This window comes from Pseudomonas sp. R151218B TE3479, assembly GCF_053629195.1.
The window spans coordinates 3,891,358-3,949,028 of record NZ_JBRJHV010000001.1 but is presented as its reverse complement, the minus strand read 5'-3'; the positions used below and the strand labels follow the sequence as shown (position 1 = coordinate 3,949,028).

The 57,671-nt window shown below is 63.5% G+C and carries 11 protein-coding genes and 5 pseudogenes (2 of these 16 only partly in view); 4 read left to right on the top strand and 12 right to left on the bottom strand.

From position 1 onward, the window contains the following. From AB7M32_RS17160 to AB7M32_RS17120, 9 genes and pseudogenes are all read right to left on the bottom strand, one after another. Nucleotides 1–3,852, bottom strand: partial view of an amino acid adenylation domain-containing protein gene (locus tag AB7M32_RS17160; protein WP_454250675.1) — the beginning only. 9,324 nt of this gene lie to the left of the window's left edge; only the first 3,852 of its 13,176 coding nucleotides appear in the window; its start codon is at nt 3,850–3,852; the stop codon falls past the left edge of the window. Beyond that, entirely contained in the window at nt 3,849–19,019 is a 15,171-nt protein-coding gene (locus tag AB7M32_RS17155) for an amino acid adenylation domain-containing protein (RefSeq protein ID WP_454250674.1), read from the bottom strand. Before AB7M32_RS17155 ends, AB7M32_RS17160 begins: the two co-directional genes overlap by 4 nt. Continuing rightward, a pseudogene (locus AB7M32_RS17150) lies at nt 18,949–20,178 on the bottom strand (condensation domain-containing protein); the annotation flags it as partial. The gene AB7M32_RS17155 and the pseudogene AB7M32_RS17150, both read right to left, overlap by 71 nt. 186 nt (nt 20,179–20,364) lie before the next feature. Next, nucleotides 20,365–23,403 (bottom strand): annotated as a pseudogene (locus AB7M32_RS17145) (amino acid adenylation domain-containing protein); the annotation flags it as partial. A gap of 186 nt (nt 23,404–23,589) precedes the next feature. Next, nucleotides 23,590–26,289: pseudogene (locus AB7M32_RS17140) on the bottom strand (non-ribosomal peptide synthetase); the annotation flags it as partial. Continuing rightward, a pseudogene (locus tag AB7M32_RS17135) lies at nt 26,186–31,560 on the bottom strand (amino acid adenylation domain-containing protein); the annotation flags it as partial. The pseudogenes AB7M32_RS17140 and AB7M32_RS17135, both read right to left, overlap by 104 nt. A 27-nt stretch (nt 31,561–31,587) precedes the next feature. Then, nucleotides 31,588–32,808, bottom strand: a pseudogene (locus AB7M32_RS17130) (condensation domain-containing protein); the annotation flags it as partial. 462 nt (nt 32,809–33,270) lie between these two features. Beyond that, nucleotides 33,271–34,971 carry a cyclic peptide export ABC transporter gene (locus AB7M32_RS17125; protein WP_454250673.1) on the bottom strand — a complete coding sequence of 567 codons (1,701 nt, stop codon included), beginning with the start codon at nt 34,969–34,971 and terminating at the stop codon, nt 33,271–33,273. Between the two features lie 34 nt (nt 34,972–35,005). Beyond that, nucleotides 35,006–36,067 (bottom strand): TauD/TfdA family dioxygenase, encoded by a 1,062-nt coding sequence (locus AB7M32_RS17120; RefSeq protein WP_454250672.1) that lies wholly within the window; start codon nt 36,065–36,067, stop codon nt 35,006–35,008. Between the two features lie 337 nt (nt 36,068–36,404). Between AB7M32_RS17120 and syrB1 the strand changes: the two genes are divergently transcribed. From syrB1 to AB7M32_RS17105, 3 genes are read left to right on the top strand one after another with little or no spacing between them, the layout of a single operon-like run. Continuing rightward, entirely contained in the window at nt 36,405–38,252 is a 1,848-nt protein-coding gene (gene syrB1 / locus AB7M32_RS17115) for a syringomycin E biosynthesis L-threonine--[L-threonyl-carrier protein] ligase SyrB1 (protein WP_454250671.1), read from the top strand. A gap of 17 nt (nt 38,253–38,269) precedes the next feature. Next, the gene (syrB2, locus tag AB7M32_RS17110) at nt 38,270–39,205 is read left to right on the top strand and encodes a syringomycin E biosynthesis L-threonyl-[L-threonyl-carrier protein] 4-chlorinase SyrB2 (RefSeq protein ID WP_060742633.1); all 936 of its coding nucleotides are present in this window, start codon (nt 38,270–38,272) and stop codon (nt 39,203–39,205) included. Between the two features lie 60 nt (nt 39,206–39,265). Continuing rightward, nucleotides 39,266–40,477, top strand: a complete 1,212-nt coding sequence (locus tag AB7M32_RS17105) for an alpha/beta fold hydrolase (protein ID WP_454250670.1) — start codon at nt 39,266–39,268, stop codon at nt 40,475–40,477. A gap of 716 nt (nt 40,478–41,193) precedes the next feature. On the opposite strand, the gene AB7M32_RS17100 is transcribed toward AB7M32_RS17105, so the two are convergent. The 3 genes from AB7M32_RS17100 to AB7M32_RS17090 form a co-directional block, all read right to left on the bottom strand. Continuing rightward, the gene (locus AB7M32_RS17100; protein ID WP_060742635.1) at nt 41,194–41,805 is read right to left on the bottom strand and encodes an aspartyl/asparaginyl beta-hydroxylase domain-containing protein; all 612 of its coding nucleotides are present in this window, start codon (nt 41,803–41,805) and stop codon (nt 41,194–41,196) included. 155 nt (nt 41,806–41,960) lie between these two features. Beyond that, nucleotides 41,961–43,331: an MFS transporter gene (locus AB7M32_RS17095; protein WP_454250669.1), complete on the bottom strand. Its 1,371-nt coding sequence runs from the start codon at nt 43,329–43,331 to the stop codon at nt 41,961–41,963. Beyond that, on the bottom strand, nt 43,328–44,332 hold the full coding sequence (locus tag AB7M32_RS17090; RefSeq protein WP_072412266.1) for a cupin-like domain-containing protein: 1,005 nt from the start codon (nt 44,330–44,332) through the stop codon (nt 43,328–43,330). The genes AB7M32_RS17095 and AB7M32_RS17090 overlap by 4 nt, the downstream gene beginning before the upstream one ends. A gap of 361 nt (nt 44,333–44,693) precedes the next feature. Here AB7M32_RS17090 and AB7M32_RS17085 point away from each other — a divergent pair, with 361 nt between their 5' ends. Next, on the top strand, nt 44,694–57,671 hold the 5' portion of the coding sequence (locus AB7M32_RS17085; protein WP_454250668.1) for an amino acid adenylation domain-containing protein. Its footprint extends 3,138 nt past the window's final position; 12,978 of the gene's 16,116 nt are visible here — the first part of the coding sequence; its start codon is at nt 44,694–44,696; the stop codon falls past the right edge of the window.

Genomic DNA, 57,671 nt, shown 5'->3' with positions numbered 1-57,671 from the left:
CAGTTGGGTCACGGCATCGACGTCGGACGCGTCTAGCGGCAGTTGCTCCACGCTCAACAGCGCCTTGCGCCAGACCACCTGTATCGGCTGCTCCAACCCCTCCCACATGATCGAGGTACGCAGGATGTCGTGCCGGTCGATGACACCTTGCAACGCCTGGGCGAAGGCCTCGAGGCGAGCCTCGTCCTGGAAGGCGAACAGTGCCTGCAACACGTAGGGATCGCCCGGCAGCGCCGAGACATGGTGATAGAGAATACCTTCCTGCAACGGGGCCAGCGGGTAGATGTCCTGCACATTGGGCACACCACCCGGCACCGCGGCGACGATCCGGTCGATCGCCTCCTGGGTCAATGTCGCCAGCGGCAGCATCGACGGGGTGATCCGTTCACAATCGGGGGTGATGCCGTTGGCCGGCACCTCGACCTCATTGCCGCCCCCCACCGCCGCGGCCAGTGCCGCTAGGGTCGGCTGGCCGAACAGCACGCGGACATCGGCACTCAAGCCAACCTGGCGCATCTGCTCGATCAGATTGACAGCGAGCAAGGAATGGCCGCCCAGTTCGAAGAAGTGATCGTGGCGCCCCACCTGCTCGACGTTAAGGATTTGCTGCCAGAGGCGAGCCAGGGTGATTTCGGTGTCGCCCAGCGGGGCTTCGTAGCCCCGGGTAACGATTGACGCCTGGTCCGGCACCGGCAGGGCCTTGCGGTCGACCTTGCCGTTGGGGGTCAACGGCAAGGCATCGAGCCGCACGTAGGCGGCCGGCACCATATAGTCCGGCAAGCGGCTTTGCAGGTGCGCGCGCAGGGCTTCGATGTCCGCGCTGTCATCCGTTGAATGCAAGGTGAAATAAGCCACCAGGCGTTTTTCGCCGGGAACGTCTTCACGCACCAGCACCGTCGCCTCTTTCACCGCAGCGTGTTGCCCCAGGCGGGCTTCGATCTCCCCTGGTTCGATGCGAAAGCCGCGGATCTTCACCTGGCCGTCGTTGCGGCCCAGGTACTCGATATTGCCGTCCTCCCGGAAGCGTCCGAGGTCACCGGTGCGGTACATCAGGGCCTGGGCGTTCTGGCTGAACGGGTCGAGAAGGAATTTCTCGGCGGTCAGGTCCGGCCGGTTCAAATAGCCTTTGGCGACTCCCAGACCACCGATGTACAGCTCGCCGGCCACGCCTTGGGGCACGGGTCGCTGCTGCGCATCGAGGATGTAGACCCGGGTGTTGCCCAAGGGACGGCCAATCGGGACGCTGCCGTCGCCAATGGCCTGGATTTCATAGGTGGTCGAGAACGTCGTCGCTTCCGTCGGGCCGTAGCCGTTGAGCAGATGGGCCGGCGCGCCCTCCTTCAGGACGCGGACGATCACCGCCGGGTCCAGCACATCGCCCCCGACAATCAAGTAGCGCAACTGGGCGAACACGTCCATCAAGCGGTCGGCATATTGGTGAAACAGCCCCGCCGTCATCCACAACACATTCACCGCTTGCTCGAGCAACAGCCTGTGCAAGCGTTCCTGGGACAACAACACGTTCTGGTCGACCACAACGACGCAACCACCGTTGAGCAACGGCGCCCAGACTTCCAGCGTGCTGGCGTCGAAGGCCGGATTGGAGGCGAAGGCCACCCGGTCCTGCGGGTTGAAGTCGGCATAACCGTTATTGATCACCAACCGGCTGATGGCCCGATGTGGCACCAGCACGCCCTTGGGCGTCCCCGTGGAACCTGAGGTGTACATGATGTAGGCCGGCGCTTCGCTCGATGCGGGTTGCTGGCCGTAACGGGCCGCCGGTTCGGGAAGGTCGATACTGTCCAGGTCCACCCGACGCACGCCCGCCGCCAAGGCTTCGCGGCTGTGGGTCAAGGCCAGTACGGCGTGACTGTCCTCGATCATGAACTGCTGGCGCTCGGCGGGCGCGTTGATGTCCAGCGGCACGTACACCGCCGCACACTTGAGGACGGCCAACTGGCTGACCAATAGATCGAGCGAGCGCGGCAGCAGGATCGCCACGGTTTGACCCGCTTGCAGGCCAAGATCGAGCAGATGCCCGGCCAGACGCCCGGCTTTGCTGTCCAGTTCGCGGTAAGTCAGGACTTGCTCACCCTGCACCGCTGCCGGCATGTCCGGACGCGTCTCGGCCTGGGCCTCGAACAAGGCATGAATCGGTTGTTCCCGCGGATAATCGCGGTCGGTGTCGTTGAACGACAGCAGCACCCGTTCACGCTCCGATTCTGGCAGGAACCACAGGCTGTTGAGCATCGCTCCGGGCGTAGATTCCAAGGCGCTGACCAGGTTTTCAACGGCAACCTGCATGTAATCGCCGATGCGTTGCGCACCGATCAGCGCAGTGGCCTGCACCGACAAGGCGAAGTCATCGGAGAAATCGTCCACCGAGAGGATCAGCGGGTAGTTGGTGCGTTCTTCCGCGCCCAGGGCCTCCATCCCGTCCCAGGCCAGGCTGACTTCAGCCGCGGGGGTATGCTCCGCGCTGGTGCTGTGACGGTAGTTCAGCAGCGCGCTGAACAGCGGCGCCGGCGCAGCCACGCCGCTGCAACGTTGCGCCAGGGCCAGGGAGGCGTATTCGTGACTGAGCAGGCTGCTCAACCCGGCATGGGTGCTTTTCACCCCATCGCGCACGCTCTGTGCACCTACACCCACGCGCAACGGCAAGGTATTGATAAACATGCCCAGGGCCCGGGTCATGCTTTCGCCAGCCTGCATGCGACCGAGCATCACCGTGCCGAACACCACGTCCTCACGGCCCGATACACCGCCGAGCACCTGCGCCCAGGCCAGGTGAAAAATGCTCGCCGCACTCACGCCAAGCTGACGTGCCTGCGTGCGCAGGCGGCGACTGAGGTCTGGGGCCAGTGCCAGATGGCTTTCTTCGATGGCACTGCCGTCGCCCAGCACATCCTGCTGGCCAAAGGGTAAGGTCGGCTCCTCGACATCGCCCAGCATCTCCCGGAAGAACGTCTCGTCAGCCTGGCGCTGGCCAGTCTGTCGGGTCCGAACGACATAGTCGCGGTAAGGAGCGGCCGGCTGCAATTGCCCGGCCTGCCCCATCAGGTAGGCTTGCATTTCACTCTGCACGACCGCCAGGGCAGCGTGGTCGAGGGCCATGTGATGGAACAGCAGCATGGCGGCCCAGCGCTGGTTGGCTGGGTCCTCGGCGACCACCAGCAGCAACAGCGGCGCCTGGCTGACGTCCAGGCGATAGTGTCGAGGATCGAATCGCGCCTGCAATTGCGCCATGACGTCACCTTCGGCGAGGTCGGCACTGATGTCCTTGACGCCCAGCCGGGCCTCGCGCCAGACCACCTGCACCGCTTCTTGCAACCCCTCGCGGACGATAGCAGTGCGCAGGATATCGTGGCGGTCGATCACGCTTTGCAAGGCGTCGACAAAATCCGTCAGGCGCTCCTGCCGGGAGATGCTGAAGTGCGCTTGCAATAAATAGGGATCGCCCTGGGTGGCGGTCAGGTGGTGATAAAGAATCCCCTCCTGCAACGGCGCCAGCGGGTAGATGTCCTGCACATTGGCCGCACCGCCCGGTACGGTGGCCACGATACGGTCGATGGCCGACTGGTCAAGCGTCACCAATGGCAGCATTTGCGGCGTGATATGCCTGCAGCCGAGCGCGATGGCATTGGCTGGGATGTCGATTTCGCCAGCCTTGCGGTCATCGTATTCCCCGGCCTGGATCAACGCGATCAGCGCGGCTTTGTGCTCGCGCAGCAAGGCCAGCACCGCCGGCTCGCTCAGGGACTGTTTGCGGCCCCGCACCACGAGCTGATCGCCCTTGACTGAAAGCTGTACGTCTTTTTCTTTTAGTGTCGCCAACAGTTCGATCACACTCACAGGACAATCTCCATTTTTTCTGTCGTTGCCGCGTATTCCGAGAGCGTGGGCTGCTCGAACAACGTCCGCACATCCGCTTCCAGACCCTCTTGGCGCATCCGCTCCATCAGGCTGACGGCAAGCAAGGAATGCCCACCCAGTTCAAAGAAGTGATCGTGACGGCCAACGCGCTCTACGTTGAGCACTTCAGCCCACAACTGGGCCAGTGTGATTTCGGTTTCGCCGATGGGAGCTTCGTAACCCCGGGTGATGAAAGCCTCCAGGTCCGGTGCCGGCAGCACCTTGCGGTTGAGCTTGCCGTTGGGTGTCAGCGGCATGGCGTCGAGGCGTACATAGGCCACCGGCACCATGAAGGCCGGTAGTTGGGCCAGCAGCCAGGTACGCAGCGCGTCGATGTCCGCCGCTTCGTCCGGCGCGTATTGGGTGAAATAGGCCACCAGGCGTTTTTCCCCCGGTACGTCCTCACGGACCAGCACCGCGGCCTCCTTCACCCCTTCATGCTGGGCGAGCTTGGCTTCGATCTCGCCCAGTTCGATACGGAACCCACGAATCTTCACCTGATCGTCATTGCGCCCCAGATACTCCAAGGTGCCGTCAGGCAACCAGCGACCGAGGTCGCCGGTCTTGTACAGGCGTGCGTCGGTCTTGCCGTAGAACGGGTCGGCGATGAAGCGTTCGGCGCTGAGTTGCGGCAGGTTGAGGTAACCGCGGGCCACACCGAGACCACCGATATGGATCTCACCGGGCACGCCCACCGGCAGCAGTTGCCCGTGGGTGTCCAGCACATGCAGTTGCAGGTTGCGGATCGGCCGGCCAATGGGGATCGACTGGTGCCGGTAGGTCTCAAGGTCGCTGTCGGCGGTGTACCAGGCGACCACGTCGCTGCACTCGGTCGGCCCGTAGCTGTTGATCACCGTCGGCCGTGGCTGGGCGAGTTTTTCCAGCATGGCGACCTGGATCGGCTCGCCCCCCAGGACCACCCGTTTCAGGCAGGCCAGGGCTTGCCCGTGGTCGGCGTCCACCAGTGCGTGGAAAGCGCTGGGCGACATATTGAGGTGGGTAATCCCGGCCTCGGCGACCTGGGCGACGATGGCGCCGGGGTTGAAGGGTTCGGCGGCCAGGTGCAGCGAGGCCCCGACCATCAGCGGTGCGAGGATGTTCTTCTGGGTCAGGTCGAAGTTGTAGGAGGACGCCAGCAGCACTGCGTCGCCGGCGTGGAAAGCCAGGTCCTCGAGGTACCAGTCCAGCAGGTTGCGCAGGCCGCGATGTTCGACCATCACGCCTTTGGGCAAGCCAGTGGAGCCAGAGGTGTAGATCACGTAGGCCAGGTGGGCCGGCGTCAGGCCGGTGACCTGCGGGGTGTGATCCGGCTCGTCTTGCCACGGGCCGGCGTCCAGGTCGATCAATGGCACCTGAACCTGCGACAAGAGCCCTTGGGTCGCTGCCTGGGCCAGCACCGCAGCCGGCTCGCTGTCGGCCAGCATGTAGGCAATTCGTTCGGCGGGATAAGCCGGATCCAACGGCACATAACCACCGCCCGCCTTGAGAATCGCCAGCAACCCGATCACCATCTCGGCGCTGCGCTGGACACAGATCGCCACGCGCGAATCCGGTTGCACGCCCTGCTTGCGCAGGTAATGCGCCAACTGGTTGGCTCGCGCGTCCAACTGGCGATAGCTCAACGCGTGCTCGCCATGCAGGACGGCCACGTTGTCTGGCGTGCGTTGGACCTGGGCTTCGAACAGCCCGAGAACAGTCTGCTCCTGCGGATCATCGGCACCACCGGTATTGAACTCGGCCAGCAGTTTCAGGCGCTCGCTCGGCGGCAGGATCGACAGCTGGTGCAACGGCGCCTCTGGCGTCTGCTCAAGCATCTGGATCAAACCTTCCAGCGCCTGCCGTACATACCCGCACAGCCGCTGTGCACCGATGCGCGCCGGGGTCATGATGGTGAAGCTGAACGCCTCGCCCTGGTCATCCACCGATAACGTCAGCGGGTAGTTGGTCCGCTCCTCGCCACTGAGCACCCGGATACCGTCCCAGGCCGACAGCGCTTCGGCGGAAGCCGCCGCACCGGTATGGCGATAGTTGAGCAAGGCACTGAACAATGGCGTCGGCGCCTCCACGCCGCTGCAACGTTGCGCCAGCACCAGCGAGGCGTGCTCATGGCCGAGCAAGGCGGTCAGGCGCGCATGGGTCGCCTTCACACCGGCACGGACACCGGTCTGCCCCAGGTTCACCCGCAACGGCAGCGTATTGATGAACATCCCCAGTGCCCGGTCAGCCCCCTCGCCGCCCTGCATCCGGCCCACCAACACGGTGCCGAACACCACGTCGTCGCGCCCCGATACCGTGCCCAGTACCTGGGCCCAGACCAGGTGATACAGGCTCGCCGCGCTCACTCCGAGCTGACGTGCCTGGACCCGCAGCCGACGACTGAGGTCGGCCTCGACCTCCTGGCGAACCTCTTCGATGCCGCTGCCGTCGCCTTGCACATCCTGCAAATCGAACGGCAACGTCGGCTCGTCGACATCTGCGAGCATGTCGCGGAAGAACCGTTCATGGGCATCGCGACTCACGCCCAACCGAGCCTGGGCCACGTAGTTGCGGTACGGCACCGATACCGGCAAGCGTTGTGCCTGGCCGAGCATGTGCGCCTCGATCTCCGCCGACAGCACGGCCAGCGAGGTGGCATCGTCCACCAAGTGATGGAACAACAGCATGCCCACCCAGCGCTGATTGGCCGGGTCTTGCGCATAAGCGACTCGCATCAGCGGCGCCTGGCGGATGTCCAGGCGATAGTGCCGAGGGTCGAAACGCTGATGCAGCTGCGTGGCAACCTCCCCGGCCGACGGATCCAGTTCAACCGACTCGACCACCAGCCGCGCCTCACGCCAGACCACTTGCATGGGCTCGGCCAGGCCTTCCCAGAGCACCCCGGTGCGCAGGATATCGTGACGGCAGACGACCGCTTGCAGCGCCTGGGTGAAGTGCTCCACGTGGGCGAAGCTGTCGAACGCGAACATCACGTACTGCAAGTAGGGATCGCCTTGGGCGGCGGCGATGTGGTGGTACAGGATCCCTTCCTGCAACGGCGCAAGGGCGTAGATGTCCTGCACATTCGCCACCCCACCCGGCACCATGGTCACGATCCGGTCGATGGCGCCTTGATCCAGCTCGGCCAGGGGCAGCATGTCCGGGGTGATCCGCGTGCAACCGTCCGGGATGGCGTTATCCGGCACCACCACTTCGGTGTGCCCGCCCACCGCGGCTGCCAGGGCCGCCAGCGTCGGTTGGCCGAACAGCACCCGCACATCGGCGCTCAAGCCGACGTGGCGCATGCGTTCGATCAGCTTCACCGCCAGCAGCGAATGGCCGCCCAGTTCGAAGAAGTTGTCGTGACGGCCGATCCGCTCAAGGTCCAGCAGGTCTTGCCAGATCGCGGCAATGACCGTCTCGGCCTCGCCTTGCGGCGCTTCGTATTCGCGGGCCGCCACCGCCGACTGATCCGGCGCCGGCAAGGCCTTGCGGTCAAGCTTGCCGTTGGTGGTCAGCGGGAACGCTTCGAGGACCACGAACGCGCTGGGCACCATGTAGTCCGCCAGCGAAGCCAGCAATTGGGTGCGCAGCTCAGTAGCTGAAGGTTGCGCGCCGTCCGCGGCAATCACATAGCCCACCAGGCGCTTGTCCCCCGGCGCATCTTCACGGGCTATCACCAGCGCCTCGCGGACCCCCTCACAGGCGGCCAAAGTCGCTTCGATCTCGCCCAGTTCGATACGGAAACCGCGGATCTTCACCTGGTCGTCGTTGCGGCCCAGGTATTCGATGCTGCCGTCGGCCAGCCAGCGACCGAGGTCGCCGGTCCTGTACAGGCGCGCCCCTTCACACCCGCTAAAGGTGTCGGCGATAAAACGTTCCCGGGTCAACTCGGGCCGGTTCAGGTAACCCCGCGCCACGCCCGCGCCCCCCACGTACATCTCACCCACCACACCTACCGGCACCGGCTCGCGCCGGGCGTCGAGCACATACAGTTGCAGGTCGGGAATGCGCTTGCCGATGGGACTGACGCCCGTCAATTGCGCGTCGGCCGCCTCGAGCGGACGGTACGTCACGTGCACCGTCGTCTCGGTAATGCCGTACATGTTCACCAACTGCGTCCCGGCATTGGCTACGCGGGCGTACCAGGGCTTGAGCATCGCGGTTTCCAGTGCTTCACCGCCAAAGATCACCTGACGCAGGCTGTGGCGCAGGTCGCTGTCACCCTGGGCCGCGATCAGTTGCCGGAAAGCGCTTGGGGTCTGGTTCAGCACGGTCACACCGGCCTGGCACAGCAGCGCGTAGCAATCTTGCGGGGAACGGCTGACCAGCTGTGGCACCACCAGCAGGCGTCCGCCATGGATCAACGCCCCCCAGATTTCCCAGACCGAGAAATCGAAAGCGAAGGAATGGAACAGTGCCCAGACGTCTTGCTGGCCAAATTCGAACCAGGGCTGGGTCGCCGAGAACAACCGCGTGACGTTGCGGTGTTCGACCATCACCCCCTTGGGCAGACCGGTGGAACCGGAGGTGTAGATCACGTAGGCCAACTGCGACGAGGTCTGGCCCGGTACTTGCGGGTTGGCAGTGGACTGGCTGCGCAACGCCGGGCTATCGAGTTCGATCACCCGTACCGACTCTTCGGCCAGCAGCGCCTGGGTGGCGGCATGCACCACGATCGCCACAGGGGAACTGTCCTCGAGCATGTAGGCAATGCGTTCCGCCGGGGAAGCCGGATCCAGCGGCACATAGCCGGCACCGGCTTTCAAGATCCCCAGCAGGCCGACGATCATGTCCAAGCCGCGTTCGACACAGATGGCCACCCGGTCATCCGGGCGAATGCCCAGCGACAACAAGCGATGGGCGAGCTGGTTGGCCTGGGCGTTGAGTTCGCCGTAGGTCAGAGTCTGATCCTCGAACACCACCGCCACCGCGTCGGATTGCGTCGTGACCTGGGCCTCGAATTGACGATGGATCAGCGCGTCGTGGGCATACGCCGCCTCTGGCGCATTCCAGGTTTCCAACAGTTGCTTGCGTTCGGCCGATGGCAATACCGCGAGGTTGCGCACCGCCGTCTGCGGCGCGTGTTCCAGGGAATCAACCAGGCTCTGCAGGGCCACCTGCACATAGTCACAGATACGTTGCGCACCGATCCGGGACTCGACCTGCACCGTCAGGCTGAAGCTTTCCCCCAGGTCATCGACGTTCAGCGTCAGCGGATAGTTGGTACGTTCCTCGCTGGACAACATTTGCATGCCGTTCCAGGCCGACAACCCCTCATCCGTCACCTGCAGCGAACTGTGGCGGAAGTTCAGCAGCGCACTGAACAGCGGCGCTGGCGAGGCCACCTCACTGCAGCGCTGGGCCAAGGCCAGGGAAGCATGCTCATGCCCCAGCAACCCCGTCAGCCGCGCATGGGTGGTTTTCACCGCGTCCCGCACGCTTTGCTCATTCACCGGCACGCAAATCGGCAAGGTGTTGATGAACATGCCCAGGGCCCGGTCAGCCCCGTCGCCGCCTTGCATCCGGCCCAGCAGGACCGTGCCGAACACCACGTTCTCCTGGCCCGACGCCACGGCCAGGACCTGGGCCCAGGCCAGATGGACCAGGCTGGCGGCACTGACACCCAGCTGGCGGGCTTGTGTGCGCAGGCGCAGGCTCAAGTTGTCATCGACAAACGCTTTCACTTCTTCGATGCCGTGCCCGTCACCCTGTACCTGGGCCAGGCCGAATGGCAGTGTCGGTTCGTCGATATCGCCAAGCATGTCGCGGAAAAACGCTTCGTGCTCCTGTTCACTCGTCCCCAGGCGGGCCTGGGCCACGTAGTTGCGGTACGGCACCGATGCGACCAGGTGTTCGTCCTGGCCCAGCAGGTGCATTTGCATTTCATGCTGCATCACGTCCAGGGCGGTGTGGTCCAGGGCCATGTGGTGGAACAACAGGATCGCGACCCAGCGATCCTGGGCCTCGTCCCGGGCGTAAGCCAGGTGCAACAACGGCGCCCGGCCCAAATCCAGGCGACTGTGGCGCGCATCGAAACGGCTGGCCAATTGTGTGGCGATGTCGCCGGCCGTGGCATCGAGAACGATGCATTGCGGCGCCAGCAGCACCTGGCGCCAGACCACTTGCACCGGCTCATCCAAGCCTTCCCAGACCACACTGGTGCGCAAGATGTCGTGGCGATCGATCACCACTTGCAGTGCGCCGATGAAGGCATCGAGGCGTTCACGGTTGTCGAAGGCGAATTGCGATTGCAACACATAGGGGTCGCCCTGCTCGGCGGCCAGGTGGTGATAGAGGATGCCTTCCTGCAACGGCGCCAGCGGGTAGATGTCCTGCACGTTGCGCGCACCACCGGGAACGGTGGCGACGAGGCGGTCGATGGCGTCCTGGGACAGGTTGATCAAGGGCAACAAGTCCGGGGTGATGCGTTCACAGTCCAAAGGAATCAGGTTCGCCGGCACGCTGACTTCCCTGCCGCTGCCAATCGCAGCGGCCAGTGCGGCCAGGGTTGGCTGGCTGAACAGCACCCTCACGTCGGCGCTCAAGCCGGCCTGGCGCATGCGTTCGATCAGTGTCACCGCCAGCAGCGAGTGGCCACCCAGCTCGAAGAAGTGATCGTGGCGGCCGATTCGTTCCACTTTCAGCAACTCGGCCCACATACCGGCCAAGACCTGTTCGATCTCGCCCTGGGGTGCCTCGTAGGCTTGGCTGGCGTAAGCCTCGGCGTCCGGCGCCGGCAGTACCTTGCGGTCCACCTTGCCATTGAGCGTCAACGGGAACGCCGGCAACATCACGAACGCCGCAGGCACCATGTACTCGGACAGGGTCGCGGACAATTGCTCGCGCAATCCGGCCACACTCAGCGTGACTTGCGGTTGGGCAATGACATAGGCCACCAGGCGTTTCTCGCCGGTTTCATCGGCCCGCACCAGCACCACCGCGTCCTTCACGCCGTCACAGGCCGCCAGCTTGGCTTCGATCTCGCCCAGCTCGATGCGGAAACCGCGGATCTTCACCTGGTCGTCGTTGCGTCCCAGACATTCCAGACTGCCCTCCGGCAACCAGCGACCGAGGTCACCGGTGCGGTACAGCAGCGCGTCGGGTTCATGGCTGAACGGGTCGGCGATGAATTTTTCCGCGGTCAGGTCTGGTCGATTCAGGTACCCCTTGGCCACACCCTTGCCGCCGATGTACATCTCGCCGACGACACCCAACGGCGCCAATTGCTGGCGTGCATCGAGCACGTACACCTGGGTGTTGCCAATAGGGCCGCCAATGGGCACGCACTCGGCATCCGCCGCCACGGCCTTCACCTCGAGGGTGGTGGCGTAGGTGGTGGTTTCGGTCGGGCCGTAGCAGTGAACCAGGCGCAAACCGGGCGCCAGGTCCAGCAAGCGCCGGAACGACGCCACATCGGCCCGTTCGCCGCCGCACAACAGGATCCGCAGGCCGCCGAGGGCGTGGGGAATCAGTTGCACGTATTGGTTGAAGATCGCCGTGGTCACGAACAGCACCGTGACGCCCGAGTCCTGCAGGACCTGGGCAAACCTTGACGGCTCAAGCAGGGTTTCGTGGTCGATCACCACCACCTGCCCGCCATTGAGCAAGGCGCCCCAGACGTCCATGGTGCTGGCGTCAAACGCCGGGTTCGAGGCGAAGGCGATGCGGTCGTGGGCATTGAAGTCGGCGTAACCGTTGTTGATCACCAGGCGGCTGATGGCCCGGTGCGGCACCAGCACGCCCTTGGGCTGCCCGGTGGAACCGGAGGTGTACATGATGTAGGCGATCGACTCGCTGGACTGCGCCAAAGCCGGGTTGTGTGCCGGCCCTTGGCTGTCCAGCGTGTCCAGGTCGATGCGCGAGGCGCCCTCGGGTACGGTCTCGGTACTGAACGTCAGCAGGCACTTGGCCTGGCAGTCGTCGAGCATGAAGCCCTGGCGTTCCAGGGAGGCGTTGCGGTCCAGCGGCACATAAGCCGCCGCGCACTTGAGGATCGCCAGTTGACTGGCCAGCAGCTCGATGGAACGTGGCAGCAGGATCGCCACGCAGTCGTCCGGTTGCACGCCAAGGCCGATCAGGTGATGGGCCAGTCGGTTGGCCTGTTCGTTCAGCGCCCCGTAGCTCACTTGCCGCTGTCCGTGCACCACCGCAGTCGCCTGCGGCAGGTACGCGGCCTGGGCCTCGAACAGCGCCAGGACGGTTTGTTCATGTGGATAGGTGCGCTGGGTGGCGTTGAAATCCTCCAGTAGCTGGTTACGTTCGCTTTGCGGCAGGATCTCCAGTCGGTTGAGTGGCGTCTGAGGCGCGTATTCGAGAGCCTGCACCAGACTTTCCAGGGCCGTGTGCATGTAGGCGCAGATGCGCGCCGCACCGATGCCCTGCACTACCAGGGCGCTCAGCATGAAGCCATCGCCCAAGTCATCCACCGACAGGGTCAGTGGGTAATTGGTCCGTTCTTCGTTGCTCAGGAACTCGATGCCCTGCCATGCGGCCTGGGTTTCATTCGAGACCTCGGCCGCTGCACTGGCGCTGTGCCGATAATTGAGCAGCGCGCTGAACAGCGGCAGCGGCGCAACCACGCCGCTGCAACGCTGGGCCAAGGCCAGCGAGGCGTGTTCATGGCCCAACAACCCGGTCAGCCGTGCGTGAGTGGCTTTCACCCCCTCGCGCACGCCTTGGCTGCTCACGTCGATCCGCAGCGGCAAGGTGTTGATGAACATGCCAAGGACCCGGTCGGCTCCATCGCCGCTCTGCATCCGGCCCAACAGGACCGTACCGAACACCACATCGTCCTTGCCCGACACACGCCCCAGTACCTGGGCCCAGGCCAAGTGGACCAGGCTGGCGGCACTCACGCCCAACTGCCGGGCTTGTGCCCGCAGACGCAGGCTCAACGTTGCCTCGACAACCTGGCGGGCCTGCTCGATGGCCTGTCCGTCGCCGCTCACGTCCTGCAAGCCGAACGGTAAGGTCGGCTCGTCGACATCGGCGAGCATCTCGCGGAAGAACCCTTCGTGCTCTTGTTGACTCACCCCCAGGCGCGCCTGTGCCACATAGTTGCGGTACGGCATCGCCACGGGCAGTTGGTCGGCCTGGCCCAGCAGGTGCGCCTGCATCTCGTGCTGCACCACTTCCAACGCCGTGTGGTCGAGGGCCATATGGTGGAACAACAACACCGCGACCCAACGCTGGTTGAGCGCGTCTTCGGCAAAGACCAGCCGCATCAGCGGGGCCTGGGTGATGTCCAGCCGGTAGTGTTGCGGGTCGAAACGCTCCTGCAACTGCGCCGCGATCTCGCCCTTGGCAATGTCCAGGGCGATCTCTTCCAGATGCAGCTTCGCTTCGCGCCACACTACTTGGATCGGCGCGTCGAAGCCTTGCCACACCACACTGGTGCGCAGGATGTCGTGCCGATCGATGACGTATTGCAGCGCGTCCACAAACGCCGCCAAGCGGTCGCGACTCTGCAGTTCGAACACGGTTTTCAGCACATAGGGGTCGCCCTGCTCGGCGGCCAGGTGATGGTAGAGAATACCGTCCTGCAACGGTGCCAGCGGGTAGATGTCCTGCACGTTGCGCGCCCCGCCCGGCACCGTGGCGACGAGTCGGTCGATGGCGTCCTGGGACAGATTGACCAGCGGTAATAGATCAGGGGTGATGTGTTCGCAACGCAAAGGAATCAAGTTCGCCGGAACGCTGACTTCCCTGCCGCTGCCAATCGCCGCGCCCAGTGCGGCCAGGGTCGGCTGGCTGAACAGCACCCGCACGTCGGCGCTCAAGCCGACCTGGCGCATGCGTTCGATCAGCGTGACCGCCAACAGCGAATGGCCGCCCAGTTCGAAGAAATTGTCGTGGCGACCCACTTGGTCAACCCTGAGCAGCTCGGCCCAGAGTTGTGCCAAGAGTTGCTCGACCTCGCCTTGCGGCGCTTCATATTCACGGCTGACGTAAGCATCGCTGTCCGGCGCCGGCAGTGCACGGCGGTCGAGCTTGCCGTTGGCGGTCAACGGCAATGTGTCGAGGCGAACGTAGGCCACCGGAATCATGTAGTCGGGCAATTGCCCCTGCAAATGCATACGCAGGGTCTCGATGTGCGGCGCAACGTCCAGGTCCCGCGGCGTGAAGTACGCCACCAGGCGCTTCTCACCCGGGGCGTCTTCGCGCACCAGTACCACCGCGTCCTTGACCTCGTCATGCTGGCCTAACCGGGCTTCGATCTCGCCCAGTTCGATGCGGAAACCACGGATCTTTACCTGGTCGTCATTGCGCCCCAGGTAGTCGACCGTGCCGTCCGCGCGCCAGCGCGCCAGGTCGCCGGTGCGGTAGAGCAAGGCACCGGGATCGGAACTGAACGGGTCGGCGATAAACTTCTCGGCGGTCAGCTCGGGACGGTTCAGATATCCCTTCGCCACGCCGTCGCCACCGATGTACAGCTCGCCCGCAACGCCGATAGGCAATGGCTGCTGATTGACGTCCAAGACATAGACTCGGGTGTTGCCGATGGGCCGACCAATCGGGATTCCGCCCTCGCCCACGCGGGTGATCTCGTGGGTGGTGGTAAACGTGGTGGCTTCGGTCGGACCATAACCGTTGAGCAGGTGCAGCGGCGCGCCTTCCTTCAGGACTCGGCCGATCACCGTTGGATCGAGCACATCGCCACCGACGATCAGGTAGCGCAATTGGGCGAACACCGACATCAGCCCTGCGGCGTATTGATGGAACAGGCCCGCGGTCATCCACAGCACGCTGACCGATTGCTCTTGCAGCAGCGCCGCAAAACGCACTTGCGTCAGCAACACGTCCTGCTCGACCACCACCACGCAACCGCCGTTGAGCAACGGTGCCCAGACGTCGAGGGTGCTGGCGTCGAAGGCTGGATTGGAGGCGAAAGCCACTCGATCCTGGGCATTGAAGTCGGCGTAACCGTTATTGATCACCAAGCGGTTGATCGCCCGGTGCGGCACCCGCACGCCTTTCGGGGTGCCGGTGGAGCCGGAGGTGTACATGATGTAGGCCACCGATTCGCCGCTTTGCGTCAGGTCGAGGTTATCGGCGGCTTCATTGAAGACCAGCGTATCCAGATCCACCCGTTGCGAAACGTCAGGCGCTACCGCCGTGTTCAACGTCAACACGACCTGCGCTCCGCTGTCCTGCACCATGAACTGCTGGCGCTCCAGCGGCGCGCTGACATCCAGAGGGACATAGACCGCGGCGCACTTGAGGATCGCCAGTTGGCTGACCAGCAGCTCGAGCGAACGCTCCAGCGCAATCGCCACTCGATCGCCCGGTTGCACACCGAGGGCAATCAAATGACGGGCCAGGCGATTGGCCCGGTGGTTCAATTCGGCGTAGGTCAGGCTGTGGGCGTCATGCACGGCGGCAATGGCTTGCGGACGCTCGTTGGCTTGCGCCTCGAACAGGCCATGAACGGTCCTGTCCTGGGGATAGTGTCGGGTGGTGGCGTTGAAGTCGGTCAGTACCTGATGACGCTCGGTTTGCGGCAGTACCGCCAGCGTTTGCAAGCGGGATGTCGAGTCGGATTCCAACGCCGTTGCCAGGCTTTGCAGCGCGGTCGCCATGTAGGCACAGACCCGCTGCGCACCGACACCGCTCGTGGCCAGCACGGTCAGGGCGAAATCTTCACCCAAGTCGTCTATACACAGCGTCAATGGGTAGTGGGTACGTGCTTCGCCACCCAGCGTCTCAATGCCCTGCCAGGCCAGCAGCGCCGCTTCTGTATCGGCCTGTTCGCTGGAGTTGCGGTAGTTCAGCAAGGCGCTGAACAGCGGCATTGGCGCAGCCACGCCGCTGCAACGCTGGGCCACTGCCAGCGAGGCGTGCTCGTGGCCCAAGAGTGCGGTCAATTGTCCGTGGACCGCCTTGACGCCGGCCTTGACGGCCTGGTCGCCCACGCTCACACGAAGGGGCAAGGTGTTGATGAACATGCCCAACGCCCGGTCAGCACCCTGGCCGCCCTGCATCCGGCCCATCAGCACGGTACCGAACACCACGTCCTGCTTGCCGGACGCCTGCCCCAGCACTTGCGCCCAGGCCAAGTGATGCAAACTGGCGACGCCCACGCCCGACTGACGTGCCAGGCGCCGCAGCCGACGACTCAAGTCGCCGTCGAGCACCAGGCTCGCATCCTCGATGTCATGACCATCACCCTGCACCTGCTGCAAACCGAACGGCAGCGTGGGTTCGTCGACATCACCCAACATGTCACGGAAGAACCCTTCCTGCGCTTCACGATCCACACCCAAGCACGCCTGGGCCACGTAGTTGCGATACGGTACCGGAACGTCCAATTGACCGGCCTGCCCCAGCAGGTAGGCCTGCATCTCGCTCTGTACGACTTTCAGCGCCGCATGATCGAGGGCGATGTGATGGAACAACAGCATCGCTACCCAGCGCTGGTTGGGCTTGTCTTGGGCAAAGGCCAGGCGCATCAGCGGTGCCTGGGTCATGTCCAGGGCATAGTGCCGAACGTCGAAACGGTGCTGCAGCTGTTGGGCGATCGCTCCGGCCTGCGGGTCCAGCACCAGTTCTTCAAGCCCCAGCCGCGCTTCGCGCCAGACCACTTGTCGAGGCCCGTCGAGACCTTCCCAGAGGATGGCGGTGCGCAAGATGTCGTGGCGGTCAATGACGCTTTGCAGGGCCTGGGTGAACGCGTCGAGGCGTTCGCGACTGTCAAAGGCAAACTGCGCGTGCAGCACGTAGGGATCGCCCTGCTCGGCCGAAAGGTGATGGTAAAGAATGCCTTCCTGCAGCGGTGCCACCGGGTAGATCTCTTGCACGTTGCGCGCGCCACCCGGCACTGCCGCCACAATGCGGTCGATGGCGTCCTGGTCGAGGCTGGTCAGCGTCAGCATGTCAGGGGTGATCCGCTCGCAGCCGAACGGGATGCCGTTGACCGGCACGTCGATTTCACTGCCGACCCCCACTGCCGCCGCCAGCGCGGCCAGGGTGGGCTGGCCGAACAGTACGCGCACGTCGGCGCTCAAGCCGGCCTGGCGCATGCGCTCGATCAGGCTGACGGCCAGCAGGGAATGCCCGCCCAGTTCGAAGAAATGGTCGTGACGGCCCACGCGTTCGACCTTGAGCACGTCTTGCCAGATCTGCGCCAAGGTGGTTTCGACCTCGCCTTGCGGGGCTTCGTAGCCACGGGTGATGACGGCATCGAGATCCGGTGCCGGCAGGGCCTTGCGGTCGAGTTTACCGTTGGGGGTCAGTGGCAATGTATCCAGGCGCACGTAGGCAGCGGGCACCATGTAGGCCGGCAGCAGCGCTTGCAAGTGCGTGCGCAGGGCTTCGATCTCTATTGTTTCGTCCGGCGAGTGTTGGGTGAAATAAGCCACCAGGCGCTTGTCGCCCGGCACGTCTTCCCGAGCCAGGACTACGGTTTCCTTGATGTCTGGAGCCTGGGCGAGCTTGGCTTCGATCTCCCCCAGTTCGATGCGGAAACCGCGGATCTTCACCTGATCGTCATTACGGCCCAGGTATTCGATGTTGCCGTTCGGCATGTAGCGGCCCAGGTCGCCGGTCTTGTACATGCGGGCGTTGGGAACGGTGCTGAACGGATCTTTCAGGAAACGCTCGGCCGTCAGGTCATCACGATTGAGATAACCGCGAGCCACCCCGGCACCACCGATGTAGATTTCGCCCGGCACGCCCAGCGGCACGGGTTGCCCGTGTTCATCCAACAGATAGAACTGGGTGTTCGCCACCGGTTTGCCGATATGTGCGGCAAACCCGTCTTCGCGGGCCATCGACACCCAGCTTGAATAGGTCGTGGTTTCCGATGGACCGTAGAGGTTGCACAGGCGTTTGACCTGGGTCTGTTCGAATAAAGTTTCAACCAGGCTTCGCTTGAGCGCTTCACCGGCCACGTTGACCGTGTCGACGCCCTCGCCCAATCCGCCGGATTCCAGCAAGGCCTTGAGCGCCGACGGCACGGTATTGATCAGCGTGATGTCGTGCTCGCCCTGTTGCAGTTCCAGCACATTAGTGACCACTTCGATGCTGCCACCCGAGGTCAACGGCGCGAAGCACTCATAGACGGCCAGGTCAAAGTTCAGCGACGTCGAGAACAGGGTTTTCGACAACGTGGCGTCATCGAACGAACGATGGGCCCAGGTCAGGAAGTTCACCGTGTTGCGGTGCTCGATCATCACGCCCTTGGGCAGACCGGTCGAACCCGAGGTGTAGATGACATAGGCCAGATGAGAGGACGTCAGGCCAGTGACTTCAGGATCCAGCGACGATTCGCCCTGCCACAAGCCACTGTCGAGATCGATCACCGGCATTGATGCTGCGGCCAGCAATTCAAGGGTCGCCGTCTGCGCCAACACCGCCGCCGGCGCACTGTCTTCCAGCATGTAGGCGATGCGATCCAGCGGATACGCCGGATCCAGCGGTACATAACCGCCGCCAGCCTTGAGAATCGCCAGCAACCCCACGACCATCTCGATACCGCGTTCGACGCAGATCGCCACCCGCGAATCGGGCTGCACGCCCTGTTTGCGCAGGTAATGGGCCAGGCGGTTGGCCCGCTCGTTCAACTCGCGGTAGTTCAGGCGCTGTTCGCCACGGATCACCGCCACGGCATCCGGCGTACGCTGGACCTGGTCCTCGAACAACCCATGAATCGTCTGCTGCCGCGGATAGTCGGCCTCGGTGGCGTTGAACGTCACCAGCAGTTGTTCACGTTCCAAGGCCGGCAGGATCGACAGGTGCTGCAATGGTCGATCCGGCGTCTGTTCGAGCATGCCGACCAGGTTTTCCAACGTGTGCTGCACATAACCGCACAGCCGCTGCGCACCAATGCGCGCCGGGGTCATGACGGTAAAGCTGAACGCTTCGCCCTGATCGTCCACCGACAACATCAATGGATAGTTGGTCCGTTCCTCGCTACTGAGTATCTGGATACCGTTCCAGGCCGGCAATAGCTCGATCGCGGTTGTCGCCCCGGTATGACGGTAGTTGAGCAAGGCACTGAACAGTGGTGTTGGCGCTTGCACGCCACTGCAACGCTGTGCCAACGCCAAAGAAGCGTGTTCATGGCCCAGCAACGCGGTCAGACGGGCATGGGTCGCCTTGACGCCAGCACGGACGCTGGCTTGCGCCACGCTCACCCGCCAAAGGCAGCGTATTGATGAACATGCCCAGCGCCCGATCAGCGCCCTCGCCGCCCTGCATCCGGCCCATCAGCACCGTGCCGAACACCACATCGTCCTTGCCCGACACCTTGCCCAGGACTTGCGCCCAAACCAGGTGATACAGGCTCGCCGCGCTCACCCCGAGCTGACGCGCCTGGGCCCGCAACCGGCGACTCAGGTCGGCCTCGACCTCTTGGCGCACCTCTTCGAGGCCGCTGCCATCGCCTTGCACATCCTGCAAATCGAACGGCAACGTCGGCTCGTCGACATCGCCAAGCATGTCGCGGAAAAAACGTTCGTGGGCTTCGCCACTCACACCCAGGCGGGCCTGGGCCACATAGTTGCGATACGGCATCGCGGCGCCCAACTGCGCCGTCTCCCCCGAGAGACAGGCCTGTATTTCGTGTTGCATCACGTCCAGCGCGGTGTGGTCCAGCGTCATGTGGTGGAACAGCAGCATCGCCAGCCAGCGGTCATTCTCCGCATCGTGGGCATGCACAAGACTCAGCATCGGTGCCTGGGTAATATCCAGACGGTGATGCCTGGAATCGAAACGCTCATACAGTTGCGCCGCGGCATCGCCGTCGACCGGGTCCAGTGGGACCTCTTGCCGTCTCAGCAGGGCTTTGCGCCAGACGATCTGCAAGGGTTGCTCGAACCCCTCCCAACGTATCGAGGTCCGGAGAATGTCGTGACGATCGATGACCTGTTGCAACGCGCGCGCGAAGTCTTCCAGGCGACCCTGGGTCTCGAAAGCGAACAGCGTCTGGAGCAGGTAGGGATCGCCCTGCTCGGCCGAGAGGTGATGGTAGAGAATACCTTCCTGCAGCGGGGCCAGCGGATAGATGTCCTGCACATTGCGCGCACCACCCGGTACTGTCGACACGATGCGCTCGATGGCGTGGGGGTCCAGAGCGACCAGCGGCAGCATTGCCGGGGTGATGTGTTCACAATCCAAGGGAATCAAATTCGCCGGGACATTGACCTCGCCGCCACTGCCGACGGCGGCGGCCAGCGCGGCCAGGGTCGGTTGACTGAACAGCACGCGCACGTCGGCACTCAAGCCGGCCTGGCGCATCCGCTCGATCAGGCTGACGGCCATGAGCGAATGGCCGCCCAGCTCAAAGAAATTGTCGTAACGACCCACCTGCTCGACCTTGAGCAGCTCGGACCAGATCCGCGCCAGCGCCGTTTCGACCTCGCCTTGCGGGACTTCATAGCCACGGCCTGAATAGGCATCACTGTCAGGGACAGGCAAGGCCCGATGGTCGAGCTTACCGTTCGGGGTCAGGGGCAAGGCGTCCAGGCGCATGTAGGCCGCGGGCACCATGTGGCTGGGCAGATACACCTGCAATTGTTCGCGCAGGCTATCGGCTGTCAGTGCTTGATCCAGGGTGTCGTGCGCCGTGTAATACGCCACCAGGCGCTGGTCATCCGGGGCCTCTCCCACCGCGACGACAACGGCCTCCCGGACTCCGGCGCAAGCACCAAGCCTGGCTTCTATTTCACCCAGTTCGATGCGCAAGCCGCGGATCTTCAGTTGGCTGTCGTTGCGCCCCAGGTAGTCGATGTTGCCGTCCGGCAAGTAGCGCCCCAGGTCGCCGGTGCGGTACATCCGCGCGTCCTGCGTGGCGCTGAACGGGTCCTTCACAAAGCGCTCGGCGGTCAACTGCCCCCGGTTCAAATAACCCCGGGCAACCCCGGCGCCACCAATGTACAGCTCACCCGCCACGCCGACCGGAACCGGTTGCAGGTGGGCATCGAGCAGGTAGACCTGGGTGTTGGCCACCGGCTTGCCGATATGCAACACCGTTTGCGAGGCATCGATCCGCCCCGAGGTGGCCACCACCGTCGTTTCCGTGGGGCCGTAGTTGTTGATCAGTTCGAAGGGCAGATCGGCCGGTAGCTTGCGCAGGCGGTCGCCACCAATCAGCAAGGTACGCAGTTGATCGTGCCCCAGGTTGCGACCAAACGCGTATTCGGCGATGGGCGTGGGCAGGAAGCACACGTCCAGCGCCTGGGCCTGCCACCAGTCGAGCAGTGCGCCGACGTCCTCGCTACCCGCATGGGCCGGCGGCAACAGCAACGTCGCCCCCGCACACAGCGAAGGCCAGATCTCCCAGGCCGCCGCATCGAAACCGAAACCGGCGACACTGGAGGTGCGACTGCCGCGTTTCACATCGAAGGCCTGGCAATGCCAGCCCACCAGATTGCTGAGGTTGCGATGCTCGACCATCACGCCCTTGGGCAGACCGGTCGAGCCGGACGTGTAGATCACGTATGCCAGGTGACGGGCTTCGAGCCCCGGCACCTCGGGGTTGGAGACGGACTCGTCCTGCCAATCGGCGCTATCGAGCTCGATGACCGGCACCGCGCCAGCGGCCAGCAAACCCTGGGTGACGGCCTGCGCCAACACCGCGACCGGTGCGCTGTCCTGCAACAGGTAGGCAATACGTTCCGTTGGATAGGCCGGGTCCACGGGGACATAGCCCGCGCCGGCCTTCAGCACGCCCAATAGGCCAACGACCATTTCCAGGCTACGCTCGACACAGATCGCCACCCGATCGTCCGGGCAGACGCCCAGGGCCAACAGGCGATGCGCAACCTGGTTCGCCCGGGCGTTGAGCTCACAGTAAGTCAGTGTCTGGCCTGCATAGACCACTGCCACCGCTTGCGGATGTGCCGCGGCCTGGGCTTCGAACTGCCGATGGATCAGCGGGTCATGGGCATAGGTCGTCGCTGTCGCATTCCAGCTTTCAAGGAGTTGCTTACGTTCGGCCAGCGGCAATATTGCCAGGCTGTGCATCGGCGTCTGCGGCGCATGTTCCAACGCATCGACCAGATTTTCCAGCGCCACTTGCATATAGCCACAGATGCGTTGAGCACCGACCCGGGACTCGACCAGCACCGTCAGGCTGAAGTCTTCACCCAGGTCATCGACGCTCATCGTCAACGGATAGTTGGTGCGTTCTTCGCTCCCCACTATCTCGATACCCTGCCAGGCTGACGAGGTTTGCAGCGCGATGGGCTCGGCGACCGAGTGACGGTAGTTGAGCAACGCACTGAACAATGGCGTCGGTGCAGCCATGCCACTGCAACGTTGGGCCAACGCCAGGGAAGCATGTTCATGGCCCAACAAGCCGCTCAACCGCGCATGGGTCGCCCGTACAGCGTCGCGCACGCTTTGCGCACCGACCTGCACGCCAATCGGCAAGGTGTTGATGAACATTCCCAAGGCGCGATCGGCCCCTTCGCCGCCCTGCATCCGCCCCATCAACACCGTGCCGAACACCACATCCTCGCGACCCGAAACCCGGCCCAGCACCTGGGCCCAGGCCAGGTGATGCAAGGCTGCCGCACTCACCCCCAAGCGACGGGCCTGGGTCCGCAGGCGTCGACTCAAGTCGGTCGCGACAGCCTGCCGGGCTTCTTCGATACCGCTGCCATCGCCACGGACATCCTGCAAGCCGAACGGCAGCGTCGGTTCGTCGATGTCGCCGAGCATCGCGCGGAAAAACCCTTCGTGCTCTTCACGACTCACCCCCAGGCATACCTGGGCCACATAGTTGCGGTAAGGCACCGCATCGCCCAACTGACCGGCTTGGCCCGACAGGTGCGCCTGCATCTCGTGACGCACCACTTCCAGCGCCGCATGGTCGAGTGCCATGTGATGGAACAGCAAGGTAGCCAGCCAACGCTGGTTGACGGCGTCCTCTGCGAATCGGACGCACATCAACGGCGCCTGGCGGATATCCAGGCGTTGGTGACTGACGTCGAAGCTCGCCTTCAACTGAGCGAGAATGTCACCCTCTTCATCGTGCGGGATGACCTGCTCAACACCCAGTACCGCTTTGCGCCAGACCACTTGCACCGGTTCGTCCAGCCCTTCCCAGGCCATGGATGACCTCAAGATGTCGTGGCGGTCAATGACGCTTTGCAGGGCCTGGATAAACGCGTCGAGGCGTTCGCGGTTGTCGAAGGCGAACTGCGTTTGCAGCACGTAAGGGTCGCCTTGTTCGGCGGCCAGGTGATGGTAAAGGATGCCTTCCTGCAGGGGGGCCAACGGATAGATGTCCTGCACGTTGCGCGCACCACCCGGCACGGTGGACACGATGCGGTCGATGGCATCCTGGTCGAGGCTTGCCAGCGTCAGCATGTCAGGCGTGATCCGCTCGCAGTCGAGCGCAATCCGGTTGGCTGGCACCACGATTTCGTTGCTGCCTCCCACTGCCGCCGCCAACGCCGCGAGGGTTGGCTGGCCGAACAATATGCGCACGTCGGCGCTCAAGCCGGCCTGGCGCATGCGCTCGATCAGCGTGACCGCCAGCAGGGAATGCCCCCCCAGTTCGAAGAAGTGATCATGGCGACCGACCTGTTGCAGGCCCAGCAAATCCTGCCAGATTTGCGCCAGGGTGGTTTCAGCCTCGCCTTGCGGGGCTTCATAGCCACGGGTGATCAGCGCGTCGAGATCCGGCGCCGGCAGGGCCTTGCGGTCGAGTTTGCCGTTCGGCGTCAATGGCAATGCATCCAGACGCACGTAGGCGACGGGCACCATGTAGGCCGGCAGTTGCGCTTGCAGGTAGGCGCGCAAGGCTTCGATGTCTACCGAATCGTCTGGCGAATGCTGGGTGAAATAGGCGACCAGGCGCTTGTCGCCCGGTACGTCCTCACGGGCCAGGACTACGGTTTCGTTCAAGGCATCGTGTTGCGCGAGCTTGGCTTCGATCTCCCCCAGTTCGATGCGGAAACCGCGGATCTTCACTTGGTCATCGTTACGGCCCAGGTATTCGATGTTGCCGTCCGCCAGGTAGCGGCCCAAGTCGCCGGTCTTGTACATGCGGGCGTTTGGAACGGCGCTGAACGGATCTTTCAGGAAGCGTTCGGCCGTGAGGTCGTCGCGGTTCAAGTAACCACGAGCGACCCCGGCACCACCGATGTAGATTTCACCCGGCACGCCCAACGGCACAGGTTGTTTATGCTCATCCAGCAGATAGAACTGGGTGTTTGCCACGGGTTTGCCGATATGCGCGGCAAACCCATCTTCGCGGGCCATCGATACCCAGCTTGAATAGGTCGTGGTTTCCGAAGGGCCGTAGAGGTTGCACAGGCGCTTGACCTGAGTCTGTTCGAACAAGGCCTCCACCAGGCTGCGCTTCAAGGCTTCGCCGGCGACGTTGACCGTGTCGACGCCCTCGCCCAATCCGCCGGATTCCAGCAAGGCCTTGAGCGCCGACGGCACGGTATTGATCAGCGTGATGTCGTGCTCGCCCTGTTGCAGTTCCAGCACATTAGTGACCACTTCGATGCTGCCACCCGAGGTCAACGGCGCGAAGCACTCATAGACGGCCAGGTCAAAGTTCAGCGACGTCGAGAACAGGGTTTTCGACAACGTGGCGTCATCGAACGAACGATGGGCCCAGGTCAGGAAGTTCACCGTGTTGCGGTGCTCGATCATCACGCCCTTGGGCAGACCGGTCGAACCCGAGGTGTAGATGACATAGGCCAGATGAGAGGACGTCAGGCCAGTGACTTCAGGATCCAGCGACGATTCGCCCTGCCACAAGCCACTGTCGAGATCGATCACCGGCATTGATGCTGCGGCCAGCAATTCAAGGGTCGCCGTCTGCGCCAACACCGCCGCCGGCGCACTGTCTTCCAGCATGTAGGCGATGCGATCCAGCGGATACGCCGGATCCAGCGGTACATAACCGCCGCCAGCCTTGAGAATCGCCAGCAACCCCACGACCATCTCGATACCGCGTTCGACGCAGATCGCCACCCGCGAATCGGGCTGCACGCCCTGTTTGCGCAGGTAATGGGCCAGGCGGTTGGCCCGCTCGTTCAACTCGCGGTAGTTCAGGCGCTGCTCGCCACAGATCACCGCCACCGCCTCCGGCGTACGCTGGACCTGCTCTCCAAACAATTCATGAATCGTTTGCTGATGCGGATAATCCGCCTCGGTGGCGTTGAACGTCACCAGCAACCGATCACGCTCCTGCGCTGGCAAGATCGTCAAATCAGACAATGACGTTCCAGCCGCACACTCCAACGCCACGACCAGGCTCGTCAATGCCGCTTCCATATAGGCACCGATCCGCCGTGCGCCGATTTCGGCCACCGCCTGAACGGTCAGGCTGAAGCCGTCGCCGAGATCATCCACGGACAGCACCAGTGGATAGTTGGTGCGTTCTTCGCCGCCCAGTTCCTCGATCCCTTCCCATGTCGACAACGCTTCCAACGCATTAGGCTCGGCGACCGAATGACGGTAGTTGAGCAATGCGCTGAACAATGGCGTTGGTGCAATCACGCCACTGCAACGTTGGGCCAACGCCAGGGAAGCATGCTCATGGCCCAACAGCCCGCTCAGCCGCGCGTGAGTCGTCAGCACGCCGTCGCGCACGCTTTGTGCACCGACTTGCACACTGATCGGCAAGGTGTTGATGAACATTCCCAAGGCGCGGTCGGCCCCTTCGCCGCCCTGCATCCGCCCCATCAACACCGTGCCGAACACCACCTCTTCGCGCCCCGAAACCCGGCCCAGCACCTGGGCCCAGGCCAAGTGATACAGGCTCGCGGCACTCACGCCCAATTGGCGCGCCTGCAGACGCAGACGGCGGCTCAGCTCCGTCGAGATGGCCTGCTGGGCCTCCTCGATACTGCTTCCATCGCCACGGACATCCTGCAGGCCGAACGGCAGCGTCGGCTCGTCGATGTCGCCGAGCATCGCGCGGAAAAACGTTTCGTGCTCTTCACGACTCACGCCCAGGCACACCTGGGCCACATAGTTGCGATAAGGCACCGCGTCGCCCAACTGACCGGCGTGGCCCTGCAAGTGCATCTGTATCTCGTGGCGCATCACTTCCAGCGCCGTGTGGTCGAGCGCCATGTGATGGACCAGCAAGGTCGCCAGCCAACGCTGGTTGACGGCGTCCTGGGCGAACCGAACGCGCATCAACGGCGCCTGGCGGATATCCAGGCGCTCGTGACTGACGTCGAAGCTCGCCTTCAACTGAGCGAGAATGTCACCCTCCTCAGGGTGCAGGATGACGTGCTCAACACCCGGTACCGCCTTGCGCCAGACCACTTGCACCGGTTCGTCCAGCCCTTCCCAGGCCATGGATGACCTCAAGATGTCGTGGCGGTCGATTACTCCCTGCAAGGCCTGGGTGAAATCGTCCAGGCGTTCGCGGCTGTCGAAGGTGAACTGCGCTTGCAGCACATAGGGATCGCCTTGCTCGGCGGCGAGGTGATGGTAAAGGATGCCTTCCTGCAGCGGCGCCAGCGGATAGATGTCCTGCACGTTGCGCGCACCGCCCGGCACCGCCGATACGATGCGGTCGATGGCCTCCTGACTCAACTTTGCCAGCGGCAGCATGGCTGGGGTGATGTGTTCGCAACCCAAAGGAATCAGGTTTGCCGGGACAGTCACCTCGTTGCCAGTCCCCACTGCCGCCGCCAGCGCGGCCAAGGTCGGTTGATTGAACAATATGCGCACATCGGCGCTCAAGCCGGCCTGGCGCATCCGCTCGATCAGGCTGACGGCCAACAGCGAGTGCCCGCCCAACTCGAAGAAATGGTCATGACGGCCGACGCGCTCGACCTTGAGCACCTCTTGCCAGAGCTGCGCCAGGGTGGTTTCGACCTCGCCTTGCGGGGCTTCGTAGCCACGGGTGATCAGCGCGTCGAGGTCCGGCGCCGGCAGGGCTTTGCGGTCGAGCTTGCCGTTCGGTGTCAGTGGCAAGGCATCCAGGCGCACGTAGGCGACGGGCACCATGTATGCCGGCAGTTGCGCTTGCAGGTGCGTGCGCAGGGCTTCGATCTCTACTGTTTCGTCCGGCGAGTGTTGGGTGAAATAAGCCACCAGGCGCTTGTCACCCGGCACGTCTTCACGGGCCACGACCACGGTTTCCTTGATGTTTGGAGCCTGGGCGAGTTTGGCTTCGATCTCCCCCAGCTCGATACGAAAACCGCGGATCTTCACCTGATCGTCGTTACGGCCCAGGTATTCGATGTTGCCGTCCGGCAGGTAGCGGCCCAGGTCGCCAGTGCGATACATGCGCGCATTTTGAGCCGTGCTGAATGGATCTTTCAGGAAGCGCTCGGCCGTCAGGTCATCGCGGTTCAGATAACCACGAGCGACCCCGGCACCACCGATGTAGATTTCGCCCGGAACGCCCAGTGGCACGGGTTGTTTGTGCTCGTCCAACAGATAGAACTGGGTGTTCGCCACCGGTTTGCCGATATGCGCGGCAAACCCATCTTCGCGGGCCATCGACACCCAGCTTGAATAGGTCGTGGTTTCCGAAGGGCCGTAGAGGTTGCACAGGCGCTTGACCTGGGTCTGTTCGAATAAAGTGTCAACCAGACTGCGCTTGAGCGCTTCACCGGCGACATTCACCGTGTCGATGCCCTCGCCCAATCCGCCGGATTCCAGCAACGCCTTGAGCGCCGACGGCACGGTATTGATCAGGGTGATGTCGTGCTCGCCCTCTTGCAGTTCCAGCACATTAGTGACCACTTCGATGCTGCCGCCCGAGGTCAACGGCGCGAAGCACTCGTAGACCGCCAGATCGAAGTTCAGCGACGTCGAGAACAGGGTTTTCGACAGGGTTTGAGCGTCAAACGAGCGATGCGCCCAGGTCAGGAAATTCACTGTATTGCGGTGCTCGATCATCACGCCCTTGGGCAGACCAGTCGAACCGGAGGTGTAGATGACATAGGCCAGGTGTGAGGACATCAGCTCAGCCATCTGCGGATTCTGGACGGACTCGTCCTGCCAATCGCCGCTGTCGAGATTGATCACTGGCATCGAGGCTGCGGCCAGCAATTCAAGGGTCGCCGTCTGCGCCAACACCGCCGTCGGCGCACTGTCTTCCAGCATGTAGGCGATGCGATCCAGCGGATAAGCCGGATCCAGCGGTACATAACCGCCGCCGGCCTTGAGAATCGCCAGCAATCCCACGACCATCTCGATACCGCGTTCGACGCAGATCGCCACCCGCGAATCGGGCTGCACGCCCTGTTTGCGCAGGTAATGGGCCAGGCGGTTGGCCCGCTCGTTCAACTCGCGGTAGCTCAGGCGCTGCTCGCCACGAATCACCGCCACGGCCTCCGGCGTACGCTGGACCTGGTTCTCGAATAGACCATGAATCGTTTGCTGCTGCGGATAGTCGGCTGCGGTGGCGTTGAATGTCACCAGCAGTTGTTCGCGCTCCAAGGCCGGCAAAATCGTCAAATCCGCCAGGGGCGATTCAACCGCACGCTCCAACGCCGCCGCCAGGCTCGTCAACGCCGCTTCCATATAGGCGCCGATCCGCCGCGCACCGATTTCGACCACCGCTTGAACGGTCAGGCTGAAGCCGTCGCCGAGATCGTCCACGGACAGCGTCAGCGGATAGTTGGTGCGCTCTTCGCCGCTCAGAATTTGCGCCCCGGCCCAGCGACGCCCTTCACCGACCGCCTTGGGTGCCTGCGCCGCCACGGCTGTCTGCCGGTAATTCATCAGCGCGCTGAACAAGGGGGTCGGCGCGGCGACGCCGCTGCAACGCTGCGCCAGGGACAATGGCGCGTGTTCATGCCTCAGCAGGGTCGCCAACCGCGCGTGGGTCGCTTTCAGCGCGGCCAATACCCCCTGGCCTCCCGCTTCGACGCGCAAGGGCAGTGTGTTGACGAACATGCCCAGGGCATGGCCGGCTTCCTGCCCACTGTGCAGGCGTCCCATCAGTACCGTGCCAAACACCACCTCCTGGCGACCGGACAAACGCCCCACTACCTGACCCCAGGCCAGGTGATGCAGACTGGCCGCACTCACTCCCAGGCGCCGTGCCTGGGTACGCAACCGCTGGGCCAGATCGGCGGCCAGCGGCAACACCATCTCTTCGACACCGACACCATCGCCCTGCACATCCCGCAGACCGAACGGTAATGTCGGCTCGTCTATGTCCCCCAGCATCTCGCTGAAGAACGCCTCATGGTGTTCGTGATTGCCTGCCAGCCGCACCTGCGCCACATAGTTGCGGTAAGGCACCGATACCGGCAGTTCGGCCGAACGGCCCTCCAGATGCGCCTCGATCTCCTTGCCCAGCATCCCCAGGGAGGTGGCGTCGTCAATCAGGTGATGGAACAACAACACCGCGACCCAGTTGCCGTGGGTGAGATCTTCGGTGAAATGAATGCGCATCATCGGCGCCTGGCGCAGATCGAAGCGGGTGTGACGCGGATCGAAACGGCGCTGCATCTGGCCAGCGATATCGCCTTCAGCCGCATCCAGACCGAGTTCTTCGACCATCAGCCGTGCCTGGCGCCAGACCACTTGGACCGGCTCGCCCAAGCCTTCCCACGCCACCGAGGTACGCAGAATGTCATGGCGTTCAATCGCCACTTGCAAAGCCTGCACAATAGCATCGAGCTGTTGGCGGCTGTCGATGCGCAACAGAATCTGCAACAGGTAAGGATCGCCTTCCTCGGTCGCCAGGTGGTGATACAGGATGCCTTCCTGCAACGGCACAAGCCCATAGATATCCTGGACATTGCCCACGCCGCCCGGCACTGCCGCGACCACTCGATCGATCTCGTCCTGGGTCAGCGTTGCCAGTGGCAGCATGTCCGGTGTGATGCGTTCGACCCCGTGGGCAATCATGTTGTCCGGTACCACGATGCCATTGCTGACACCCGTGGCGGCGGCCAGCGATGCCAACGTCGGCTGGCCAAAGAGAACCCCCACATCGGCGTGCAGCTTGACCTGGCGCATGCGTTCGATCAGCTTGACCGCCAGCAAGGAGTGGCCGCCCAATTCGAAGAACCGATCGTGCCGCCCCACCTGTTCCACACCGAGCAGTTCGGCCCAAAGCCTGGCCAGAACAGTTTCCACTGCGCCTTCCGGGGCTTCGTAGCTGCGACGGGCATAGGCCTGTGAATCGGGCGCCGGCAGGGCCTTGCGGTCCAGCTTGCCGTTGGTCGTCAATGGGAGCGCATCCAGCAACACGAATGCACTCGGCACCATGTAGTCAGCCAACAAGCCCAGCAATTGGTCCCGCAGGTCAGCCACCGAGAGTGGCCGACCTGCGTCGGCCACCACATAAGCCACCAGGCGCTTGTCCCCCGGGTTGTCTTCACGGGCGATCACCACCGCTTCGCGCACCTGCGCGCATACCGCCAGCTTCGCTTCGATCTCGCCCAGCTCAATGCGGAAACCACGGATCTTTACCTGTTCATCGTTGCGCCCCAGGTATTCCAGTTCACCGTTTTTCAGCCAGCGGCCAAGGTCACCGGTACGGTACATTCGCCCATGAGCCCCACCGTCGAACGGGTCGGCCAGGAATCGCGTTTCGTCAAGCTGGGGCCGGTTCAGGTAACCCCGCGCCACGCCCGCGCCCCCTACATACAACTCACCCTCCACGCCTACCGGCACCGGTTGGCCGTATTTGTCGAGCAGGTACAGGCGCAGATCGGGAATACGCTTGCCGATCGGGCTGACGCCGGTCAGTTGCGCATCCGCGGCACACAATGCGCGGTAAGTCACATGCACCGTCGTTTCGGTGATGCCATACATGTTCACCAACTGCGTCCCGGCATTGGTCGAACGGGCATACCACGGCTTGAGCATGCTGGTTTCCAGCGCTTCGCCGCCAAAGATCACCTGGCGCAGGCTATGGCACAGATCGCTCTCACCCTGGGCCACGATCAGTTGCCGGAAAGCGCTTGGCGTCTGGTTCAGCACGGTCACACCGGCCTCGCACAGCAGCGCGTAGCAGTCTTGCGGAGAACGACTGACCAGTTGCGGCACCACCAGCAAGCGGCCACCGTGGGTCAACGCGCCCCAGATTTCCCAGACCGAGAAATCGAAGGCGAAGGAATGGAACAGCGCCCACACATCCTGCGGACCAAAATCGAACCAGGGTTGGGTCGCCGAAAACAGCCGTGCGACGTTGCGGTGTTCGACCATCACACCCTTGGGCAGACCAGTGGAACCGGAGGTGTAGATCACATAGGCCAAGTGGTGCGAGGCCAGGGCACGCACATCAGGGTTGAACCGTGGCTGTGCGCTGATACCCGCCGCTTCGGCCTGGTCAAGCAACACCACCGGGACTTGCAACGCCGGCAGCTGAACCTGCAGCGTCGATTGAGTGAGCAAAGCAACCGGCGCACTGTCGTCGAGCATGAAGGCCAGGCGCTCCTGGGGATAGGCCGGATCCAGCGGCACATAGCCGGCACCGGATTTCAGGATGCCCAGCAGGCCGATGATCATGTCCAGACCGCGCTCGACACAGATCGCCACGCGGTCGTCCGGGCGGACTCCGAGGATTAACAACCGGTGCGCCACCTGATTCGCCCGGGCGTTGAGTTCGCCATAAGTCAGGCAACGGTCTTCATGCACCACCGCTACCGCGTCAGCTTGGGCCCGTGCCTGCGCTTCGAACAGGCCATGGATCGTGTGGTCATGCTCATACGTGCGCGCATCGCTCGCGTTCCAGGCCTCAAGCATGTCCGCTTCGGTCGCAGTCGGCAGAATGAAGCCCTCGATCGGCAATGTATCGTCACGCAAGCCTTGCTCCAGCACATGCATGAATCGATCGGCCATCGACTCGATTTCATCGGCCTGGAAGTAGCTTTCGTTGTAGATCCAGTGCAGCCAGGCATTGTCGTCGTGCGGGTTGCTCCGGATATGGATGGACAGCGGCATCTGTTCCTGGCCGTTCGAGCCCATCACGAAATGAGCCGGCGCCTGTCCGAACATGAACCGACGATCTTCCTGCTCATAGGAGAACGAAACGTCGAACAGTTGCGCGCGGTTGTCGCGCCGCAACTCTAGCGAACGGTTCATCTCGCTCAGGGGGAACCGCTGGTTGCGATAGTCCTGTTTGAGTGTGCGGGTCACGCCACGTATCAACTCGCCAAATGACAAGTCGCTGGCGAACTTGAAGCGCACGGCACTGACCTGCGTGAACAGCCCCGCCGTTTTCTTGAAGGTGGCATTGGGGCGGTTCAGGATCGGCAGGCCGATCACCAATTCATCACGTTGGGTGGTCCGTATGAAAAAGACATACAGTGCAGCCAGCAGCACCGAAAAACGTGACGCCTGATGCGCTTGCGCCAGGACATCGATTCGATCGCTCAAGGTGTGGGCGAAGCGATACAAGGCTTGAGCACTGGGAGCCAGGACCCCGGGCGACTGATCATGGTGACGTGCGATGAACAGTGGATCCGGAACGTCCTGGTATTTGTCCAGCCAGTACGCCTCATCGAGCTTGAAACGAGGGGAATCACGATAGCGGGCATCTTCTTCGATGAAGCCGACATAGGACGGTGCCGACAGGTCAGGCGGCTGGTCGTTCTCCAGAGCGTCATAGAGTTCACCCAGCGAAGTGAGCACCAAACCGACGCCCCATCCGTCCAGGATGATATGGTGAAGGTGCATCACAAAATAAAACGACGTGTCACCGAGTTTAGCCAGATAGAACCGGAACAAAGGACTTTCATCCAACCTGATGGCGACCGCCATCCGTTGTTGCATCCAGGCATGGACCGCTGCCTCTGGGTCGGGCCGATCGGAAAAATCCAGCACGGGAACCCGCGCCTCCAATGTCTCTGCCATTGTCTGCATGGGCACGCCGTCGGCGCCGTAATGCAATACCGTACGCAGGGCGTCATATTTTTCAATCAACAGGTCGACCGCCCGCTGAAAACGCTCAGGGTCGATGGCACCCTGGATATGGAGATAGCCACCGATGTTGTACAGGGGAGAATCGCCCTTGGTCATCTGGTCCAGCCAGATGTCCCGCTGCGCTGTCGTCAGAGGGTAGCTTGTCGAGAGCTGGAGAAACTGATTCATACCCACCCCTCCGACACTCGTACGCACACCCACGACGAACCGCCCGGAGCCTTCCGGCCCCGTGGTTTTTCATCACGCCGGTCGGCCGGCAGCCCCATTGCAACAACGCCATCCACAGCACGCGCAAAGATAAATTCCATACGTTCCTTCTCAGAGATTTGTCAGTGCTGCCCGGGTTGAATGCAACAGGCACGCCTGGAGTTGATGCAAATCCGCGCAAGTAGCCAGCGCGGCATGGGGCGATCGAGCGACCGGAGCGTTCTTGCATGGCATCGCCACCCGGCGGTGGACACACGTCTGCCGGGTGAAGTTGATGCCAAGCGTTTTTCACGGTTTTTCAGCGGTACTGTCGCGACATCGCAAGCCGGACGATGGGGCCTGAATGGACATTCAGGCTCGCTTGTCGCGCAAGGCGCAGTTGATGTCGGAAACAATCTGGCCATCCGACAACTTGATGATGCGATCAGCCAGTTGGAAGTACTGGTCGTCATGGGTAATGATCAGCACCGTCTTGCCACGACGCTTGAGGTCGGGCAGCAGTTCCTCGTAGAAGAACTTCTTGAACGGTGGATCCTGGTCCGCGGCCCATTCGTCCAGCACGTAGACCGACCGGTCTTCCATGTAGGCGCACACCAGTGCCAGGCGTTTTTGCTGGCCATAAGACAAGGCCTTCAGGGTTGAATACCCCTGCCCTTCGATCTTGATCTTGTCGGCCAGCCCCAAGGTTTCCAAGTACTTGCTCGCCAGTGTCGGGCTGCCGTCCTCTTCGTCGGGGCCGATGAGCCGGTTGAACAGATGGAAATCGGAAAACACCGCGGAGAACAGATCGCGATAGTCGTTGCGATTTTCATCCGTGACAGGCTTGCCATCGAGCTGGACCACCCCCTCCTGGGGGATGTAGAGCCCGCAGAGGAGCTTGGCCAAGGTGCTTTTACCGCAACCGTTGCCACCGACGATGTAGATCAACTCGCCTGCCTGCACCGTCAGGTCGATGGGCCCCAGGGAGAAACCGGTCTCGGCGTGCAACTCCTGGTAATGCATGCGCACGGCTTTCAATTCGATGCGATTCCACGACTTCTTGTGCTCCAGCAGATGAACCTTGGGCACCTCGGTCTCGATGGGTTCCGGGTGCGGATCGTTGATCGAGAAACCGAACTCCGAAAGACGCGTACACGCCACCCGTCCCGCTGCCAGCAAGGGCATCGCCCCAACCAGCAACGACAGCGGGCCCATGATGTACAACACGGCCAGGACGCTGGCGGTCATGATTTTCGGATCGATGGCACCGACCAGGGGCGCGGCGAACAGCAGGCAACCGATCAGCAACGACAGCGTGAATTGCCCGACGTTGTCGGCGGCGGTGTACCACAGGCGCTCGACGAAGTTGTAGCGCGCTACACGGGTGGAAGACGCCTCGATGGCCGAGCGACCGAACCAACGGCGTCGCACGCCATTGAGCTTGAGCTCCTTGAGGCCGAACACCAGCGCGTGGGTGTATTCATTGAACGCGGTGTATTCGTCCCGCACACGAGAGGTGTTCCGCACGCCACAGGAAAAGAAGAACAGATACAGCCCCACCCCCAGGATCATCAGTGACACCGTCAAGGCCAGCACGACCCAGGACAGGTAGGCCAGGTAGCCGATGCCGAACAGAAAAACCGTCGTCTCCACCAGGATCGTGGGCATGATGATCAGTGTCGTATTCAATTGCGGGATGTCGTTGGTCAGCATCGTCAGCACATTGGGCGGGCCGCGCCGGTCCACTTCTTCCAGTGGCGTGGCGAGAATCTTGCGGCACAGCGCAATACGCAAGCGAGTCATGATCCGCATGCTGGCGTAGGCCGGGAACAGCGCCGCACCGTTGCGCAGGATCAGCGCCGTGGCACTGAGCCCGATGAACCAGTACAGCGCATGCAGGCGCGAGCCGTCATTGTGGATAGCCTCGTTGATCACGCTCACCACCGCGATGGACGCCACGCCGCTGATGACACCGCAGATCAACGTAAAGAGCGTCAGCCAGGGATGATTACGCCACAGCAGGCGCATGACCGAGCCTGGCTTGGGCTTCTTCGCTTTCTTCTCTTTTTTCATGGGTTGCTATCCTTCAATGGAGTCGCGAAAGGGCTCACGCCGGTCGCCATACATCGCCCCGGGCGGTCATTTCGCCCATCGCCACAACGATGAGGCGTGGTTCCTCGTAAGGGTCGCGAGCGTGGGCGGCCAACATGTTGTCGAGCATCACCACATCGCCCTTGCGCCAGGCGAACCTGACCGCACAGGCCTCATAGGCCTCACCGAGCAATGCCATGACGTCGTCTTCAATCGGCGTTCCATCGCCGTAACTGACCATGCGCGGCAGACGATCGGCGCCGAACATATCGAGCAGATCTTCGCGCATTTCCTCGCCGAGACAGAACGGATGGTGCAGCTGTACCTGATTGAAAAAGGCCCGCTCCCCAGTCACCGGATGCTGGATAACCGCTGGACAGAGGGTGCGCACCTGCAGGGTTTCTTCGTCGAGCCATTCGAAATCGGTGCCCTGTTCCCGGCATCGCTGTTCGACGGCCGCGCGGTCGCCGGTGCCGAAGAACGATGCCCAGCTCGGCTCGACGCCAGCGGTAAAAGTGCGGCTGTACATCAGGCCTTTTTGTTCGAACCGAGCCACCACCTGCGGCGGCAGGCTTTGCAGCACTTGGCGGATGTCGGCCAGCGGCGTGGCACCGCCAACCCGTGACGGCTGCTCGCAATAGAACCATTGCTTGCGCGGCCAGCTTTCCAGGTGCGAGCTCTCGTTGTGATACAGGATCATCTCGCGCTCCGGATACGGCGTGGAGCGGTAGACATTGCGTCCGCCCTCCTTCTTCGGCAAGTCGCCGTAGCTGCAGTGCAAACCGGGCGACAAGGCTTCGGCGAACGCCTCGAAGGCCGGCACCGAGCCGAGGTCAAAACCACGAAACAGCACCGCGCCGTGACGACACAGCAACGCCTCGATGGCCTCGCGATGGGTGTTGGCCCACAACGAAGGATCCAGCCCCGGTCCGATTGGCTCGATCACCACTGGCAAACTCAAATCGTCGGCGAGCAATGACAGCCTGACCGATTCGCCGGCCCCGTGACCTGGCCAGACAAGCGAATCCGCCATCCCGTCAGCGGGTATGACGGGCGATGCGTCAGTTTGAAGACTCATGAATAACTCCTGAACCACGGATCGTCGGATCCACGTCGCAGGGCCGGACCAATGCGCCCCACCATCGGGCAAGGATAAAAACACTGATCCGGGATGATGTCTGGCACCGCAAACCGGGACAGAGGGGGTCATGGTGTTTACTCGGGGCGTTTGCGGAGCGGCTGATCTTTGTCCCCATTTCCCGCGACAGACGCCGGCACGAAGTCGGTGCTGAAATGCGTCAGCTGCGAATTGCACAGGTACCGCAAACGATGCCGTGGGTCGCAGTGACGTCTCGAGCACATCGGTTTGCGACACGCAAACACGCTGTGCCTGGCATTTAACAGGAGCGTTAGTCATGCCGATTAAGAACACTGGCGGATCGGTCAACCCCGCGCCAGCCCCCCTCACGCCCGGTGCATTCCTGCATGAAATATTCGTCGCCCGGGCCCGTGAATTCCCTGAGCGAACCGCGGTTTCCGACGCCTCTCGCTCATTGAGCTACGCACAACTCGACACGGCTTCGTCGCAGCTGGCGGCCAGGCTTCGCCAGGAAGGCGTCCAGGACGGCATGCTGGTGGGGATGTGCCTGCCACGTGGCGTCGACCTGGTCATCAGTCTGCTGGGCATCCTCAAGGCCGGCGGCGCCTACGTCCCGGTCGACCCGCAATACCCCGGCAAGCGGGTCGAACACATCGTGCGCGACAGCGGCCTGGGCCTGATGATCGGTGAACTCGCCGACCTGCCCCAGAGCGCGTCCGTACGCGTCCTGGCCCTGGCCGAGCTGCTGGCCGGCCCGACCCTGCAACCGCTGCCCGCCAACGACCGCCGCAACCCCGACGAGGCCGCGGCCTATGTCATCTATACCTCCGGTTCCACCGGCGAGCCCAAGGGTGTATTGGTGGCGCACGGTAACGTCAGCCGCCTGTTGGACAGTACCCAGCGCTCGTTCGCCTTCACCGAAAACGACGTCTGGTCGATGTTCCACTCCATCGGTTTCGACTTTTCGGTGTGGGAAATCTGGGGCGCCCTCGCCCACGGAGGCCACGTCGCCGTGGTGCCCTACGATGTTTCGCGCTCGCCAAGTGGCACGCGTCAATGGCTGGCCGACCAGGGCGTGACTGTCCTGAGCCAGACGCCATCGGCGTTCCGCGGCCTGGATGAGGCGGACCGCTCTGCCACTGCGCCACTAGCCCTGCGCTATGTGGTGTTCGGCGGCGAGGCGCTGCCAGCCACCGTACTGAGGCCGTGGGTTGAGCGCCATGGCGATCAGAAGCCAGCCTTGATCAACATGTACGGCATCACCGAAGCCACCGTCCACACCACCTTCAAACGTGTGCTTGGCCAGGACCTGGAAAGCGCCGCCATGGTGTCCATCGGCACGCCGCTGGACGGCTGGCGCCTGCACCTGCTCGACGCCGATCAACAACCGGTGGCCCAAGGCAACGCCGGTGAGCTGTACATCGAAGGCGCCGGAGTCGCCCTGGGCTACCTGAATCGTCCCGCCCTGAACGCCGAGCGCTTCGTCCGGTTGCCGGGCACTTCGAGCCGTGCCTATCGCACCGGCGACCTGCTGGTGCTGGGAGACGATGGCGAGTACCGCTACGCCGGTCGTTGCGATGAACAACTGAAGATCCGTGGGTTCCGTATCGAGCCGGGCGAAGTCGAGGCGTGCCTGCAAGCCAGCCCCGCCGTAGCCGCCGCCCACGTGGCCGGTCACGATTATGGCGATGGCGACTGGCGCCTGGTCACCTACGTGGTGCCGACCCACGGCGTGGCGGCCTGGACCGAACAGGTGCGCAGCGAAGTGGCCGCACAGGTGGCCGCGAACCTGCCGGACTACATGCGCCCCTCGGCCTACATCCCACTGGCCGCGTTGCCGGTCACCGACCACGGCAAGATCGACAAGGGCCGCCTGCCCTCGCCCGATTCCACCACCTCGACAGTGGACCACGCCAGCGAACCGGGCCTCACCGAGCAGGAGCAGTTCGTGCTCAAGGTCTGGTCGGACGACATCGGCCTGAAGAACATCGGCCTGAACGATGATTTCTTCGACTTCGGCGGCACCTCCCTGGCCCTGATCCGCTCGTTGAGCACGTTCAAGGCCCATTACCGGGTCAACCTCGACCCAGGTGTGCTGGCAGATGGCGCGACCGCCAAAGTGTTGGCCGGCTGTATCCAGCGCTCCCTTGTTCAAGCCCATTGATCGAAAAGGAAAAGCTCATGAGCAAAAAATTCGCCTTGACCCCGGAAGAACGTGCGTCCTTTGAAAAGAACGGTTTCATCGGACCGTTCGACGCCTATTCGCCAGAAGAAATGAAAGAAACCTGGAAGCGCACCCGTCTGCGCCTGCTCGACCGCAGCGCCGCGGCCTACCAGGACCTGGATGCGATCTCCGGCGGTACCAACATTGCCAACTACGATCGCCACCTGGACGACGAATTCCTCGCCAGCCACATCTGCCGTCCGCAAATCTGCGACCGCGTCGAGAGCATCCTCGGCCCGGACGTGCTGTGCTGGCGCACTGAGTTTTTCCCTAAATACCCGGGCGACGAAGGCACCGACTGGCACCAGGCCGACACCTTCGCCAACGCCTCGGGCAAGCCGCAGATTCTCTGGCCGGAAAACGAAGACTTCGGCGGCACCATCACCGTCTGGACCGCCTTCACCGACGCCAACATCGCCAACGGTTGCCTGCAGTTCATTCCCGGCACCCAGAACAGCATGAACTACGACGAAACCAAGCGCATGGCCTACGATCCCGATGCCAACAACAGCTCGGTGGTCAAGGATGGTGTGCGGCGCGGTTTCTTCGGCTACGACTATCGCCAGTTGCAGATCGACGAAAACTGGAAGCCCGACGAAGCCTCCGCCGTGCCCATGCAGATGAAAGCCGGCCAGTTCATCATTTTCTGGTCGACCCTGATGCACGCTTCTTATCCCCACAGCGGCGAGTCCCAGGACATGCGCATGGGCTTCGCCTCACGTTATGTACCGTCGTTCGTGAAGATCTACCCGGACTCCGACCACATCGAGGAATACGGTGGACGTATCAGCCTTGAAAAGTACGGCGCGGTGCAGGTGATCGGCGAGACGACCCCTGAATACAATCGCCTTGTCACCCACACAACCCGAGGCAAGAAGTTCGAAGCCGTCTGATCTTTTCAATGCCATATGACAGTTGGCATGCGCAACGTGCCTGACAGGAGTCCCCAATCCATGACTACTTCCACCGACGCAGCGACGCGCCTGTGTGAGACCGTAAGGATGCTTAGGCACCTTGCCATCCATTTGCCCGATCCTATCTGCCTGAGCTTTTTGGCCCAGGGCAGTGACGTGGCGCCCGACCAGGCTTCCTCCAGCGTGAGAGCCACGGAACGCGCGGTCAGCACCGCGTTCGCCAGGATCGGCGTCAAAGCCGTGCAGTACGTGCATGACGGCGAAGCGCAACTGTCATCTTTCGAGATGTTCATCAGCAAGAAAATCTGCCAGGCGCTCGAGTTTGCCTATGACCACTTCGACGATGTCGACAGTGCCAAGGACTTCGGGCGCCTGGTCAGACACTTCGATTTCAGCGGTGCCGTGCCCGAGGTCGAGACACTGCACCTGATTACCCGCGACAATGTGGCGCTGTCGGTGCACGCCAGCACCGATCGAAACCGCCCAGCCATCGTTCTCGCCCTGCCCTGCGGCATGCCGTTCGACTTGTGTCGCGACTGGTTCAATGCGCTGAGTGAAAGGTTCTTCGTGGTCACCTGGGAAACCCGCGGGCTGTTCGGTTCCTGCACCTCCTTCGATCAATTGTCCGTGGACACCGATGCCCAGGTGGGCGACCTGATCAATGTGATGAACCACTATGGCCTGCAAAGCGCGCACTTGATGGGTATCTGCGGTGGCGCGGTGATCGCCCTCAGCGCAGCTGCCATCCACACCGACCGGGTCAATTCCCTGAGCTTGTGGCACGGCGATTACAATCTGGGAGACGACAGCCTGCGTACCACCCACCAGCAGAACTTCGAGTGGCTGATGGAATCGGCCGCCGTGGACCGCAACGAAGCCAGCGACCTGCAGGCGTTGTTCCTGGACCAGGCGACCCTGGCGACCATTCCGGACTCCATCGCCCATGCGGCGCTCTACCCCTATGTCAACGAAGAGCTGTTCTATCGCTATGCGCGACTCAACGATGCGCTGAACAAGACTGAGTTGAAGTCGCGGCTGGAGCAGATCACGGCGCCCACCCTGGTCGTCGCCGGCGATGCCGATGAAACCACCCACATTGGCGGTTCCAAGCACATTGCCGAGTCCATCAGTGACGCTTTGCTGCATGTGGAGCGTAATGGCAGCCATTTGGCGTTCTTCGAGTCGACCCATCGCTCGAAACACACCGCCTTCCACTTCCTGGAATCGACCCTCGAATCGACGGTGGTCTGACTGACCGGATAGAGCGCAGTGCAAAACCCGGGGGAGCTGAGCTTGCTCGCGATAGCGGCGGTTCAGCTTGCATCGGGATTGAATGTGCCGCCGTCATCGCGAGCAAGCTCGCTCCCACAGTGGATTGTTGGCGGATGCTGAATCTGTAGGCACCCAGGAACCCATGTGGGAGCGAGCTTGCTCGCGATAGCGGTGGGTCAGTCAATGAAGACGGTAAATGTGCCGGCCTCTTCGCGAGCAAGCTCGCTCCCACAGTGGATTGTTGGCGGATGCTGAATCTGTGGGCACCCAGGAACCCCTGTGTGCGAGCTTGCTCGCGATAGCGGTGGGTCAGTCGATGAAGACGGTAAATGTGCCGGCCTCTTCGCGAGCAAGCTCGCTCCCACAGTGGATTGTTGGCGGATGCTGAATCTGTGGGCACCCAGGAACCCCTGTGTGCGAGCTTGCTCGCGATAGCGGTGGGTCAGTCGATGAGATGTTGAATGTGCCGGCCTCTTCGCGAGCAAGCTCGCTCCCACAGTGGATTGTTGGCGGATGCTGAATCTGTAGGCACCCAGGAACCCATGTGGGAGCGAGCTTGCTCGCGATAGCGGTGGGTCAGTCAATGAAGACAGTAAATGTGCCGGCCTCTTCGCGAGCTGGCTCGCTCCCACAAAAGGGGGCCGCGGCGACCTCAATCTTTCGGTCGCCACCCTTCCCGGTGACATGGATCCACATCAAGCCACCATGTGCTTCTCACGATGAAACTCAAGGTACAGCACAGTACGGTGAGCCCTGGACGCATTGACCGCAAAGTGGTCCAGGGATCCATCGAAAATCACCAGGTTACCGTTGGTGCTCTGGTTAAAGCTGCCATTGACATTAAGGTAGGCATAGTTCTGTGTGGTAGGCGCGTCGATGGTCAATTGCATGTGCAGCAGACCTTCTTCCCAAGTGCCGGTATGAGAATGCGTACCGAGGAACACATTGGGTTCCATGCGCAATAAGGCGCAAAGCTTGATGCCGGGAATCTTGCTCAGCAGCTCGATGGTCCCGGGCATGGCGTCGCGTGCGTAGGGGATCGGGGTGTCGTAGGCCACCAGGCCGTACTGGGTCCACTCCGGCATGATATCCATGTCGTCGCCCCATCCCCAGAGCCAGCCATACTCTCCCCCAGCCGCCATGTGAGCGTCGATCTCCTCGACGATCTCGGCGATCTGCTTGCCCACGCGGTTGATCGTCAGGGTTGGCGCATCGAGGGCCAGAAATTCCTCGCGGATCACTTCCCAATTGTCGGCCAGGTTCTTCAGTTGCGGAAAACGGCTGGGATCATAAAACGACGGGCGCATAGGTACTCCTTTTATTGAGGTTGTCGATTCCGCTGGCGATGCCAGATAGTCCTGTCCGCCGGGTGAGAGGGGCGTAGCAGGAGAGCCTGCCAAGGTTGACCCACCGGGCTTGGCCTGTCTGTCACGGGAATCAGGTACACCGGGGCCGACCGGCATTACAGGGGCTCGGCCTGGGGGTTTTCGATCATCCGCGTGGCCGCCACCGGCGCCGGGGGCTCATCCAGTCGACGCATCGGCCCATACAGCAAGACGCTCAATGGCAGGAACGCGAACAACCCGCCGGCCACCACGAACAGCAACCCCACGCCACGCCCAGGCCCTACGCCCAGCCAGCGTCCGATCGAGTCGGCATAAAGCCCGCCGGGCATCAGCGCTGGCTGAAACCAATGGTCCACCAGGAAACCGCCGACGATCACCGCCAGGCTGGTGGTGGCGATGGTCAACATACTGATCAACGCAAACACACTGGCACGGCTGCCGGCGGGGATCCTGCGCATCCACAGCGAGTTCACGCTGGCGTCGGCGATGCTCGCCATGGTGATTGCGACAAAGGCCAGTGCGCAGTAGGCGAAGGGCTGCGAGACCAGCCCCAAGGCGACGACACAGCCCGCCAACAACAGATCGGCCACCGCCACCAGCGCCATCAACCGACGTGGATTGCCCATCGAGATCAGCAGCCCCGCGCCCGCCAGTCCACCCAGGGCCGCCCAGGTGTAGGCCATGCCCAAGGCCTGACTGCCCAGGGTCGACAGTAGCAACGGCGTCATCATCAGGGTGGCCAGTGACAGCAGCGCCGTGCGCATCATGGTGTAGACCAGCAGGCCGGCCATCAGCCGCTCGGCGACAAAGAACTTCAGCGCCGCGGCGACATTTCCCAGCGCCCCGCCAAACACCGTGCCTTTGGGCCCGCCGTCCTGACGACCCGGCGCCCCTCGCACATGGGAGAACGCCTTGATCACCAGCAAGGTGCCGGAGCAGAAGGTCATCAGGTCCACCGCCAGGATCGTCACCAACCCGGCACTGGCCATGATCGCCCCCGCCAACAACGGTGCCACCAGGGCCGACGCGTTCTTGCTGATACTGATCAACCCCGAGGCCCGGGTGAACTTGTCGGGGGCGACAATCGTATTGACGGCGGCCTGATAGGCCGGTTTGCGAAAGGCGCCGACAATCGACGCCAGGCAATTGAAAATGTACAGGTGCAATGGCTCCAGGCGTTCGAACCAGAGCAGCGCCATGACCCCAAGGAGCAGCACCGCCAGGGTCACATCGCAACAGACAATGATCACCCGATGGCTGATCCGATCGGCCAGCCCACCCGCCAAGGGCAAGAACAACACCGCAGGCAATGTCGCCGCCAGTACCACGTTGGCGAAGGCCACCGCCGAACCGGTATGGTTGTACACCCAGACCCCCAGGGCGAATTCCATCAACGCCGTACCCACCACTGCCAGCGACTCGCCGCACCAGAGGAAATAGAAACCGCGCCCCAGGTCAAAACCCCGGCGGCCGCTCCCCACGCTCATGGGCGCACATCGCGAGGCGTGACCACACCGATCAACTTGTCCAGCAGCCGATAGGCCAGAGAGTAAAGCACCGCGCCAAGTATCAACGGCGCAAAACGGGAAAACAGATAGGTCCGCAACACCCGCCTGGCGATGGGCGAGCTGATGTTGCCGCTGACATGCAAGGGCGTCGGGAATGTCGCCGCGACGGTTGCGCCGAATTCATCGTCCATCGATTGCACGGCGTGCCACCAGTAGACCGGGATGTACAGCGCATCCCCCGGTTCCACCACCGTACGCAGTGCCCGCAACGCTCGAGTGCCAGGGAAACGCCCGGTGTCGATGTCGTACAGGTAGCCCGCCTCCTCGATCACCGGGCGCAAGGCCCGCCAGCTGGCTTCGTCCGGCGGTAACAGCAACACTTCCTTGGCACCGACAACTTGGGCCATGAACGTTTCGTCGACGACATGGAAGTGCCAATCGGTGTAGGAGTTGCGGTACAGGAAACTGCGATGGGGCGGGTAGTGTCGGGACTTGCCCAACTGCGGCATGAAAGGCAACCCACCGACATCCTCCTTCATCGGCTCGATGGCCGAGCCTTCGGAGAACCGGCAGCTATCGGCCACCAACGGTGAATCACCCACGTTCAGGTCGTCGAGAAACTGGTGGAACGGCATCTCCCGATAGACCGTGTTGGCATACTCGGTCAGCTCGGCCTTGACCTTTGGGTTGGACCAACCGATGACCTCGGAAACGATCTGCGAGCGCACCACCACCGCACTGTTGCGCGAATGCGCCTTGAGGTAGTCCAGGCGTTGCCATTTCTGGAAAGCCGGCCAATGCCGTACCGCATTCTTGACCAGGCAGGGACGGTTGCGATTGACGTAGCGGCGGGTGAATTCCTCTTTGGAAATCGCCAGCGCATCGATCACGTCGACCGCGCCTGCCTGTGGGTGATTGGGAAAGCGGGACAAGCTCCAGAACTTCGTCGCTGGGCGGTCCGATTCGGCGGTTAATGGCATGTTCGACCCTCGCAAGCACACTCAGGGCCGTTGGTATAACAGACTCGCGCGACCACGCCCAAGCGCCGCAAAGCCACGTTCCGCGCCGTTGTCCCTGCTTCCCATGACAGACATCCCAAGGCGGATGCTCTAATTTTTTCACACTTTGTGAAGGGATATCAGGCGCAGCCGAACGGCAAGACGGGACCCTCGACGGCTCGCAACGCAGCCCTCGCCACCCCGTCGCACCCAGCGCTTTGCACCGCCCCCGATGTCCTTCTCCACGGCTATTGATTCCGCCGACTGGCAGTCGTCCAGGCCTTCACCACTGCCATTCGAACGGAGACAAACCTCAATCGATTCTGCAAGCAGGTGCTCCGAAATGGATTCGTCGACCGATATGTTGCCTACCCAAGACTCCGCGTCCCACGAGCTGGCCTCCGTCCAGCAGGGCATCTGGCTGGATCAGCTCGCACACCCGGACCTGCCCTACTACAACATCGGCATGTCCCTGGAGATCAAGGGCCAGATCGACATTGCATTGTTCGAGAAAGCCATCGAGCTGGTAGCCAACCGGCACGACACCCTGCGCCTGAGCTTCAGTCATGAGGGCGGCACCGGCCGCCAGCGCGTGCTGCCCGAGGTCAAGGTAAACATGGAGGTAGTGGAGTTCTCCGAGGCCGACGCCGAGGCCGGCCTGGCCATGGACTATCTGCGCAACGCCTTTCGCCAGCCCTTTGAATCATTGACGGGCCGGCTCTGGGAGGCACGCATGGTCCGCTGCGGCCCGAACCGCCATTACTGGCTCGCCCGCTACCACCACCTGGTCACCGACGGCATTGGCGTGGCCCTGATCGGCCATGCCGTGGGGACGGCCTACAATGCGCTGCTGGCCGGCAACGATGAAGTCGCCCAAGGGCACTCCTACCTGTCGTTCCTGGAAGATGACCGGGCCTACCTGGCCTCGTCCCGCTATGAGCGCGACCGCCAGTTCTGGCAGGAAACCTACGCACAGATGCCGCCGTCGCTGCTGCAGCGCCGCGCCGATTTCAAGACAGGCCAGGCCAATGAGCTGGCCCCCAGTGCCCAGGTCCAGGCGATGCTGCCCCGGGCGCTGTACAACGCGTTGACGCAATTTTCCAGCGAACGCGGCCTGTCGGTCGCCCATGTGCTGATCAGCGTGGTCGCCACCTATTTCTGCCGCACCGTGGGCGTCGATGAAATCGTCATCGGCATGCCCGTGCATAACCGCACCACTGCCCGGGCGAAAGAAACCGCAGGCATGTTTTCCTCGGTCAGTCCGATCCGCCTGCCCGTCGACTTCGACGCCTCGCTGCTGGACCTGATGCACGCTGCTGGCGGGCAACTGCGCCGCTGCTACCGCCATCAGCGCTTCCCCATCGCCGAGCTCAACCGCACCCTGCGCCTGGCGCAGACCGGGCGCCGACAGCTGTTCGACGTATCACTGTCGTTCGAAAGCCTGGACGGCGACGATCAGTTCGGCGGCACCTCGTCCACGGTCATCACCATGGACAACGGCTACGAGCAGACGCCCATGGCGATCTTCGTGCGCGACTATCATCCGTTCGAAGACGTCCACCTGGATTTCAACTTCAACACCGCCTACTTCAGCCTGGAAGAGGCCCGGCACCTGCAACAACGCATCGTCTCGATGCTCGAGGCGGTGCTGGAGCAGCATGCAACGCCCGTGGGGCAGTACCCGCTCATGAGCCACGTCGAGCGGCAACATGTGCAAGTCGAATTCAACGCCACGGCCCGCGACTATCCGCAAGATGTGTTGATCCATCAATTGTTCGAACAGCAAGCCCGGCAGCGTCCGCACGCCTGTGCCGTGCGCGGCGATACCGGGCCGTTGCTCAGTTATGAACAACTCAACCGCCAGGCCAATCGGTTGGCCCATCGTCTGATCGAGCTGGGCGTGGAACCGGATGACCGAGTGGCCGTGAGCCTGAGACGGGGACCGGACATGGTCGTCGCCCTGCTGGGGGTTCTCAAGGCTGGGGCGGCCTATGTGCCCATCGACCCGGACCTGCCGAATGCACGCCAGGCATTCATGCTCGATGACAGCAGCCCGCGGGCCATACTGACCAGCCAGGCGTTGCAAGGCCTGCTGCCAGCGTCGAGTGCCCCGCTGCTGGCCCTCGATGATCACGCCCAACTGGCCGCTCACCCCGAACACAACCCGGACCCGCAAGTCCTCGGCCTGAGCCCCACTCACCTGGCCTACGTGCTCTACACTTCCGGCTCCACCGGCACCCCCAAGGGGGTGATGAATGAACACCTCGGCGTGGTCAACCGTCTGCTGTGGGCCCGGGATGAATACGGCGTCGATGCCACCGACCGCGTGTTGCAAAAGACTCCGTTCGGTTTCGATGTGTCGGTCTGGGAATTCTTCCTGCCGCTGCTGGCCGGTGCCGAACTGGTCATGGCGCGCCCGGGCGGCCATCAGGAACCGGACTACCTGGCCCGGCTGATGCGCCAGGCCAGCGTCACGATGTTGCACTTCGTGCCGTCGATGCTCGACCTGTTTCTCGAACACCATGACGGGCAGGCCTTCCCTGACCTGCGACGCGTGTTGTGCAGCGGCGAAGCCCTGCCCCGTAGCTTGCAACGGCGTTTCGAACGGCAATTACCAGAGATCGAGCTGCATAACCTCTATGGCCCGACCGAGGCGGCCATCGACGTGACGGCCTGGCGGTGCCGCGCCAGTGACCCTGGCGAGAGCGTGCCCATCGGCCGGCCGATCGCCAATATCCAGATGTACGTACTCGATGGCCGTGGCGCACCACAACCGCTGGGTGTCGCCGGGGAAATCCACATTGGTGGTATCGGCGTGGCCAGGGGTTACCTGAACCAACCGCAATTGAGCACCGAGCGCTTTATCGCCGACCCGTTCAGCACCGAGCCCAACGCACGCCTGTACAAGACCGGCGACCTCGGCCGCTGGCTCGCCAACGGCGCCCTGGAGTACTTGGGCCGCAACGACTTCCAAGTGAAGATCCGCGGTTTGCGCATCGAAATCGGTGAAGTCGAAGCGGCCCTGGCGTTGTGCCCGGGTGTTCGTGAAGTGGTGGTCATTGCCCGGGAAGACCACCCCGGACAGTCGGAAAGCAAGCGCCTGGTCGCCTATCTCTGCGGCGAGCCGATCCCGGCCGAACAACTGCGCAGCACCCTGCTCAAACACCTGCCTGAGTACATGGTGCCCAGCGCCTTCGTCCATCTCGATGCCCTGCCCCTGACCGCCAACGGCAAGCTCGACCGCCGCGCCCTGTCGGCCCCCGGCCTGGAAGCCCTGGCCAGCAAAACCTACGAGGCGCCCCAGGGCACCACTGAAATCGCCCTTGCCGAGATCTGGAAAGACCTGCTGCAGCTGGATCAGGTCGGCCGTCACGACGGCTTCCTCGAACTCGGTGGCCATTCCCTGCTGACCGTGCAGTTGCAGGCCCGCCTGCACCAGGACCTTGGCGTCGAGATCGACCTGCGCACCCTCTTCGCCCAGACCTCGTTGAGCGAACTGGCCCAACGGGTGGAACAGGCCGGTCACTCCCACGTCCAGCCCATCGACGTGGTGTCCCGCGAGCAGGCGATGCCGCTGTCCCTGGCCCAGCAACGCCTGTGGTTCCTCGATCAACTGGACCACGCCGCCAGCGTCGCCTATCACATGCCCGCCGCGCTGCACCTGCGCGGCAGCCTGGATCGCAACGCCTTGCAACGCGCCCTGGACCGCATCGTCGCCCGTCACGAAAGCCTGCGCACCACCTTCGAACGCCGTGACGGCGAGGTCCGCCAGCGCTTCGCTGCCGCCGACAGCGGCTTCGCCTTGCAGGAACACGACCTGCAAACCCTGGACGCCGAGGCCCGGCAAACCGCCGTCACCCAACTCACCCAGGCCGAAGCCCGGGACGCCTTCGACCTGAGCCAGGGACCGCTGATTCGCGGCCGCCTGCTGCGCCTGGCCGAGGACGAACACATCCTGCTGGTGACCCAGCACCACATCGTCTCCGACGGTTGGTCGGTGGCGGTGTTGATCGGCGAGTTCAACGCGCTCTACGCCGCGTTCAGCCAGGGCCTTGACGATCCGCTGCCGCCCCTGGCCCTGCAATACGCCGACTACGCCAACTGGCAACAGCAGCACCTGCAAGGTGAACGCCTGCACGCCCAGGTCGGTTTCTGGAAAGCCCACCTGGACGGCGCCCCGGCGCTGCTGGAACTGCCCAGCGACCACCCGCGCCCCCAGGTGCAAAGCTACCAAGGCGCCGCACTGGCCCTGCAACTGCCCGCGCCGCTGAGCAGCCGCTTGCGCCGTTTCAGCCAGCAACAGGGCCTGACCCCGTTCATGACCCTGCTCGGCGCCTGGTCGATCCTGCTCTCGCGCCTGAGCAACCAGCCGCAGGTGGTGATCGGCACACCGGTCGCCAACCGTCCACGCCGGGAAACCGAGGCGTTGATCGGTTTCTTCGTCAACACCCTGGCCCTGCGCATCGACGTCCAGGCCCACAGCCGCGTCGACCAGTTGCTGGAACAGATCAAGGCCACCACCCTCGACGCCTACAGCCACCAGGACCTGCCATTCGAACAGGTCGTCGAAGCCCTGCAACCGGAGCGCAGCCTCGGCCACAGCCCGCTGTTCCAGGCCATGCTGGTGCTGGGTAACACCCCGCGCGACCAGGCCTTGGAATTGCCTGGCCTGAGCCTGGCCCCACTGCCGCAGCCCACCGGCACCACGCAGTTCGACGTGAGCCTGTCCCTCAATGATGACGGCGACTGCATCAGTGGCCAGTTCGAGTACGCCACCGACCTGTTCGACGAAAGCACCATCGCCCGTTGGGGCCAGCACTTGCTGCACCTGCTCGACGCCCTGCTCGACGATGCGACGCAGCCGTTGGCGACCCTGCCGTTGCTGGACAATGCGCAGCGCCGGCAACTGCTCGGCGGTTTCAACCAGACCTACGCCCCCTTTCCCGAGGGCAGGCTGGTGCATGAGTGGTTCGAACAGCATGCGCAGGCCCAGCCACAGGCCATCGCGGTCCAGGCCGAGGGCACCCGACTCAGCTACGCCGAACTCAATGCCCGGGCCAACCGTATCGCCCACTGCTTGATCGCCGCCGGCCTGCGCCCGGATGAGCGTGTGGCGCTGCTGGTGGAACGCAGCCCCGAGATGATCATTGGCATCCTGGCCATCCTCAAGGCCGGCGGTGCCTATGTACCGCTGGACCCGAATTATCCGCAGGATCGCTTGCAGCACATGCTCAGCGACAGCTCGCCTCGGGTCCTGCTCAGCCAGGGTCTGCTGGTTGAACAACTGCCGCCATTGCAGATTACGCAACTGTTGCTGGACGACACGAGCGAAGGCGATGACCACAACCCACGGGTCGAAGGCTTGACCTCCCGGCACCTGGCTTACGTCATGTACACCTCCGGCTCCACAGGCAAACCGAAAGGGGTGATGCTCGAGCACCGCTCGGTATGCAACCAGATCGGTGCCTTGCAAGAGCGCTATGGCCTCAACCCTCGTGATCGCATCCTGCAATTCGCCACCATGACGTTCGACATGTCGGTGGAAGAGATTTTTGGTGCATTGCTCAGCGGTGCCACCCTGGTACTGCGCAGCGATGCCTGGATTGCCGGCACCGCTGCCTTCGCCACGCTGTGCGAACGACATGGGATCACCGTCGCGAACCTGCCAACGGTGTTCTGGCAACAGGTCAGCCGTGACCAACATGTGCCGCTGCCGACCTCGTTGCGCCAATTCATGATCGGTGGCGAAGCGGTGGGCAAACAGGCCGTGAGCCAATGGTTCGCCCGCGCCGGCCATCGCCCGGCGCTGTTCAACGCCTACGGCCCGACCGAGGCCACCGTGAATGCCTCGATCCGCCTGATGGAAAGCGACCACGACGATTTCCGCTCCATCGGCACACCGGTGCGCAACACCCAGCTGCATGTCCTCGATGCCAACGGTAACCTCGTCCCGCTTGGGGTCGCCGGCGAGATCCACATCGGCGGCGTCGGTGTCGCTCGCGGTTACCTCAATCGCCAGGCGTTGACGGCCGAGCGCTTCATCGCCGACCCGTTCAGCACTGACCCGGACGCGCGCCTGTACAAGACCGGCGACCTCGGTCGCTGGCTGCCTGACGGCACCCTGCAGTACCTGGGACGCAACGACGACCAAGTGAAAATCCGTGGTTTCCGCGTAGAACTGGGCGAGATCGAAGCCGTCCTCGCGGGCTGTGCCGGTGTACGTGAAGCAGTGGTAGTGGCCCAGGAAAGCCAACCGGGCCAATCGGACAGCAAGCGGTTGATCGCTTACCTGTGCGGTGAACCGGTGCCGGTGGAGCACTTGCGCAGCGTCTTGCTGGCGGCCCTGCCCGAATACATGGTGCCCAGCGCCTTCGTCCAACTCGAGGCCCTGCCACTGACGCCCAACGGCAAGCTCGACCGCCGCGCCCTACCCGCACCGGGCCAGGAAGCGTTCGCCAGCCGAGCCTACGAGGCCCCACGGGGCGAGATCGAACAGATCGTCGCGACGGTCTGGCAAGACCTGCTGGGTATCGAGAAAGTCGGCCGGCATGACCGGTTCTTCGAGCTTGGCGGGCATTCACTGCTGGCCGTGAGCCTGATCGATCGCCTGCGCCAGCATGGCCTGAGCGCCACGGTACGCACCGTGTTCACCGCACCCAGTCTGCGGGAAATGGCCCAGGCCCTGATTCGTAGCGATGAAACCTTGTTCCTGGCCCCGGCCAACCGCATCCCGGCCGATTGCACGGCGCTGACGCCAGACATGTTGCCCCTGGTGGAACTGACCCCGGCGCAGTTGGAACGAATCGTCAGCGCCGTACCTGGCGGGGCCGCGAACATCCAGGACATCTACCCCCTGGCCCCCTTGCAACAGGGCATCCTGTTCCATCATCTGCTGGGGCATGAAGGCGACGCCTATCTGGTGCGCTCGATGATCGAGTTCGACGACCGCCAGCGCCTCGACGCCTTCATCGCCGCCCTGCAACAGGTGATCGACCGCCACGACATCCTGCGCAGCGCCGTGCATTGGGTCGGACAGCCGCAAGCGGTCCAAGTGGTGCAGCGCCAGGCCGGGCTGCCGATCCACCCCATCACCCTGGCGGCCGATGAGGATCCACGCGTCCAACTGGAGCGCTTGAGCGATCCGCGCCACCTGCGCCTGGATTTGCAACAGGCCCCCTTGATGCGCGCCTGCATCGCCCAGGACCCGCAGTCCGAACGCTGGTGGCTGGCCTTGCTGGACCACCACATGATCAGCGACCACGTGTCCCTGGGCATCGTCCTCGAAGAAATCCAGCTGTTGATGCAGGGCCAGGGCGCCAATCTGCCGACGCCCATGCCTTATCGGGAGTTTGTCGCCCAGGTACTCGCCACGCCGCCCCAGGCCCATGAAGCCTATTTCACCCAACGCCTGGCCAGCATCGAGGAGCCCACCGCACCGTTCGGTGTGCTGGATGTCCAGGGCGATGGTGCCCAGGTGGTGGAGACCAGCGTGCGCCTCGACCGGGCCCTGAACCTGCGGATCCGCACTCAATCGCGCCTGGCCGGGGTGACGCCGGCCGTGCTGTTTCATATTGCCTGGGCCCAGGTACTCGCGCGCTGCACCGGCCGCGACGACGTGGTGTTCGGCAGCGTGGTCGCCGGACGCCTGCAAGGTTCACTGGGCGCCGATCGAGCCCTTGGGGTGTTCATCAATACCTTGCCAGTACGGGTGCAACTGGCCGGGTTCAGCGCCAGTGCGCTGGTGGACGAAACCTATCGCGACCTCAGCGAACTGCTCGCCCACGAACAGGCCTCCCTGGCCCTGGCCCAACGTTGCAGCGGTGTTGGCGCGGGCCTGCCGCTGTTCACCACGCTGCTCAACTACCGCCACCAGACCGACGGCGGCTCGCTGGCCAACGAAGACCAGGTCCTGGCCTGGGACGGCGTGCGGTTCCTGAGCAACGAAGCGCGCACCAACTACCCGATCGAAGTGGCCGTGGCGGATGAAGGGGACGACTTCTCCGTGACCGCCCAATCCATCACCGGCATCGACCCGCAACGCATCGCCGCCTACCTTGCCCAAGCCGTGGCCGCGCTGGTCGAAGCCCTTGAACAGGCTCCCGAACGCCTCGCCAGCGATCTGGACGTGCTCCCCGACACCGAGCGGCAATTGCTGCTGGCGGACTTCAACCACACCGCCACGGATTTCGGCACGGTGCAACCGATCCAGCACCTGTTCGAGGCCCAGGTCCAGGCCAATCCCGACGCCGTGGCCCTGGTCTGCGAACAGCAACAACTGACCTACCGCCAGCTCAACCGTCGCGCCAACCACCTGGCTCGGCAGTTGCTCGAACTGGGCGTCAAACCCGATCAGCGCGTGGCGATCTGTGCCGAACGCAGCCTGGACATGATCGTCGGCCTGCTCGGCGTGCTCAAGGCCGGCGCGGCTTATGTCCCCATCGACCCGGCCCACCCCGCCGAGCGCATGGCGTTCATGCTCCAGGACAGTCAGCCTCAGGCTTTGCTGACCCAAGCGGCCCTTACCCTGCCGTCCGGCGAGCTACCGCTGTTGTTGCTCGACACGAGCGATTCGCTGCGATCTGCGAATGACGCGACTTTTGATGCCAACCCGCAAGTGCCTGGCCTGACGCCCGAACACCTGGCCTATGTGATCTATACCTCCGGCTCCACCGGCCAGTCCAAGGGCGTGATGGTCGAGCACCGTTCGGTGTTCAACTTCTGGCAGGTGCTGACCCGCACCACCCACCAGCATTGCCCAACCCCAGCCACCGTGGCCCTGAATGCCGGGTTCTTCTTCGACATGTCGATCAAGGGCATCTCCCAGCTGTTCTCCGGCCACCGGCTGGTGATCATCCCGCAACTGATCCGCGCCAGCGGCCATGAACTGCTGGACTTCCTCGAACAGCACCAAGTGCACGCCTTCGACTCGACGCCGTCGCAGCTCGACACCCTGCTCGCCGCCGGCCTGCTGGAACGCCAAAGCTACCAGCCGGTGAGCGTGCTGCTCGGCGGCGAGGCCATCAACGCCGCGACCTGGGAGAAACTGCGCAACTGCCCGAGCATCCGTTTCTACAACATGTACGGCCCGACCGAATGCACGGTGGACGCCACCATCGACCTGATCCGTGACCTGGGCGAGCGTCCGAGCATTGGCCGGCCGATTGCCAACGTCCAGGTCCACGTGCTTGACACCCACGGCCAACCGGCGCCGCTGGGCGTGGCCGGTGAGCTGCACATCGGCGGCGCCGGCGTGGCTCGAGGTTACCTGAACCGGCCGGAGCTGAGCGCCGAGCGCTTTATTGCCGACCCGTTCAGCACCGAACCGAACGCACGCCTGTACAAGACCGGCGACCTCGGTCGCTGGCTGGCCGACGGTACGCTGGAATACCTGGGGCGCAATGACTTCCAGGTGAAGATTCGTGGGTTCCGCATTGAGTTGGGGGAAATCGAAAACGTCTTGCTCGGCTGTGCCGGTATCACCGATGCCGTCGTGATTGCCCGGGAGGACAATCGCTTGGTGGCGTACCTGTGCGGCGAACCGGCCAACGCCGAACAACTGCGCAGCACCTTGCTCAAGCACCTGCCCGAATACATGGTGCCCAGCGCCTTCGTCCATCTCGATGCCCTGCCCCTGACCGCCAACGGCAAACTCGACCGCCGCGCCTTGCCGGCCCCCGGCCTGGAAGCCCTGGCCAGCAAAACCTACGAGGCGCCCCAGGGCACCACGGAAATCGCCCTTGCCGAAATATGGAAAGACCTGCTGCAACTGGATCAGGTCGGTCGTCACGACGGCTTCCTCGAACTCGGTGGCCATTCCCTGCTGACCGTGCAGTTGCAGGCCCGCCTGCACCAGGACCTCGGCGTCGAAATCGACCTGCGCACCCTCTTCGCCCAGACCTCGTTGAGCGAACTGGCCCAGCGGGTGGAACAGGCCGGGCACTCCCGCGTCCAGCCCATCGACGTGGTGTCCCGCGAGCAGGCGTTGCCGCTGTCCCTGGCCCAGCAACGCCTGTGGTTCCTCGATCAACTGGACCACGCCGCCAGCGTCGCCTACCACATGCCCGCCGCCCTGCACCTGCGCGGCAGCCTGGATCGCAACGCCTTGCAACGCGCCCTGGACCGCATCGTCGCCCGTCACGAAAGCCTGCGCACCACCTTCGAACGCCGTGACGGCGAGGTCCGCCAACGCTTCGCCGCCGCCGACAGCGGCTTCGCCTTGCAGGAACACGACCTGCAAGCCCTGGACGCCGATGCCCGGCAAACCGCCGTAGCGCAACTCACCCAGGCCGAAGCCCGGGACGCCTTCGACCTGAGCCAGGGGCCGCTGATTCGCGGCCGCCTGCTGCGCCTGGCCGAAGACGAACACATCCTGCTGGTGACCCAGCACCACATCGTCTCCGACGGTTGGTCGGTGGCGGTGTTGATCGGCGAGTTCAACGCGCTCTACGCCGCGTTCAGCCAGGGCCTTGCCGATCCGCTGCCACCCCTGGCCCTGCAGTACGCCGACTACGCCAACTGGCAACAGCAGCACCTGCAAGGTGAACGTCTGCATGCCCAGGTCGGTTTCTGGAAAGCGCACCTGGACGGCGCCCCGGCGCTGCTGGAACTGCCCAGCGACCACCCGCGTCCTCAGGTGCAAAGCTACCAAGGCGCCGCGCTGGCCCTGCAACTGCCCGCGCCGCTGAGCAGCCGCTTGCGCCGTTTCAGCCAGCAACAGGGCCTGACCCCGTTCATGACCCTGCTCGGCGCCTGGTCGATCCTGCTCTCGCGCCTGAGCAACCAGCCGCAGGTGGTGATCGGCACACCGGTCGCCAACCGTCCACGCCGGGAAACCGAGGCGTTGATCGGCTTCTTCGTCAACACCCTGGCCCTGCGCATCGACGTCCAGGCCCACAGCCGCGTCGACCAGTTGCTGGAACAGATCAAGGCCACCACCCTCGACGCCTACAGCCACCAGGACCTGCCATTCGAACAAGTCGTCGAAGCCCTGCAACCGGAGCGCAGCCTCGGCCACAGCCCGCTGTTCCAGGCCATGCTGGTGCTGGGTAACACCCCTCGCGACCAGGCCTTGGAATTGCCTGGCCTGAGCCTGGCCCCACTGCCGCAGCCCACCGGCACCACGCAGTTCGACGTGAGCCTGTCCCTCAATGATGACGGCGACTGCATCAGTGGCCAGTTCGAGTACGCCACCGACCTGTTCGACGAAAGCACCATCGCCCGTTGGGGCCAGCACTTGCTGCACCTGCTCGACGCCCTGCTCGACGATGCCACGCAGCCGTTGGCGACCCTGCCGTTGCTGGACAATGCGCAGCGCCGGCAACTGTTGGAAACCTTCAACCCGGCCAGTGCGGCCCTGGACGAAAGCCCGAGCCGCTTCCCTCACATCGTGTTCGAGGCCCAGGCGCGCCTCACCCCGGACGCCGTGGCGCTGGTCTGCGCCGGGGAGACCCTGAGCTATGCCGAACTCAACGCCCAGGCCAACCGCGTCGCCCACGGTTTGATCGCACTGGGTGTGCAGCCCGACGACACCGTCGGCCTGTGCGCGCGCCGCAGCCCGCACATGCTGATCGGCCTGCTGGGTATCCTGAAAGCCGGCGCGGCCTATGTACCGCTCGACCCGCAGTACCCGGCGCAACGGCTGGCCCACATGCTGACCGACAGCAAGCCGCGGGCCCTGGTCCACCAACCTGGCCTGGACGAGTTACCGCTGCCACAAGGCCTGGCGACGCTGGAACTGGGCAGCGCGTCCCTGGCCCAGGCCCCGACCCACAACCCTCAGGTGAAGGGACTGGGTTTCAGCCACCTGGCCTACGTGATCTACACCTCTGGCTCCACCGGTTTGCCCAAAGGCGTGATGGTCGAACATCGCGGCCTGCGCAACCTGCTGGACTGGTACCTCGAGGACCTGGCGTTCCACGCCGGCGACGCAGTGCTGCTGGCGTCCTCCTACAACTTCGACCTGACCCAGAAGAACATCCTCGCACCGCTGATGGTCGGGGCCTCGCTGCACCTGGCCGCCGAACCCTTCAACCCCGGCGCCATCGTCGCCCAGGTCGCCGAGGCCGGGATTACCCACCTCAATATGTCGCCCAGCGCTTTCCACGCACTGGTGGACGCCGACCACGGGCAAGCAGCCCTGGCCTGCCTGAAACGGGTGGTCCTGGGGGGCGAGCCGATCCAGGTCGCCATGCTGGAAAAACTCGCCCAGCCACGGCCGACGGTGATCAACAGCTACGGGCCGACCGAGTGCAGCGACGTGGTCGCCTGGTACACCGCCGACAGCGACCTTGAGACCTACCGGCACCAGTCGATCCCCATTGGCCGGCCGATCCGCAACCTGCAACTGCACGTGCTGGACGCCCACGGGCAACTGTTGCCGGTGGGCGTGCCCGGCGAGATCCATATCGGTGGTATCGGTGTGGCCCGCGGTTACCTCAACCTGCCGCAACTCAGCGCCGAACGCTTCATCGCCGACCCGTTCTACGGCAAGGCCGACGCGCGCCTGTACAAGACCGGCGACCTCGGCCGCTGGCTGCCTGACGGCACCTTGCAGTACCTGGGGCGCAATGACGATCAGGTGAAGATCCGTGGCCTGCGGGTCGAACTGGGGGAAATCGAAGCCGCCCTCGCCGCACTGGCGGGTGTGCGCGAAGCCGCCGTCATCGCTCGTGAGCACTCGTCCGGCCAGCGTCTGGTTGCCTACCTGTGTGGCGAACCGGCCGCCGCCGGGCAATTGCGCACCGAACTGCTCAAGCGCCTGCCCGAGCATATGGTGCCCAGCGCCTTCGTCGCGCTCGACACCTTGCCGCTCACGCCCAATGGCAAGCTCGACCGCCGCGCCCTGCCCGAACCGGACCAGGACGCCTACGCCAGCCGGGCCTTCGAGGCGCCCCAGGGACGCATCGAACTGATCATTGCCGGAATCTGGCAAGCCTTGCTGGGTGTCGAGCGCATCGGCCGTCATGACGGCTTCTTCGAGCTGGGCGGCCATTCGCTGATGGCGGTCAGCCTGATCGAACGCCTACGCGAACAAGGCTTGCACGCGGATGTCCGGGCGATCTTCAGCAGCACGTCCCTGGCCGAACTCGCCCAAGCCCTGACGAACGCCCCTCAACCGGCGTTCCAGGCACCGGCCAACCGCATCCCGCCCGCGTGCACGGCCCTGACCCCGGACATGTTGCCGCTGGTGGAGCTGACTGCGGACCAACTCGAACGTATCGTCGGCGCCGTACCTGGCGGTGCCGCGAACATCCAGGACATCTACCCTCTGGCACCGCTGCAACAGGGCATCCTGTTCCATCACCTGCTGGGGCACGAAGGC

Coding starts and splice junctions, on each gene's coding strand:
- AB7M32_RS17125 (WP_454250673.1), bottom strand. CDS start 34,971: ATGAAAAAAGAGAAGAAAGCGAAGAAGCCCAAGCCAGGCTCGGTCATG.
- AB7M32_RS17120 (WP_454250672.1), bottom strand. CDS start 36,067: ATGAGTCTTCAAACTGACGCATCGCCCGTCATACCCGCTGACGGGATG.
- syrB1 (WP_454250671.1), top strand. CDS start 36,405: ATGCCGATTAAGAACACTGGCGGATCGGTCAACCCCGCGCCAGCCCCC.
- syrB2 (WP_060742633.1), top strand. CDS start 38,270: ATGAGCAAAAAATTCGCCTTGACCCCGGAAGAACGTGCGTCCTTTGAA.
- AB7M32_RS17105 (WP_454250670.1), top strand. CDS start 39,266: ATGACTACTTCCACCGACGCAGCGACGCGCCTGTGTGAGACCGTAAGG.
- AB7M32_RS17100 (WP_060742635.1), bottom strand. CDS start 41,805: ATGCGCCCGTCGTTTTATGATCCCAGCCGTTTTCCGCAACTGAAGAAC.
- AB7M32_RS17095 (WP_454250669.1), bottom strand. CDS start 43,331: ATGAGCGTGGGGAGCGGCCGCCGGGGTTTTGACCTGGGGCGCGGTTTC.
- AB7M32_RS17090 (WP_072412266.1), bottom strand. CDS start 44,332: ATGCCATTAACCGCCGAATCGGACCGCCCAGCGACGAAGTTCTGGAGC.